The organism is Cognatundibacterium rugosum, assembly GCF_014284365.1.
Lineage (GTDB): Bacteria > Pseudomonadota > Gammaproteobacteria > Burkholderiales > Burkholderiaceae_D > Undibacterium > Undibacterium rugosum.
The window spans coordinates 1-56,367 of sequence record NZ_JACOGG010000014.1 but is presented as its reverse complement, the minus strand read 5'-3'; the positions used below and the strand labels follow the sequence as shown (position 1 = coordinate 56,367).

The window sequence follows — 56,367 nt, the reverse complement described above, 5'->3', positions numbered from 1 at the left end:
ACCCTGGGTTTCATCCTGTCGGTGATACTGACTGCAATCCCGTTCTGGCTGGTGATGGCAAAAGTGATCCCTGATTCAAAAACCATGGGCATCGTATTGCTGGTATTTGCAGCGATACAAATCGTGGTACACATGATTTACTTCCTGCACATGAACTTCAAGTCCGAAGGTGGCTGGTCTATGCTGGCACTGATCTTCACAACCTTGCTGGTGGTGATTATGCTGGCAGGTTCGCTGTGGGTTATGCATCATATGAACCACAACATGATGCCTGGCATGAATCATGAAACCAAGCCAGAGTCGATAAATCTGGCACCAGCGAAGGACGGACAGAACTCTCGCAATTTGCCATGAGTCTGTCTCCTGTTGAGACCCCGGCCGGAACTGCGGTTCCGGCTGACCAGGATAACCACCCGCGTTCACCTTTAGTGAGAAGCTTACTCACCATCGGTGCGCTGGTGGTTTTTCTTTGTCTGTGCGCACTGGGTAGCTGGCAAGTGTATCGTCTGCAGTGGAAGCTGGATCTGATCGCACGCGTCGAACAGCGCATCCATGCTCAGCCGGAAGCCGCACCAGCCCGTACCGACTGGTCACAAGTCAGCGTGGCCAGAGACGAATACCGTCATGTCAAAGTCAGCGGTGTGTTTTTGCATGCGCAATCGAGTATGGTGCAAGCCGTGACCGAACTGGGTAGTGGCTATTGGTTGCTGACTCCTTTGCGTCAGACCGATGGCAGTCTGGTGTTCATCAATCGCGGTTTCTTGCCCTCTGCGGAGCGTATCAAACAAGAGCTGGCACGTGCTTCGTCCTCTGAAACTCTGACCCTGACTGGTTTATTGCGTATCACTGAACCGGGTGGCGGCTTCCTGCGTCACAATGATGCAGCCGCCGGGCGCTGGTTTTCGCGCGATGTGGCAGCGATGGCCGCCGCACATCAGCTCACCGATGTGGCACCGTATTTTGTCGATGCCGACGCAGCCAGCCAGACTGATGCGGCAGCGCCGGTAGCAGGGCTGACTGTGGTGCGTTTTCAGAACAATCATGCAGTCTATGCGCTGACTTGGTATGCTCTCGCTTTGATGGTCGGATTGGCGTACTGGTATGTACGCCGTACTGACCGGCGTCGCTGAACAAGCTTGTAGCGTTCAGCGCGCATCCACCGAAAGTGAGCCAGATGCGCGATACAGAAAACCATTCCACCTTTGTGATTTTGCCTGACTCAGGCATCAAGGAACTGCAGCATTCAGCCGGGCATAAAAATATGCTGCAGCTGATCCATTTGCGTTGGCTGGCGGTATTCGGTCAGATCTCTACCATCGCCCTGGTCACGCTGGGTTTTGGTATCCATTTGCCGATACTGCCCATGCTGTATGTGCTGGCAGGCCTGATTGCGTTTAACATCGGCAGCCATTTACGCTGGCATGAAGAGGTGCGTGTGTCGAACCGTGAGCTATTGCTGGCCTTACTGGTCGATGTGGCGACGCTGACTGCGCAACTCTATTTGAGCGGCGGTACTGGCAATCCGTTTGCCTTTTTGTTTTTACTGCAAGTGATACTCAGTGCGGTGCTGCTGGAAGCCTGGTCGACCTGGCTGATTGTGGCGTTGAGTACAGCTTGCCTGATGGGTTTGTCGCGCTTTTCTCTGCCGCTGAAACTGCCACCGGATTCAGTCAATAGCCTGTTCAGTCTGTACCGCGATGGCATGCTGATTTGCTTTTTGCTGAATGCGGCCTTGCTGGTATTTTTCCTGACCCGGATTAATTCCAATCTCAAAGAGAGGGATGCGCAATTAGCCGATCTGCAAAAACGTGCAGCGGAAGAAGAACATATCGTGAAGATGGGCTTGCTGGCGTCCGGTGCTGCGCACGAGCTAGGTACACCGCTGGCCACTTTGTCAGTGATTCTGGGCGATTGGCGCCGTATGCCGCAATTCGCTCAGGATGCGGAGTTGACTGAAGAGCTGACAGAAATGCAGCGCCAGTTACAACGCTGTAAGCGCATCGTCAGCAGCATCTTGTTGTCGGCTGGCGAAGCCAGGGGCGAGTCCTCGGTCAAAACCACCATCAATACGTTTCTGAACGATCTGGCCGAAGACTTCCGCGCCACCCGTATTTTGCAGGAATTTGAGTATCGAAACAGCAATCCACATGACATTCCGGTGGTGTTTGATGTGGCACTTAAGCAGATGATATGCAATGTGTTAGATAATGCGCTTGAAGCATCACCACATTGGCTGGCATTTGATGTACAGCGTCAGGAAGAGGTGCTGACCTTGCTGGTTACAGATCGCGGGCCAGGCTTCCAGCCGCATATCCTGGATAAGCTGGGGCAGCCCTATCAATCGACCAAGGGTCGCGCCGGCAGCGGACTGGGTCTGTTCTTTGTGGTGAATGTAGTTCGTAAGCTGGGTGGGACGGTCTCTGCCAGAAACCGTCCCGAAGGTGGTGCTGCTGTTGAAGTCACACTGCCTATTTCTGCACTGAAGCTTTAAGAGGTAACACCTATGTCAGAGAATCGTCTGTTGCTGATCGTGGAAGACGATACTGCATTTGCGCGCACACTGGTGCGCTCGTTTGAACGGCGCGGCTATACCGTTTTGCATGCGGACAGCCAGGAGCAGGTGTCCGCGTTGCTGGCTCAGCATAAGCCGCGCTATGCGGTAGTTGACTTAAAACTCAATGGCAATGCTTCGGGGCTGGCCTGCGTACAGATGCTGCATAAGCATGACGAGGCCATGCTGATCGTCGTGTTGACAGGCTTTGCGAGTATCGCGACTGCGGTTGAAGCTGTGAAGCTGGGTGCATGTCAGTATCTGGCTAAACCTTCCAACACGGATGATATCGAAGCAGCCTTCGGCCATGTGGCGGGTGTGGCTGAGCCTGAATTGAGCAATCGCTCAACGTCAATTAAAACCCTGGAGTGGGAGCGCATCCATGAAGTGTTGGTGGAGGCTGAATTTAATATTTCTGAAGCCGCACGCCGTCTTGGTATGCACCGTAGGACGCTGGCGCGCAAACTCAATAAACAGCAGGTGAAGTAAGCTGAGGTTAGAAGCCGTGTACCAACAATGCGCTCAGCGCTGGTACAGCGCGGGACGAAGAATTTCCATATAGGTTTCAGGTTTGCCTAATGTCTGGAAACCGAATTGCTGATACAGACCGCGTGCATTGCTGCTGACCAGAACAAAGCGCCGTAAGCCTTGCAGGGCAGGATGACGAAAGACAAATTCCAGCAATTGTTTGCTGTAACCTTGTCCACGGTACTCAGGGAGCACAAACACATCCAGCAGATACGCAAAACTCGCGTGGTCAGTAATCACACGTGCGAACGCGATTTGCTGTCCCTCTGACCAACCGCCAAAGCATAGTGAATGTTCCATGCCACGTTGAACGGTATCCAGCGGAATCCCCTTTGCCCAGCTTGATTCCTCGGACAAAAAACGATGGATCATGGTGATGTCCATGCGTCGCAGATCGTCTGAGCATTCCATCTTTAGTCCTCTGTCTGAAGTTTGCCGCCGCTGACCCGCTCTATGCCTGCCAGATCGCGCCAGCTTTGTACTTCTGTGTATTGATGCTGCAGCAGTAAGGCACGCACGGCATCGGCCTGATCATAGCCGTGCTCCATCAACAGCCAGCCATCTGCTGATAAATGTTGTCTGGCTGTACTGACGATATGACGGTAAGCACTGAGTCCATCCGCATGATCCGTCAGCGCTGACAGCGGCTCGAACCGCAGATCACCTTGTGATAAATGTGGATCATGTTGTTCGATGTATGGCGGGTTGCTGACGATGGTGTTAAATCGTTGAGACCCCAGTGCAGAGAACCAGTCACTCTGCAACAGCTGAAATGGCTGCTGACGATTAGTGGGTAATAAGCGGGTTGCATTTTGAGTGGCGATTGCGAGCGCGTCGGTACTGATGTCGATCGCACTGACGGCCAGATCCTCACGTTCATGTGCGATGCTGATCGCAATCGCGCCTGAGCCGGTACCCATATCCAGCAAGCTGCTATTGTGCGGTGCATGCTGCAAGGCCAGTTCTACCAGCAACTCGGTATCGGCGCGTGGTATCAGCACGGCGGGGGAAGTCACAAAAGACAGGCCAAAGAATTCACGTTCACCTAGTATGTAAGCCATAGGCTCACCAGCCAGGCGGCGGCCAATCAGACTCAGCAAATGCGTTCTGGCAGTGCTTGTCGGAGACTGATCGGAATGGGTGATCAGCTGGATACGGCTTTTGCCTGTCGCATGCATCAGCAGCATACGTAGTTCCAGCTTATCCAATGGTACTAAGCGCTCATAGTCCGCGAGGCTCAGACCATCTTGCTGCCAGGCTTGCATCAGCGGCGATCTCCGAAAATACTGCTGCGTTTGCGTTGTAACATGACGCTCGCGGTAGCAACTGCGCAGATCAGAAACCAGACCATGGCCCAGCCCGGAATGGATAAACCCAGTATCGGTTCATACGGGGTATCGCATAAGCCGTCGGCGCGGAAAAAGTCCGGCCACCAGACCGATAAGAAAATTTTATTCAAGCCGGTTTCCAGCGGATCAATACCACAGGACAGTTGAGGATTCGCCAGCACATACAAATGCTTGCCAGCGACGCCAATTCCTGCGAGTGCCGAAGCAAACGACAAACCAGCCGCTACCCGACGGCCTTTTTCTGGCAGAACCGCAGCCAGCAATGCAAACAGACCTATGCCCAGGAACGCATAGCGTTGCAATACGCACAGAGGGCAGGGCAGCATTTGTTCAACCAGTTGCAGATACATTGCTGCAGCCAGAACAGCCAGGCAGCTTGCCGCCACAGCCAGTAATACGAGTTTGCTAGAACGCATGAAAATCATCCGGAAAATGAAAGCGGATGCCAGCTTACACGTTTTTTTCTGTCAGCGTGATAAAGCAATGTAAGTTGGCATGAGTCGTTTCTGTGTTACACGATTGTGTCTGCCATGCGTGGCAGTCAGACGTTGGACGACTTAATCGTCACCTAGTTCCGCCAGTAATTCGGCCTGATGTTCTGCAATCAGTGCATTACTGAGTTCTTCCAGATCACCATCCATGATGAAATCCAGTTTATACAAGGTCAGGTTGATGCGGTGATCCGTCATGCGGCCTTGCGGATAGTTGTAAGTGCGTATGCGTTCGCTGCGGTCACCTGAACCGATCAGGCTCTTACGGGTTGCTGCTTCTTTCGCCTGTTTTTCCCGCAGCTGGATATCCATGATGCGGGTGGCCAGCACGCGCATGGCCTGGGCCTTATTCTGATGCTGACTGCGGCCATCCTGGCACTCCACCACGATCCCGGTCGGTAAGTGTGTCAGGCGCACGGCAGAATCGGTTTTATTGATATGCTGCCCACCGGCACCGCTGGCGCGGAAGGTGTCGATACGCAGGTCGGCATGATTGATGACCACATCAGCCACTTCGTCCGCTTCCGGCATCACGGCGACGGTACAGGCCGAGGTATGTATCCGGCCCTGGGTTTCCGTCGCCGGCACCCTTTGTACGCGGTGGCCACCAGACTCGAATTTCAGTCTGGAGTAAGCGCCGAAACCGGCGATACGCACAATCACCTCTTTATAACCACCCAGTTCAGAAGCCGATTCCGACATCATCTCTACCTGCCAGCGGTTACGTTCAGCAAAACGGGTGTACATACGCAGCAGGTCGCCGGCAAACAGGGCTGCTTCATCACCGCCAGTACCGGCGCGGATTTCCAGCAGGATGTTGCGCTCATCATTCGGATCTTTAGGTAGCAGCATTTTTTGCAGATCATCTTCCAGCGTCAGCATGGTTTGCCTGGCGCTTTCGATTTCTTCCTGTGCAAACGCCTTCATATCCGGGTCATTCAGCATGTCCTGCGCTTCCAGGATGTCGGACTGTGCCTGCTGATAGTTTTTGTACAAAGCAACCAGAGGATCCAGTTCCGCATGCTCACGATTGAGCTTGCGGTAAGTATCCATATCATTGGTTGCGCCTTCCTGCATCAGCAGGTGACCGACTTCATCGAGGCGTTCAGCCAGCTGATCCAGCTTGGCGAGCATAGAGGGTTTCATAGGCAGGGCAGATAAAAAACAGAGACATGGCCGTGTGGCCTGAGAGCAGTCAGCCCAAGGCGGCTGACCAGGAGAAAGTGCACTAACGTTTAGTACGGAATAACTGAGGCAGCAGACTGGCCAGGCGCGCGCGTTCGTCTCCGCTGGCCTGATGCAGCGCCTGTTGCGGGCCATGCAGGAATTTGGCAGTGAGACCTTTGGATAAGGCTTCCAGCACCAGATCGATATCTTCACCACGCGCCAGCATTTTGCGCGCACGCTCCAGTTCTGCGAGGCGCAATTGTTCGCTACTCTCATGCAGATCCTGAATTACAGGCACCACGGCGCGGCCATCGATCCAGTGCATAAACGACTGTACGCGGGTTTCGATGATGGCTTCTGCCTGTGCAACGGCAGCCTGGCGGTTTTCTATGCCACTTTGCACGACGCTGCCGAGGTCATCGACGGTATATAAAAAGACATCGTCGAGCTGAGCGACTTCAGGTTCAATATCACGTGGTACCGCCAGATCGACCATGAACACCGGACGGTGCTTGCGCGCTTTAACCACGCGCTCAACCAGTCCCAGACCGATAATCGGCAAGGACGATGCGGTACAGGACACGATGATGTCGAATTGCGCTAATTGCTGCGGTAAATCAGCCAGGCGGATCGCCTTGCCGTTGAAACGGTGGGCCAGTGCTTCACCGCGTTCCAGCGTGCGGTTGGCGATGGTCAGTGATTTAGGATTTTGTGCGGCGAAATGGGTTGTGCACAGCTCTATCATTTCACCTGCGCCGATGAACAGCACGTGCTGGTCTGAAATCTTATCGAAAATTCGTTGCGACAGCCTGACCGCTGCAGCCGCCATCGATACGCTGTGCGCGCCGATTTCTGTTGTACTGCGCACTTCCTTAGCGACCGCGAAAGTACGCTGGAACATCTGGTGCAGATAGGTGCCGAGACCGCCAGCCGCTTCGGCCTGGCGTACCGCATCCTTCATTTGCCCCAGGATCTGCGGTTCACCCAGTACCATGGAATCGAGTCCGGAAGCGACACGGAAAGCGTGACGCACTGCATTGTCTTGCGGCAGGGTGTACAGATGCGGACGTAAATCCGCATACGGTAAGTGGTGAAAATCTGCCAGGAAGCGTGCTGTGACATCGACCGGATTGTCGAGGCCGGCACAGGCTGCGTACAGCTCGGTACGGTTACAGGTAGATAAAATAGCTGCTTCAGTTGCACCGGATGTCTGCACCTGTCTGGCACCAAACCACGCGCGCGCAGCCACTACCGCCTGAGCAATCTGATCAGGAGCAAAGGCGACTTTTTCGCGCAGTGAAAGGGGCGCAGTCGTGTGATTGAGGCCGACGGCTGAAAGGTGCATGCGTATTTTTCCAGGATAAGTTGGCATTATAGCGCTTAGTCCCGGTGTTTTCCGGTTTTGCTGCAGTTGATCTGCCTCAAACTATGAGTCCAGGCAGTCTGATGTGGAAGGTGGTTCCCTCATTGGGAGCACTGACAAAGTCGATACTGGCATAGTGTCTGTCTAGTACCGCTTTGACAAAAACCATGCCTAGGCCCACACCATCATTCTTCGGTTGTTCAGTCGTTTTGAAGCGTTGGAAACGCTGGAATAGCTTGCTTTGTTCAGCGCGCGCTATGCCATAGCCCTGATCCTGTATGCTACAAATGATGGTCGCGTCAGCCAGATTGCGTTCCAGCTTCAGGCTGCAGGTGATACTGGTATCACGCGGACTATACTTGATCGCGTTTGAAATCAGGTTGGTCAGCACGCGCGTCATCAGCGAACGGTCGATACGGACCAGATATTCCTGATCGGGAATTTGCATTTTGAAACGGATGTTTTTACTGTGCGCCAATGACCACATCTCCTCCGTCGCATCCAGTAACACATCCTGGAAATCGACTTCTTCATAGCGATAATCCTGAGATTCTGCACGGGCCAGTTGTACAAAATTATCGGCCAGCCCCAGCGTGATTCTGGATGCTTTTTCTATGCGTGACATGAATTCCTCAATCGGCAAGGCCGTTTGCGGCTCTTTTTGCATTTCCAGTAAGGCCAATATTGAGGCTTGCGGTGAACGCATGTCGTGCGAGATGAAGTGCAGCGTTTCGTCGCGGCTGCGCTCAGCGGCGCGGATCGCGGTGATATTCACCATGTTGACGATCCAACCCACTAATTGCTTATCGGCGTTATAGGCGGGCGCACTTTTGATCAGCAAATCTTGTCCACGCGGATCCCGCACTTCAAAACCCTGGGACATGGACTTGGTCAGCTTGATGTCCAGAATGTCCCACCAGCTAAAGTTGCGGCCATCACTATGGTCAAAATTGGCGGGTGCTGACATATTGGCAAACAGATAGGGTACCAATGCATCATTGACCTTGGGCTGACCGATGCCTGCAAAATACGCGCGTGCCGCCTGATTAGATAACAGCACATTGCCATCGGTCGTGGTGACCATGGTTGCATCCGGCAGACTGGCCAGACTATCGCTAATGAACTGACGCAGGTCACGCACCCGGTTTGCCGCAAGATGTACATCCTGTATGCTTTTTTCCAAGGTATCGGTCAGTTCGATAGAGGTGTTCTCTTCATCATCCGTGAATTCCGGCAGCAGATGCGGCTCTTGCTCCAATAAATTAAATTCCGCTGCCAGATATTTAATCGCGGCTTCCAGCCTGCGCCAGCTCCAGAGTGGGTAGGCCAACAACAGAGCAATCACGGCTGGCGACATCGGTACCCAGTAAGCCTGCCAGCGCATGAGTGCCAGACTGGTGCTCAGGCTCAGCAGTATCATGGCTAAGGTGGAAATCAGCGCTTTGCGTGGCGACAGGAACTGATAGGCGCTCAGGGTCAGCATCAGTAGCAGCATATTCCACATGAGTATTTTCCACTGTGGCGCAAACTGTATCGCTTTTTCATTGAGCAGCCCGGCAAGGACGTTGGCATTGATTTCGACGCCGGAAATGACGCCTTCATTGCCTGTGACCGGTGTTGGATACGAGTCTGCCATGCCAAGCGCCGTCGGGCCTACGATGATGTATTTACCTTGCAATAAGCTGGCAGGAACTTCGCCGCGCATGACGGAAACGTAGGGAACCGATTGGAAATGTCCGCTACTGCCAGCAAACGGGACATGCATCTGAAAATCACGCTGCCAGCTGTTTTCTGACTGCCCAACATTTCTGACCGAGGCTGACAGCCGGTCACCGGGTAAATATTTCTCAGTGCCGGGGGCGATATTTTGCCCGACATCTTTCATGGCAAGCGCAAAGTGCGGCCACCATTCGCCCTGCATGCCTTCACGCAGAAACACGCTGCGCGCTATACCATCTTTATCGAGCTCCAGATGGATATGGCTGAGCTGACGTGCTGCATTGGCCAGAACAGACACAGGCTTGGCTGTGCTCAGGCCTTTACCGGCACTTTCGGACACCAGTGGCAAAACTACCTTGTTACTTTGTTGGATGGCCTCTGCCAGTTGCTGGTCACCACCGGCTTGCTGGGTATCGCTAACAGCTTCTGCTTCGGTGAATAAAATATCCAGCCCTACCGCTGCCGGTTTTGCGGCATTGATTTGATTTAGTAATTGGGCATGGTGGACACGCGGCCAGGGCCAGCGCCCTAGCTCAGTCAGGCTGTAGTCGTCGATCGCTACAATCAGGATGTCGTCCCGCGCTGGCTGGGTATTGAGTTGCATGATGCGGTCATACAGCACCAGATCCATACGCTCAGTAAGCCTGAATACACTAAGCGCAGCCGTCAGAGCGAGCAGCAAAATACTGAGTACCAGCCACTCGCGGAATGCTATTTTCTTTATCTGCAATTTTTTATACTCATTGCTGGTCAATATCCGGTTTTGACGACACCCGCTGCGCTACGCAGAGCGTCACCATCCGAGGTGGTCCAGCGAGCGCTGATATTAATTTTTTGGGTTCCGGAAAAATTCCCTACGTAGCCATCCGGATCGGTTGCTTTAACACGGATGAAGTAATCGCCAGGCGCAGGTCGTGGCAGCGTCAGTTCCGCCTGCGTCAACTCTTTTGACAACAACAGTCGTGTGAAATCCTTGTCAGCCGCCAGTTGTATCAGGAAAGTCTGCCCAGGTTCCGCTGGCCAGCTCAATGTAATGTCTTTACCTTCTGAATCGGCAAAACTGGCGGCACCTTGTTGTGGCAGCTTCTGAAATTTCTGCGCATCACTGAACGGGCCCTGATCCGGTTTTCCATTTTTTTGTGCGATCGTTGCAATGCGCCAGTAGTAGTCACCATCCGCTAATTTGTCGTTGGTCCAATGTACGTTACGGATACCTGCCTCATCATGTACCAGTGTTTTGAAGTCGCTGTCCCTGGCGATCTGTACACGGTAGTTGTCGGCATTGGCCGCTTCTGTCCAGCTGAAGTCGACTTTGTCTGCACGGATTTTATTTTTGGGTTGTGAGGTAAATGGCGGCTCTGGTCGGGCTTTGAGTGTAAAGCTTTGTATCAGCGGTATACCTTCAAGTCCGTGCTGATCAATGGCTGCGACACGTAAGAAATAATCACCGTCTTCCAGACCATCAAACTTAAAGCGACGGTCTTTAAACTGGTTTTCCATTAGGACATCCAGTGCCTGCGCATCTTTGCTGACCTGTACTCGCCAGGCTTGCGCTGCTGGCATCGTTTGTGCCAGAAATTGCATGGTCGGACGTATCTGTAAGCGGCCACCCTCGTCCAGCTCGGGAGCTGGCAGCAGATCAACCGGCTTGCCCACACCACTGGCGTTGACGATGTTTCCTTTACCGGCACCTAGTGTCAGCTTCGCCGCTTTTTTGGCTTTGGCCTGATCGACTGCTACACCACCCTCCAGGACTTCGTTGGCGGTACCAAAGTCATTGACGCCAACCCGGAAATGGGTGCCGCGCACACCGGCAATCGCCAGCGGTGAGCGCACCTCAAAGCGACCTTTGTTGGTGTTCAATGAACTCACCCTTGACTCAACCTTGCCTTCCACGAGCGATAACTCAGTGCGTGGGCTGGATGTGTACTGGGTTTTGCGTAGCTTGCTAAGTGCAACCTGACTGTTGGATGGAATAGAAATTCTGGATTCATCCGGCAGTGCCAGTGTAACGAAGCCATTTTTCCCTGTCAGTATCTGTGTACCTTCTTTTAATACGGTGCCGACCGTGAGATTTGCTTCGTTACCATTGGGTAGTTTGTAAACAGGATTGCCTGCGAGCGCAACGACTTTAGCCTCACTGTCTACTTCGGGCAGCAAATCAAGCGGGATGCGGATTGCTGTTCCGATAGGGATGGTCTTGTCATCAATAATCTGATTTTTTTTACTTAATATCGTCCAGTTCTGAGACTGATTCGTAAAGCGCTTGGCGATTCCCAGCAGGGTGTCGCCTTGTAGTGCGTAGTACGTCATATCAGGGGGTGTTGCGACCACTGTGCCAGGCTCACCGCGTGGCTGTGCAGCCACGACGACTGAGCTGAGTGCCAGCGTCATAGTGAACAGAACGCTGGCTTGAAGCTGACGCAAGAGGGGGAGTGAAGGACTCATGCGAATTTCCTAATGTTGAAATGCAATCCGGGCCAGACTGCGCTGACCCGGACTTGTTATTCTGCTGTGACCTGTTCTAGTCGATAACCGTAACTATACACTGGTGCGAGCCTGTAACCATTTTCGGGACGTAATTCCAGCTTGCTACGTACCCGTGAAATATGGGTGTCCATCGTTCTGGATGGAATGTCGACATCACGTGACCACACGGCTTCCAGAATGTAAGCACGCGACAAAGGGCGCCCAAGATTGCGGAACAGTAATAATGCCAGATCGAATTCTTTCTGCGTCATTTCTACCGGTTCGTCATTAATCGTCACGCGACCAGCCCGTGTTTCAAATTTGTAAGCACCAAATTGCAAATGTTCCGATGCGGTTTGCGTCGGATAAGCGCGACGCAACAAGGCTTGCACGCGGGCTACCAGTTCGCTGCGACGGATAGGCTTAATCATGTAATCGTCGGCACCGGCCGCCAGACCCGCTACGATATCATCCTCACCGGACCGGCTGGTCATGAATAAGACAGGCAGGGTAGGAGATAGTTTCTCTCTGACCCAGTGCAGGATTTCTGTGCCGTTCAGGTCCGGGACTTGCCAGTCCAGTATCAGCATGTCGTAACTTTCACGACGCAGCTGATGCAGCATTTCTTTGCCACTTAAAAAAGGATGACAGGTATGGCCGGCTGCGTTCAGGATGGTGCAGACCAGTTCCAGCAAATTGTTGTCGTCGTCGAGTACAGCGATTCTCATGAGTAATTACCGTTAAAGTCCGGCTTGAATTGGCCAATACATATCATTATAACGAATGCAATTACAAAATATCAAAATTGTGGACTTCTGCAGTTCTCATCCAAATTGCAGTATTTGCCATAATTTTATTCGATGATCATTGCAATTGATGAATTGTTACGCGACAGCATACGTTGTGGTTTGGGAATTTGCAATATTTACCGTCGCAGAATCCGAACAGTATTGCAACAGGGTATGAAATAGTCGTGGGCGTGAAACAAATGTTTGCAGGCGGCTTAGTTCCGCCTGCAAAAAGTGGGACTGGATAATCAGTTACGTACTTCCAGTTCAGGTAATACCACGTTGACGTCAAGCACTTCTAAATTACCCTGTTTGTCCAGAGATACCTTGATGTCTTCAGGGCTGACTTTGGTGTATTTGGAAATCACTGCAATCAGTTCTTCACGCAATGCTGGCAAGAAATCGTAACCGTCACGTTCCGTGCGTTCACGTGCGATGATGATTTGCAGACGTTCTTTCGCCATATTGGCGGTTTTAGGTTTGCTGTTAAATAAAAAAGAAAGCAGAGCCACTTTATTTACCTCCGAAAATGCGCTGCAGTAAGCCCGGTTTTTCATAGGTGATGAAACGTAACGGTGTTTCCTGACCCAGGAAGCGGGAAACCACATCTTCATACGCATCGGATACATCACTGCCCTTCATATGAATAGCAGGGTTACCTTGATTGGAAGCATGCAGCACTGCTTCTGATTCAGGAATGACGCCGATGAGCGGAATGCGCAGGATTTCCTGCACGTCGGTATACGACAACATTTCGCCAGCTTCGACACGCTTTGGTGAATAGCGCGTGATTAATAAATGCTCTTTGACGGGCTCACCGCCTGCCTGAGCGCGTTTAGATTTGGCCTGTATGATACCCAAAATGCGGTCAGAATCACGCACTGAGGACACTTCAGGATTTGTCACGACGATTGCTTCATCTGCGAAAGTCAGGGCCATGACTGCACCACGCTCTATCCCCGCCGGTGAGTCGCAGACAATGTATTCAAAATCCATTTTGATCAGATCATTCAAGACCCGTTCCACACCTTCTTCAGTCAGCGCATCTTTGTCGCGGGTTTGCGAGGCCGGTAAAATGAACAGGTTATCGCAATGTTTATCTTTGATTAAAGCCTGATTCAGGCTGGCTTCGCCGCTGATGACGTTCACCAGATCGTAGACGACGCGACGCTCGCAACCCATGATCAGATCCAGATTACGCAGGCCTACGTCAAAGTCCAGGACGGCGGTCTTGTGGCCCCGCATTGCCAGCCCAGACGCAAAACTAGCACTCGATGTGGTTTTGCCCACACCGCCCTTGCCGGATGTTACAACGATGATTCTTGCCACAAATAGCTCCTTTTATTTATCCGATATGTCTGATAGCAGGGCATCAGCCAGTTGATTTTACTGACGAAACTTCAATACTGTCACCATTTAACCTGACTTGTACAGGGTGATTTGCTGCTAAATCCGGAAAACCATTCTCAAAAGTCCGGTAAATGCCTGCAATCGATACCAATTCCGGCTCCATCGTCAGTGCAAATATCCTCGCTTCGGTATTGCCGGTTGCACCTGCCAGTGCACGTCCACGTAAGGGGGCATAGACATGTATGCTGCCATCCGCAATCACTTCCGCGCCAGGATTGACCACTGCGGTAATGATCAGATCCGCACCCTTGGCATAGATCCTTTGTCCGCCACGCACTGGCGTATCGATCACTAATGCAGGATTATTTCTGATGATGATTTGCGGTTCAGGTACGGGAACTGGCGTTGGCTCTGGTTCTGGCACTGGCGAGGCTGCTTCAGCAACCACAGGTACCGGTAGAGTAGTTTCCACCTCGCTGCGTGGTTTATTCACGACGTCGATACTTAGTCCATGGCTGCGCAGAGCCGCATGGTCCTGCTCATTGGCATGCCTGACAGCAACAGGATTCAAGCCATTCGCCTTGAATAAAGGGATCAAGGCATCCCAATCCAGTGATTGATCCGCAATCGCCTCGACATCGATCACTGCGAACTCATCATCGAAGAAATCCGGCGAACCTGCCGTCATCTCCTCTAAAGCCGCCGTCAACACCGGGATTGAAGCCTCATGCAATGAAATTGCTACGGCGACAACAGTTGAGATTTTAATTTCTATAGGCTTGCGGGTCAGACTATTTTGCATAGGTCCAGGATCCTAAAGTTCACAGCCAGGCTTCACGCCACGATCCACCTGTCAGGTGTCCGTTCGCTGATAAAGGACTAATCCTACCAATTGATGAGCAGGATTGCAAAATTATGCTGCTAGCAAACGGATTTATCAGTTTGTCGGTGTTGGTAACATATGTGTCATTTTATTGACGTGTTTAATGTGTAAAATTCTGGACTTCAAGAAAAAGCTACTCTGAACACGTTCTGCTACATAAACATGTTTATTGCTAATAAAATGTTAAAATGCAGGCAATATGAATTATTGTGTTTTTTGCTATTTCTAGCCAAGCATTAATAATTGAATGATTAAGTTGAAAAAACAAATCAGTATGAAGATTGCATAGTGAGTTTTGTTCGACATATAATTGTTCAAAGTTGTACAAATTTTAGATTTTTTACAGGTTTTCGCGCACGCAGAACGTCACACATTACAATGTTAGCGTGTGCTTAAACATTTAAGTACTGTTGGTTCAATTTCATAATCCCGTCAAACTATGGTTAGTCGCCAATCAAAACTGCAAGAAGATACTTATTTTCGAGTGATGCGGATTTTGCAAGAAAATCCAGATCTCACGCAGCGCGAATTGGCTCAGATGTTGGGAATCAGCGTTGGTGGACTGAACTATTGTCTTAAAGCCCTGATAGAAAAGGGGCTGGTTAAGATGAGAAACTTTGCTAACTCCAAGAGTAAGTTTGGCTATGTCTATGTGCTTACTCCGAGTGGGGCTGTTGAGAAAGCTGCAATTACACAGCGTTTTTTGCAACGGAAGATGGAAGAGTACGAAATGCTTAAAGTGGAGATTGAGGAGCTTAGGCAGGAAATTGAAAGTACTCTGGATACAAACACAGGAAAAGCGTAATAGAAAATGAAAACTGTTTTAGTTACCGGCGCTGACGGATTCATCGGCTCTCACCTCACCGAACTTCTCGTTCGCGAGGGTTATAAGGTAAAGGCTCTGTCTCAATATAACTCCTTTAATTATTGGGGATGGTTAGAAGACGTTGAATGCCGGAATGAGATTGAAGTGCTAAATGGTGATGTGCGTGACCCGCATTACTGCAAGCACATCACCAAAGATGTGGATACTGTATTTCACTTAGCTGCGTTGATTGCTATTCCCTACTCCTACGTAGCACCGGATAGCTATGTGGACACTAACGTCAAAGGCACGCTCAATATTTGCCAGGCTGCTCTGGATAATGGCGTGAAGCGCGTTATTCATACATCCACCAGTGAGGTGTACGGTACGGCTCAGTATGTTCCAATCGATGAAAAACATCCACTTCAGCCACAGTCGCCCTATAGTGCCTCAAAGATCGGCGCCGATGCCATGGCGATGAGTTTCTTCAACGCTTTCGATTTGCCATTGACTATTGCCCGCCCGTTTAATACCTATGGTCCGCGCCAATCTGCACGTGCCGTTATTCCAACCATCATCAGTCAGATCGCGAGCGGAAAGAAGCAAATCAAACTCGGCGACGTGACACCGACGCGCGACTTCAATTACGTTGCTGACACTTGCCGCGGCTTCCTTGAGCTGGCCCGTTGCGATAAAGCGATTGGCGAAACGGTCAATATTGGGTCCAATTTTGAAATTTCGGTGGGTGATACCCTCAATTTGATCCGTGAACTGATGAACAGTGACGTGGAGTTCCTCGCAGACGAACAGCGTTTGCGTCCTGGTAAATCAGAGGTCTTCCGTCTTTGGGGTGATAATACGAAAATCCGTGAACTTACCGGATTTGAACCGAAGTATGATATCCGCGCTGGCCTACAGGCAACCATAGACTGGTTTACTCGCCCAGAAAATCTGGCTAAATACAAAACCGAAATTTACAACGTCTAAGCCTATGCTTGATTCCCTTATCCGTTTTGTCCGCGACCAATATCGCACCGATGAATTCATTCCACTCCATGCCCCTGTTTTTGCCGGGCAGGAGCGGAATTACGTCTCTGATACGATCGACTCAACCTTCGTCTCCAGCGTGGGTGCTTACGTGGATCGATTCGAGCGTGATATGGGGGCATACACTGGCAGCCCTCGGGCTGTTGCCACGGTCAATGGAACAGCAGCGCTGCATATCGCATTACAATTGGTTGGGGTTAAGTCTGGTGATCTGGTCATTACGCAGCCGCTGACTTTTGTGGCTACATGCAATGCCATCGCCTACTGTGGTGCGGAGCCCGTTTTTGTTGATGTGGATCGCCATACTTTGGGGTTGTCGCCTGCGGCGCTCGAAGTCTGGCTTGACGATAACGCATGGATAGACGATGAGGGTGTGTGCCGCACGCGTGACACCAATCAAGTTGTTCGCGCTTGCTTGCCAATGCATACTTTTGGCCATCCAGCCGATCTGGATGGATTGCTGGAAGTTTGCTCCCGTTGGAAGCTTGCTCTCGTCGAAGATGCGGCCGAATCGCTTGGCAGCTTCTACAAAGGCCGGCATACCGGCACCTTAGGTGTTGTCGGTACCTTAAGTTTTAATGGCAATAAGATTATCACCACTGGCGGCGGCGGCATGATTCTGGCAGGCGAGACTCTGGGAATTCGCGCGAAGCACATAACGACGACCGCTAAGCAACCTCATCCCTACGAATATGTACATGATGAGATTGGCTACAACTACCGCCTGCCCAACCTCAATGCCGCACTTGGTTGTGCCCAGCTTGAACAGCTGGAAGCCTTCATCGCCAACAAGCGTACTCTGGCCGCGCGCTATGCAGATCACTTCAGTGGTAGCGACTTCCAATTCGTGACAGAGCCAGCTGACTGTCGCTCGAATTATTGGCTTAACGCGGTCATTTGCGACAGTCGTGAGCAGCGCGATACTTTGCTCAAAGCCACCAATGAGAAGGGCGTGATGACTCGCCCGATTTGGGCTCTGATGAACCACTTGCCGATTTACGCCCACTGCCGTAAAGGTGATCTGACCCAAGCTGAATGGCTTGAGGCGCGTGTCGTCAACTTACCGAGCAGCGTGTCTACATCTGTTACTACCATATGACATTCAATAGGCCTGACCTGCTCATTCCAGAAATTTGTACTTGAGAGAAGGATCAACATGAAGATACTCACTGTTACACGTAAGCAAGATCTCCTCGAGCATCGCCTGGCGATAGAAGAGCTTTTTTTTAATAGTTTTGGTCAGAGGGCAATCGGTAGCGTCTGGGAATGGGCCTACTTAGATAACCCAAACGGTGAACCTGTTGTTTCATTATGCTACGATGTCGACCGCTTGGTGGGACATTACGCAATCGTGCCTATGCCGTTATCTTCTGGTAACGTCCGCAAGCAGTCTTACATCTCAATGACGACGATGGTGGCTGAATCCCATCGCAAGTTCGGACTATTCACTCAGCTTGCGCAAGAGAATTACCGCATTGCTGCCGAAGGTGGTGCGGATTTTGTGTTTGGATTCCCCAATAGCCAATCAACGCCCGGCTTTAGAAAACGTTTGGACTGGACGTTGCCCGAGTCCGACTATGTGGCAACAGTCGACAAAGCTACTCTGCTGGCTGCGGCCAAAGCTGGCAGCTTTGATAAGACTGAACTACTAAGCCTTGAATTGAACGATCCTCTCATCCGTGCATGGCGACTGTCTCGTCCGGGGGCGACCTACACCTTCGATCACGGCATCGCCTTCAAGCGTCACCAAGATGCTGTTGACCTTCTATGGTGGGAGAATTCGGAGGATTTCATTTCTCTCCCTGATGATGCGTCCTTTAATGTGTTGGTCTCGGCGAGCTCTGGACTTGAACCCAATCGGTTGTTCGACTATCAGTTCGGCGGTATCGGGCTTCGCTCATCTTTTGACGCTGCCGCCATCAATCGCGAAATGGCGATTTCGGACCTGTTCTGAGGATCGCTGTGAAACGTATTCTTGGCATGACATCCATCCGGTCAGATTACGATCTGATGAGTGGCGTCTATCGGCGCCTTGCGCGTGATCCTGACGTTGAATTCAAGTTGCTAGTCTCCGGAGCCCATCTTTCACCAACGTTCGGTCGATCCGTCGACTTGATTAGTCAGGATGGAATGGAGATTCTCGCTGAGGTTGAGACCCTTATAAGTGGAGATAGCAAAAGTTCGCGTCTGAAGACGGCGACGGGGCTGCTGACTGGCGCCATGGAACTGGTACGCGGTTACCAACCGGATATCCTGATCTACGCTGGTGATCGCGAGGATGTGCTCATTGGCGCTACCTTTGGTGCCTTCCTCGATATCCCTACGGTGCATTTCTTTGGTGGCGATCACGCTGCTGACGGACACGTAGATAACCCTGTGCGTCACGCGACCTCCAAGCTGTCGACAGCACATTTCGTTAGTATTGAAGAGCACGCGCGGCGTCTCGCCCACCTTGGCGAGGATCCACGGCGTGTCTTCGTAATTGGTAGCGTTGCACTTGACAAGTTCGTTGCAGAGCCGTTGCTGGACCGTGCGGCCACGCTGACGGGGGTGGGTGCCAAACCGCACGCGATGGGCGACACTCCGCTTGCTATCTTGATCTTCCACCCGGTCGACCAGGAGCGGGCACTGGCTCCTGACTACGTCCGCGGTGCCGTCAGCATCCTTGTCGAACGCGGTTACCATGTGCTGATCGGCACACCCAACGCCGATCCGGGAAATGCTGCACTCTTGGCCACGATACAAGGCCTGGCGCAAGCCCCTGAAGTTACATTCTATGGCAATACTGCACGTGCATTTTTCGTGAATCTGATGCGCCACGCGACGCTGATGGTGGGTAATTCGTCTGCTGGCCTGCTGGAAGCGGCCTCAGTCGGACTGGCTGTGATCAATCTCGGCGAACGCCAGCGTGGCCGACTGTGCGGTGGCAACGTGGTATTTAGCGAAGGTGACGCGGCATCTGTTCGCGCCGCTCTTGACCGTATCGCGTCCGAGGAGTTCCGAATCGGGATGCGTACACTTATAAACCCTTACGGGGATGGGTATAGCGAAGCCCGCGCCGTTGATCTGCTTAAGCAAGTCGACTTTGATTCCCTATTTAAGAAGACTGAGGATCCCCTGCATGTTCAATCCTAACGCCAAAGTGGTCGCCGTTGTGGCTCCGCATCCCGATGACGAGACGCTGGGTTGTGGTGGCACGCTGCTCAAGCATATTGCATGCGGTGACAGCGTGCATTGGATCATTTTTACAAGCATCTCTACTGCCCTGGGTTTCACAGAGGAGCGCGTGCGTGCGCGTCAAGACGAGATACGCCGTGTCGCCGACTCCTACCGCTTCGCTGGTACGCATTGTCTGGACTTTCCCACCATGCAGTTGGATCGGGTGCCTAAATCCGACTTGGTTGGCGCGCTGGGCGCAATAGTGAAGCAGCTAGGTGTTCACACGCTGTACGTTCCATACCGAAACGATGCCCACAGCGACCATGCTGCAGTCTTCGATGCATGCGCGGCCTGCACCAAGACTTTCCGCTATCCGTCCGTCCGCTCCGTGCGTGCATATGAGACCTTGTCGGAGACAGAGTTTGGTGTGAAGCCGGAAGACCCAGGATTCCGACCTAACTTGTTGGTGGACGTCTCGAACTTCCTAGAGCGGAAACTGGAGATCATGTCGATCTTCGCCAGTGAGATGGCTCCGTTTCCTTTCCCACGTAGCGACGTCGCACTGCGGGCTCAAGCCCAATTGCGCGGCATCCAATGTGGGGCGACCGCCGCCGAGGCCTTTATGTTGCTGAAAGAGATCGAATGAATTCAAATCATGTATATGTGATCGCCGAAGCCGGCGTTAATCACAACGGCGACCTCGAACTGGCGCGTGCGCTGGTTGATAGTGCCGCTGAATCGGGGGCTGACGCGGTGAAGTTCCAGACCTTCGACGCCAAGAAGTTAGCGACGAGTGCCGCGCCGAAGGCGGGCTACCAACAACAGACCACCGATGTTGCCGAATCGCAGCTCGAAATGCTGCGCAAGCTTGAACTACCGCGCGAATGGCATTGGGAACTGCGTGAGCGAGCCCGCTCACGGGGTATCGAGTTCCTCTCAACTGCCTTTGATGCTGGTAGCCTTACCTTCCTTGAAGAGCTTGATATGCCTTTCTACAAGGTCCCGTCTGGCGAGTTGACAAACGGTCCGCTGCTGTGGCAGTTCGCACGGCAGGGACGGCCATTGGTGGTATCCACCGGTATGGCAACGATGTCTGAAGTGGAGCAGGCTCTGGCTGTGATTGCCCATGCGTTCAACGCGCCTGCTGAGCCTGCAGAGATCAGCGACATCTGGCGCGGCTGGAGCGATCCTGCTTGGCGCGCCAGCCTCCAGGGTCGTGTCACGCTACTGCATTGTACGTCACAGTACCCAACGTCGATGAATGAGGTCAATCTCAAAGCTATGGATACGTTGCGTGTGTTCGGGCTGCCGGTCGGCTATTCGGACCATACCGAAGGAATTTTGATCCCCGTTGCCGCTGTGGCGCGTGGCGCAACCTTTATCGAAAAACACTTTACGTTAGATCGCAAAATGCCAGGGCCTGATCACAGGGCGTCGCTCGAACCGGCGGAGTTGGCACAAATGGTTAAGCAGATCCGCGAGCTGCAACTTGCATTGGGTGATGGTGCCAAGTGCCCGCAGCCTAGCGAATGGAACTCCCGTCAGGCGGCTCGGCAGCAAGTAGTTGCCGCCCGTCCTATTGCGGCAGGCAGTATGCTGGTTCGCGAAGATTTGACAACGGCGCGCTGCGGCAAGGGATTGATGCCAAATACCCTGTGGGAATTGGTAGGCCAGAACTGTCCACGTGCATATCAGCAAGGGGAGATATTTGAACGATGAAGGCTCTTCCGGTCATCATAGTTGGGGCTGGTGGGCATGCCGTGGTAGTCGCTGACGCACTTCTTGCATCAGGAAGGTCGGTTATTGGATTCGTGGATCAGGATGTCCAAATGCATGGCAGTTCCCTATGTGGACTACCTGTGTTGGGGGGGGATGAACATCTTTCGCAGGTTAGCTCTGCAGAAGTAATGCTGGTAAACGGGATTGGTAGCACCGGGGATACTTGCATTCGAATGCGCGTGCAACAACGCCTACAGGATTTGGGCTGGCAGTTTTCTGGTGTCATTCACCCATCCGCGATCATATCAAATTTTGCTGGCTTGTCACCTGACGTGCAAGTCCTTGCAAGATCTGTGATTCAGTCAAATGCATTGATCGAAGCGGGCTGCATAGTAAATACGGGTGCCATTGTAGAACATGATGTCGCCATTGGCAGTTGGTCTCATGTAGCTCCGGGTGCGGTGATATGCGGTGGCGTTCGCTTTGGTAGTTTTTCTCACATCGGCGCTGGTGCGGTCGTGATGCAAGGAATTCAAATGGGGCCACGTACTTTGGTAGGGGCAGGTGCCGTCGTCGTAAGGCATTTTGAGGGGCATGGCACTTTGGTAGGAGTGCCTGCTCGAAAGGTAGGAAACTGAATGAAACACTGGGAACAAACGTTAATCAGTCCGGACAGCACCTTGCGCGATGCACTGGATGTGATCGATAAAGCAGGTTCGCAAATCGCACTCGTGGTTAGTCCTGACCGTCAATTGTTAGGCACCTTGAGTGATGGCGATATGCGTCGCGCACTTTTGCGCGGCGTATCATTGGATGACCAGGTTCATACTGCGATGCATCGGAATCCGGCGGTTGCTAACCATGATGAAGACTTGCTATCTGTGGTGGAGCAGATCCGGCGTCTTGGCTTGCATCAGATGCCGCGAGTGGACGGCGACAACCGGGTGGTTGGCCTGACGCTGCTTGACGACGTCATGCTGGTGCAGCCACGTGACAACTGGGTGGTTATTATGGCTGGTGGGCTGGGAACGCGCTTGGCGGAGCTGACGCGTGACACGCCTAAGCCAATGCTAAAGGTTGGTTCGCGTCCCTTGCTCGAAACCATCGTAAGGGGCTATGCGGATCAGGGTTTCCGGCGCTTTTACTTTGCCGTTAACTACAAGTCCGAGCAGATTGAGGCTCACTTCGGCGATGGTAGTGCGCTCGGTATCGAGGTTCGATACCTGCGCGAGCAGCAGCGAATGGGTACTGCTGGGGCGCTCAGCCTTTTGCCGGAGCGGCCGACGCTGCCGTTTATCGTCACCAACGCTGACCTCCTGACTAAGGAGGATCATTGCGCCATGGTCGATTTGCACGCTGAGTCAGGTGCCGATGCCACGATGGGTGTGCGTCCCTACGAGATGCAGGTTCCTTTTGGCGTGGTGCAGGAGCGCGAAGGGCGCATTATTGGTATTGAAGAGAAGCCTACGCAGGTCTTCACTGTCAGCGCGGGTATGTACGTGCTGTCGCCGCAGGTACTTGAACTGGTGCCAAGCGGGCAGTTCTTTGATATGCCGTCGCTGTTTGACGTTATGATGCGGGAAGGTTTACATACGCGCTGTCACCGCGTCGATGGCTACTGGCTCGACATCGGTCAGTTGCCCGACTATGAACGTGCCAAGGTCGACTTTGAGAAAGTTTTCAAATGATCGGCACGCGTGTACTGATAGTGGGCTACGGTTCCATAGGTTCCCGTCATACCCGTTTGCTAAGTGAGCTGGGCTGCGATGTGGCTGTGGTGTCCACGCGCGAAATCGATTTTCCTAAGCGCCATGTTACGTTGCGAGAGGGGTGGCTGGCACATCGGCCTACACTGGTTGTCGTGGCTAACGCTACCGCGGCGCATCACGCTGCTTTGGCCGAGTTGGCGCAATTGGGGCACGCGGGTGATGTATTGGTAGAGAAACCCGTTTTTGACCATGTTCTGCCGTTGCCTGCTAATAACTTTAGACAGTTTAGAGTGGCTTACAACCTGCGCTTCCATCCGGTGCTAAGCCGGTTGTGCGAAGCGTTGGCAACCCAGCGTGTGATCTCAGTACAGGCGTATGTCGGTCAGTACCTCCCTAACTGGCGGCCGGACACTGATTATCGACTTTGCTACTCCGCTCATGCTGATCAGGGGGGCGGCGCGCTGCTAGATCTAAGTCACGACTTGGACTACCTGTCCTGGATGACTGGCTCATGGCGCCGGGTGGCTGCAACAGGTGGACACATGAGTCCACTTGAGATCAACAGCGATGATGTTTTTTTTCTGCTTTACGAGAGTGATCGTTGCCCGGTCATTGGTGTGCAACTGAACTACCTTGACAAGCTAGGGCGACGTCAGGTTATCGTCAATACTGCAGATCATACCTACGAGGCAGATCTGGTTCGCAGCTCGCTGAAGATCGACGGCGAGGAGGTGCATTTCCCAGTTGAACGAGACACGACTTACCGTGCCATGCACGTCGCTATGCTGTCGGGGAATCCGATGCAGGCCTGTACGGTGCAGGAAGCACTTGATACTCTTGCGTTGTGTGATGCAGCGCGAGATGCGGCCGCTGGTGGCTACTGGAGACAAAGATGAAACGAATTTGTACTATTTGTGCTCGCGCGGGCTCCAAGGGCGTGCGCGGCAAGAACTTGCGGCTCCTGAATGGCTTGCCGCTTCTGGCCCACAGTTTGCATCAGGCAGTTGCTAGCGGCTTGTTTGACGAAATCGCTGTGAGCAGCGACTCGCCGGAAATACTCAGAATTGCCAAGGAACATGGCGCTACTGTCTTGGTGAACCGGCCGGTGGAGATGGCAACCGATGTGGCCGCCAAATTACCTGTGATTCGCCACTGCGTTGCCGAAGTCGAGCGAACCTTAGGGGTGACGTTCGATACCTGCATCGATCTTGATGCCACATCACCGCTGCGTGACGTCGAAGATATACGTGCGGTTGTAGAGATCCTTGAAGGCAGTGGAACAGGCAACGTGATCACGGCGATGCCCGCACGACGCTCGCCTTACTTCAATATGGTCGAGCAAGACGAGCGCGGCGTAGTCCGCTTGGCCAAGCAAACCGCATCGCCCGTGGTGCGGCGCCAGGACGCGCCAGCTTGCTTTGATATGAACGCGTCGATCTACGGCTGGACACGCGAGGTGTTGATGACGGCACCCGGGCTCTTCAACCATGATACACGCCTGCACGTAATGCCTGAAGAGCGCTCGATTGATATCGATTCTGAAGTGGATTTCCTGCTTGTGGAACTGCTGATGTCGCGTAGTGAACATGTGAATACAGCTGAAGCAAAGGAGGGGCAGCCATGAGCGGGCTTCTTAAGGGCAAACGTATAGTCGTAACTGGCGGAGCTGGTTTGCTTGGCCGTACCTTCTGTACGGCTATTGCGGAGCATGGCGGACAGGCAGTAGTAGCCGATCGTGACCTGGACGCTGCCAAGTGTGCAGTAGACGCCATCGTGCAACAATACCCTGCAGGTGCCGTGGCCGCAACGCTTGATATCACTGACAAGGATTCGGTTGATCGCATGATTGGTGACGTCCACGTGCGTTGTGGACGCATCGATGCGATAGTCAACAACGCCTACCCACGCAACAGTCGCTACGGGCGTCGCATGGAAGAGGTGGAGTACGCTGACTTTTGCGACAACCTGGGCATGCATCTGGGGGGGTACTTCCTTGTGATGCAGCGCTTCGCCGACTATTTTAAGCGAACAGGTGGTGGAAATATGATTAATGTGTCTTCGATCTACGGCGTGGTCGCGCCGCGCTTCGACATTTACGAAGGAACGCCGATGACGATGCCCGTCGAGTACGCGGCTATCAAGTCCGGCTTGTTGCACCTGACGCGCTACTTCGCCCAGTATCTCAAGGGCAGCAATATTCGCGTTAACGCTCTTAGTCCAGGCGGTATCCTTGATCGACAGCCTGAAGCTTTCCTGGCGCGCTATCGCGACCTCTGTGCCGATAAGGGAATGCTTAACCCGAGTGATCTTGCGGGTTCGCTCGTGTTCCTGCTATCTGATCTTTCGCGCCATGTTGACGGTCAGAATTTGATCGTCGACGACGGTTTTTCACTCTGATTTTTGCATTAGTATCGATTATTATGAAACCCAAATACCAGATAGCCGTTATCGGCGCAGGGCAGCTTGGCAGTCGGCATCTGCAAGGTCTTGTACGTCTCGGCTTGCCCTGCGAGATCCATGTCGTTGATCCATCACAAGCCTCGCTTGACGTGGCACGCCAGAGAGCTGATGAAGTACTTGGGGCTGGTCTCCATTCATTACACTTCCACCAACAGATCGAAGCGCTGCCTGCGATTCTGGATCACACTGTCATTGCTACAGCTGCGGATGTGCGCCTGTCTGTGTTGCGGGCACTGCTTCAGGGACGCACCGTTCGCAACATCTTGCTTGAAAAGGTATTGTTTCAGCGCCAGTCGGATTACAGCGCTGCCGCTGAGTTGCTGCAGCAGGCCGGTAGCCGTGCCTGGGTGAACTGTCCACGTCGTGTTTTTCCTATCTACGAAACGTTGCGCACCTTCTTCCTGGATGATCCGCTGTTGCATGTGGATGTACGCGGAGGCAACTGGGGGCTGGGTTGCAACAGCGTTCACTTTGTCGACATCATTGCCTACCTTACCGGCGGTAGCGTTCACTCGATCTCGACAGCGCTGCTCGACGAAGGCCTCATCGATAGCAAGCGTGCCGGCTTCAAAGAGTTTACTGGCACGTTGCAGGGGCGTTGTGGCGATGCCAGCTTTAGCCTCACCGCGCAACGCGATTCGCAGGCTCCGTTGCTGCTGACCTTGCGCGGGAGCCGCCGCTCTTGCCTCGTCGACGAGTCCTCAGGGCGGGCTTTTTTGTGTGACCCGAGTGACGGCGGCTGGCGTACGGTGGATTTCAAGGCACCGATGTTAAGTGAGCTAGCCACCGCCGTGACACAACGCATTCTGGAAGACGGCACCAGCGCGCTCACTCCTTACACGCAGTCAGCGTCCTACCACCTGCCACTACTGCAGGCGCTGACCGGGCACGCCTTGCCCCATCTGGCTGGTGCGAACGACATTTGTCCAATTACCTGACAACTTAACATGCATACGATGACATCTACTTCAGTTTGGCTTGTGGGCGCTGGCGGTATGGCGCTTGACTATCTCAAGGTTCTGCGTGCGCTTGACTGCCAAATCACCGTAATTGGCCGCGGGGAAGAGTCTGCCCGCAAGTTCGAAGCGCAATGCGACCATCCTGTGTTCAGCGGTGGCCTGGAGACATTTCTCTCGTCGCGCCCTCTCGTGGCTGATGCTGCCATTGTGGCGGTGGGCGTTGAGGCGCTCGCGGCGACTACGATGAGCCTGCTGCAGGCTGGCGTACGCCGAATCTTGCTTGAAAAGCCGGGAGCCTTGAACCGCACCGAGATTAAGACTCTGGAGGCCGAAGCTCGTGCACGAGGTGCCGAAGTAATAATTGCCTACAACCGGCGTTTCTTTGCCTCGACCTTGGCAGCGCAGCAAATGATCAAGGAAGACGGTGGAGTGCAGTCGTTGAATTTCGAGTTCACAGAGTGGGGGCACGTGATTGAGGGTCTGACCAAGGCACCGGGAGTGAAAGAGGCTTGGCTACTCGGCAACTCTACACATGTCATAGATTTGGCCTTCTGTCTGGGCGGTGAGCCAAGTGAACTGCAAGCGTTCACTGCTGGGGCGTTGCCTTGGCACCCGAGTTCCGCGGTGTTCGCAGGTGCTGGCCGCACGGTTGGTGGCGCCTTATTTTCCTACCAGGCCAACTGGGGAGCCCCCGGACGCTGGGGCGTCGAGATACTCACTAGCCAACGTCGTCTGATTTTCCGACCGATGGAAGCACTGCAGGTCATGCGCCGTGGCTCGGTCGGCATTGAACCTGTTGCTCTTGATCTCGCTCTTGATCAAGCCTTTAAGCCTGGCCTGCACGAACAGACTCGTCGATTCCTTACGGGGAATTTAGATGGCATGTGTAGCCTGGCTGATCAGGTGCGGCATTGGCCGCTATACGAGCAAATTGCTGGTTACGCCCATGCCTGAAATGACAAGCATACCGACCGTGCTCATCCTGACCGATTCACTCGCGTTTCCCCGCAGAGAACCGGAGGTTGTGACGTACGAGCAAACTTGGGTGGCACTGCTCAAGCGTCGTTTTCCGGATGTTGATTTCGTCCATTGTGGGCGAGGTGGTGCCACTATCGGAGATCTGTTCAAGCATAGCGCCTACTATCACGGTACGATCAAGCCAGCCTTGGTTCTTGTACAGTCTGGAATCGTAGATTGCGCGCCACGTGCGCTTTCGGTGATTGAGCAGCAGGTGCTACAACGTCTGCCAATTGTCGGTTCATTGATCCTGGCGCTTGTCCGCAGGAATGCGGCGATGCTGCGCCGGTGGCGCAAAATGAGCTACACATCGCTTGCCAGTTACGAAGCTTCCGTTCAAGCCTTCGAGCATCTGTTCGCCAACGTGCACTGGGTTGGCATTCTACCCGTTGACGCCGAGTATGAGTCGCGCGTGCAGGGTATTGGTGCTGCAGTCGATCGCTACAACGCAGTCCTGCGGAGTAGGAACTACATATCTACAACTGATTTCAGCCCGAGCGATATTATGTCTGATCATCATCATTTGAACGCGGATGGGCATTGTCGTCTCGCTACCCGGGTAGCGGAAACGGTCAAATTTGTGGTGCTGGATGGCGGTGTGCCGAAGGAGAGCCATGCAAGACCCTGTGAGAATAGCGGGGACGTAGTTCTGTGACGAACGTGACCAACAAAGCCATACCTACATTGTCTGCGCCGTCCAAGTCGCTGGGCGGGGTGGTGCGCCAGATTGTCAATCAACTGGGTGTAGCAGTCGCAAGCAAGCTGGTTCCCATCGCAACAATTTTTTTGTATAGCAGGATGATGGGAGTGGCTGACTACGGCGTGCTCAACATATTCCAATCCTACTTGTGGATTTTCGCGCTGGTGCTATCACTGAATCTGCATGTTGCCATCGGCCGCTACATTTATCTCCCTGAAGCTGCGTTCGAAAGCTTTTTGGGTACAACATTGTTGTCGGTGGGGGCTGTGTTTGTTGTCGGCAGCATTGCGATTATGGCTTTTGCAGAAGTCACAAGCGTAACGCTTGGCCTGCCCCAGTTACTGCTGCCGTTGATGTTGGTGACCGTCGCTGGTCAAATCGTTGAGTCGCTGATGACCCAGATTGCGATTCACGATCAGCGGGGTGAATTACTGTTGCGTATCGTGGCTGGCAAGGCTGTGGTTTCACTGAGTTTGAGTTTGGCGCTTCTGTTGGTATGGGGTGGTGACAAGTTCTTCGCAGTGTTGCTGGCCGATGCTTTCGCAAGCTTAATATTGAGCGTTGTAGTGCTCGTGCTGCTGCGGAGTCGCATCGAATGGACGTTGCGACCAGATCATCTGACATATATGGCACGATATGCTCTGCCCCTGGTGCCATATATGTTGGGGTTGACGCTACTTTCGCAGTTTGACCGGGTGATCATTGATCGTTTTTATGGGAAAGAGGCCACAGGTCTTTATAGTCTCAGCTATAACGTTGGCGTTCTGCTGTTGATGGTAGTCACAGCGGTTCTCAATGCCTTCAACCCATCGTTTTTCACGGCGTTAAACAAGGGAGATCACGATCGGATAAACCGGGATGCTCGCCTCATCTTTGCGTTGGCTTTAGTGCCGACTGTAGGGATTGTGCTTTTTGGTCAGCAGCTATCGTCATTCGTCTTGCCTGCGCGCTACGTTGAAGGGTTCACACTCATTCCCATCGTAGCACTAGGTGGGCTATGCTCTGTTGTTTTCCAAATATGGGTGCGCGTGCTTGCATATTTTCACAAGACGGCAACCATCTCTGCAATCACTATCTCCTGCGCGGCACTCAACATTGGTCTTAACCTCTGGCTGCTTCCCTTATTCGGCTGGAAAGTCGCAGCCTGGACCACAGTAGTGGCCTATTTCGCCATGACCGTGTTTTGCCTCGGTGTGGTCAACGTCTGTCGTCTGCTGCCGCCGGTGATGCCATGGCGTGAGGCACTCTGGATATTGTCCGTGCTGGTGCTGGTGCTTGTGAATATGCAACAACCATTACACGATGTGTTGCGCGTAGGGGTGTTTTTTGTCGTCGTCTGGTTAGTTCGACGTGACCTTCTGAGTTTGATGCATAGGGAAGTAAGATGATTCAGTTGGGAAACATTACCAAGTTGCTGCTATACCTCCTCGTATTGCTACCCATGACCTTCCTTATGGCTGTGGCACCATGGGGCAGTGCCTGGTTGTCACTTATCGTCGTGTGGACATACTTGATGTATCGGCCGCGGAACGTGCTGCACCCGAACAACATGGTGTTTGCGTTTTATGGTCTATATATCGTCCTTTCGAGCACGCTCAATCTCGTGCTTTACCTGATTGATTGGGACTATGTTTTGCCCTGGGGGCAGCAGGTTTTTTGGGAAACCATGTCGCTCACGCTGCTATTCCAGGCGGAGTTCACATTTCTTGTGCTGTTCTTCGGACTGTACTGGTTCTGCAAGGACTCGCACCAGCCGCGAGCCAGGTTCAGAGAGAATATCGAAGTTAAGCCTGCTTGGCGCAATGGGCTGGCAGTTCTGTCCGTCGTGCTCGTTTTTCTGTTTATGCAATCAACGGCTGGTCTGGACGCCTGGATCACGGATTACAGCTACACCTATCTTGCCAAGCGTGAAGGGCATGGGCTTCTTAACGTGATCATCATCACACTGGGCAATGTTACGGTGTTCCTATTCGGGCTTGAGACCCAGCGTGCGCGACGCAAATGGCCTATTTTGCTTGTGGCACTCTTAGTCATGATGACGTTGTCGTACATCGGCGGGATCAAGAGCCGCTTTATCTTTTTGCTGATTATCTTCCTGTCGCCTTGGTTTATGACTATGAAGTTTCGACTGGGGACGATCATCGGTCTAAGCGTATCGTTCTTTGTACTCTTATACCTAGGTACATTGATCCGTACGGAGGGATTCTACGCGTCGACTCCTTTTTTTATCGAAATGCTGGTTGGCTACTTCAATGCATTTCAGTTGCATGACTGGATCGTGACTAGTCGTGATCCAGGCTTCTTCCAGACGGTGTGGCAGGTTTTCGTTAAGCCGCTGCAGATTTTAGGGGTGCTGTCGCCTGATGCGAGTTTCGACATCAGCGTCATGCTCACCAAGGAGTTTTTCCCAGAACAATGGGAAAACGAGCATGCTACCCAGCAGTGGCCGCTGGACACGGAACTCTACCTCAATTACTATGGCGCACTGTTGTCTTGGCTGCCGCTAACGATGTACGCAGCTCTGCAGGGGTGGCTTTATCGACATGCTGTATTGAGAGGCAATCTCTACTTTATGCCCATCTACGTGATGGAGTTTCAGCGCATATTCAGTACACTGCGGGGCACCCTAATTCCATGGGAAACGCCCATCTACGTGGCCCAGTATTTATTAATTTACCAACTCTGTCGCATGGCTATCAGGCAGTATCCGGCAACGAGTTCCGGTGAGTCGGTGTGCGGGCTAAAACGTGATACTAGGTCATGATTGAGCGAACAATGAACATATCCGGGTCTTTTAGAGCACAGTCGCCTGCAGCACCATGGCGATTGGTTGCCGATGCGTTGGAAAACGAACGTGCGCTGGATGTTAAGTACCGCGCGGTCTCTACAATGTTACCGCTTAGTGGTCCGGTACCAAACTTCAAGGTGATGAAGCAGCTTGCGCTCCAAGCGCAATTTGGCTGGTTCTATCCCTTGCTGATTGCTGTGGCACCGATAGCTGTCTTACTGGCAGCTCCTTGGCAATGGCTCTTGCTGCTGATCGGCGCGGCCGGCAGTCAGCGACAGGCGTTGCCGGAGCAAGCCTGTCGGGTATTTGCCACGACTGATAGCAATCTCACGGTCATTGATGCAGCGCTCGATTCGGATCCTCGAATTGCCACCTTGCCGCGTTATCAAATCCGCTTCGACCCGAGAGCCATGGGCGCAGAGATCGGTTGGTCGGGTTGCGCATCGGCTATGCGTGCACACCTGCGCTGGCTGTTATACGCGCTTACACGCCCCGCCGGTGTGCGCCGTGACCTGCTGCTGCATGGTCGTGATGCACTCGCGTTGCTAGGCCTGGCGCACCTTGCGCGCCAGGCGGGACACATCTTTGTCACCGACGATCATTATCAACGCTGGGCTCACGTGTTGTCGCATGCCGCCGCAGACTTCCGGATCGTCCAACACGGCTTTCTTGACGAGGAACTTGTGCTTCCACACGCGGGGGGCTGCGTAAGTTGCCTGTATTTGCGCGACGTCTTGTTCCATGCATCATTCGAGCGCTATTACGGCATCAACGAGTACCGGCTCTTTTCGTCCTCGGCCAGCTTCGCTCAGACGCCGCTGTCGGGAGATGCCCTGTTGCTGGCATCCTCGTTCCCGTCGATCGACGAGGAAATCAAGCTGCTGGATGCCATACGGGAATCTTGCGGGGATATCCCAATCATCGTTAAGTTTCACCCTGTTCATCGCTACGACGCGCGCCGAGAAAAGTTGGCTGCGTATGCAAGCTTGGTCTACGAGGGAGCAGGTAATCCGGGCTGCAGAATCTTTGTCAGTCATGGATCGTTCATGGAGTTCGACTATCGGCGGCAAGGCATCGCTACAGTTTCGATCGCACGCAGCGGCAGTGTCGCGGTTGCAGTCGACGAGATTCGTTCTTTCCTAGCCCACCCCGTCTCAAAGGAGCAAAACACGAGATGACAGTCATCGAGTTTCAGGACAGCGGACACGTGCCAGAGGAAATCGTCCATTTCTACAGCGACGAGTTGCTGGTAGCGTCGACCCATCGCCGGGTCATCGTGCAGAGTTTGCACGGTGGCCGCGTGGTCATCGAGTTTCCTCGCACCAAGTTCGATGTGCTTGGCATATCCCGGCTCGCACGCCGGGCGCTGCGACTCGACAAGTGCAATGTCTTCCCGCTCGACCCGCAGGGCAGGTCGCTAATACTGATCCGACAGGGAGTTGCGTACAAATATGATGAGCACAACGGCCTACGCCAGACGCTGACACTGCGCCAGTCGAGGAATGTGCTTCATACTGATTTCTGCCAGACCAAATCCGGTCGGCTCCTTTTCGGCGAGTATGGTGCGAATGCAGAGCGGCAGCCGATCCCGATCTATGCCTCCGATGACAACGGTGAAAGCTGGCACATCGCTTATCAGATTCCCGCTGGCAAGGCTAAGCATGTACACGGCGTCTATGCCGACAAGTACACGGAAAAGATCTGGATCTTCACGGGCGACGCGGACGGTGAATCATGGGTGATTGAGGCGAACGAGAATTTCTCCGAAGTGCGCTACCGAGGCGACGGTAGCCAGATATATCGAGCATGCACAGTGTTCTTCACTCCCGATAAGGTTGTCTGGGCGATGGACAGTCCGCTACAGCCGTCCCAGACCGTCCACTTCGATCGCCGGACTGGTGACGTTGAGCTTCACGGCTCCTTCCCCGGACCGATCTGGTACGGACTGGAAGTGCCAAATAGCGGCTACCTGTTAGCCTCGACCGTCGAGCCAGGCGACTCGGTGACTGGGGACGAGGCCGGTATTTATTTCAGCGAGAACCTGGTGACTTGGTCCAGGCTGGCAGCCTTTACCAAAGACCGTTGGCCTATGGGGCTGTTCAAATTTGGTGTCATTGGTTTTTCTCGCAGCGAGCGCTCTGACGGCTCATTCTTTATTTTTGGTGAAGCCCTGAAAGGGCTGGACGGCAGGGCACTCAGATGCAAGATCAAACAATAAAAATCGACGCTCGTGTTGGCCATTTGCATTTCATTGACGACGCCACTGGGGATGTTATTCGCTCATATGGCGGCAGGATCGAGGGTGTACTCGATGGCAAGAAGTTTTCGGTGATTGTCGGCAAGTCTTGGCTGAATCTGCTTTCCCGGATTCGTGTCGTCAGCCGTTTGCTCCGTATTCACCGTATCAACGTACTTCGGGTTTCGAAGACTAAGCTCCTGATCATCTACATGAATGAGGTCTTCGTCTACGAACTCCCGACTAGGACACTGACCAAGGTGTATCGTTTCCCGCTGACTCATTACGTCCATACGCAATCGATTTCGGTGCATGAAGGGCGGATTGTTATCGGTGAATATGGCAACATCGGCAGGAGTAAATCGGTTGGCGCACTCATCTCACTCGATGGCGGAACGACCTGGAATTACAAGAGCCTATTCGAGCAAGGGCTCGTGAAGAATATTTTGGCCATTAGATATGATGTGCACGACCAGCATTACTGGATATTCACCGGAGACAGCAACAGCGAATCCGGTATCTATCTGTTTGACCAGAATTTCAAACTGCAAAAGACAGTCGGTATAGGTTTGGCATTCCGTGCTATCAGTTCGTTCCATCTCGCGGATAAGGTAGTTTGGTTGACCAACAATCCGTTTGGGACATCGAAGGTGCAGACCTACGACCGCAGCTCAGGAACGACCAGCACAGGGCAATCGTTGCCGGGGCCCGTGTGGTACAGCACTCAGCTTGGCACAAACGTCTATTGCTGCACTGCGGCTGAAGACGTCGCCGGCGATGCTGGTGACCACGTCTACGTACTGCAATCTTGCGATTACATTCACTGGGATGTGCTGTACCAATTCAAGAAAGACCGCATGAACAAGAGGCTGTTCCTGTATGGGCTCGGAACCTTTCCTCAAATGGGCGAGACCAACTCAATGGCTTATCTGAACCTGGATGCGGTCGAGGACTTTGACGGTTGCGTCATTCAATTTAAATGCCCCGTTGTTTCCTTTTTCAACAGCGAGTTACCATGAGCGTTCCATTACCCGATACCATGAATCCCACGCGGCTGTTTTCCCTTTTGACTGACCCTGCCTGGGAGCACGATGCTGCTGTGTTAGCATTTTCCGACGGAGCCTACGAATATCTGCTTAGATTCTGCGAGGTCAACCGAAATGGGTTGATCGAGCGCATTGAGAAAGCAGGTGTCAGCTTTCCGACACCGATCCTGATTCATCGTATCAGCCGATTGCTCCTGAATAAATGGGATCAGGAAAAAGACTTCCGTTTTCTAAACTTGCTCTACAAGTTCAAAAAGAAGCGCTACTTAGATCATTTTCCGAATGATGCGGCGAGTAACGCGCTGCGGGTCCAACTGGATCAGACCTTGAGCCGGGAGCTCAGCCATGATTGAAAGAAAAGGTGTTCTTATTCTCTCAGCCTCCAGTTACAGCGCGTTTTCTATCTCTGTACTGAAACTGCTGCTTGACCAAGAGGTTCCCATCCGGGGAGTGATGATCCAGAAACTGGTGGATCGCAATCGTCTGCTGAAGGAGCTGAAAAGTTCCGGTTTGTCCATCTTCGGTAAGATATTCAAGAAGCTGATTCTTCAGAGGTTAGGCATCGGCAAGAGCCTGCAGGATGGATTCAGCACGTATTACAAGACGCTCGGGAAGCAGTCTTCCTCGCTGATCGAACTGTGTGAGCAACACGGGATACCGTACAAGTTCACCTCCGATTTCCATGCATCCGATAGCCTGCAATTCGTCGAGGACTCCAACTGTGCTTTGGTAGCCTTCACCGGCGGGGGGTTGATCCGTCAGCCACTCATCGCCAAGGCGGGGATTGGCGTTCTGAACTGCCACATGGGCATCCTCCCTAAATACCGGGGAATGGACTGTACCTATTGGTGCTCACTAAATCGAGATTGCAACAATATCGGTTTCACTGTGCACCTGATGGATACCGGTGTAGATACGGGACCAATCTTCAAAACCCATCACGTCGACGTTAGCCAGATGCAGACCGTTGAGCAGGCGGTGTTTGAAATCGAATATAAGATGGCACCGGCCATGGCCGATGCAATTGGCAAGATCGTCCGCGGTGACGCTACCTTTACGCCCCAGAATATGGGGGAGGGACGTCAATACTTCACTCTTTCACCCGAATGCCTCGATCTCTCTCGCAGGCTATTTAATGCATAAGGAATAAGGCGCGAGCCATGAAAAATAATAGTAAATATCAGATTTGCACACGCTGCATTATGGATACGTCTGACCCAACCATCGAGTTCGATCATGATGGTGTCTGCGGTTACTGTAAGAATTTTGACAACAACATTCTCCCAGAATGGAAATCGGGAGTTGGGCGATCGTCCGAACTTGAAGCACTGCTGGGACGTATTCGGGAAGATGGGAAAGAACGTGAATTCGACTGCATCCTCGGACTGAGCGGAGGTCTCGACAGTGCCTACCTCGCACACGTGGCTGTCAAGGAGTTCGGTTTGCGGCCTCTTCTGTTCCACGTCGATGTTGGTTGGAATACGCGCGGCTCCGTGTCCAATATCGAGAAGATTGTCGACGGTCTGGGTATGCATCTGTATACTGAGGTGGTGAACTGGAATGAAATGAAGGATCTCCAGCGATCTTTCTTCCGTTCAGGTATTCCAGATCAGGATTACCCACAGGACATCGCCTACATCTCAATGCTGTACAAGTTCGCTCGTCAGCACAAAATCAAATACATCCTGAATGGAGGCAATTTCTCGACCGAATGCTGCCGGGAACCTGAAGCCTGGGGAGGGTATCTCGGAGTCGACAAGTGGCTCGTCAATTCCATTCATGGGAAATACGGCTCTATTCCGCTGGACACTTTCCCTCTGGTAGATATCCTGCGTTACAAGATACTATACAAGTACATGTACAACATCACTTCCGTTTATCCGCTGAATTACATCCCGTACTCGCGTCAATTGGGGGAGTCAACGCTGGCAAGTCTGTATGGCTGTGAACCCTTCCAACACAAGCACCATGAATCGGTTTTCACTCGTTTTTACGAAGATTACTGGCTGCCCAAGCGATTCGGATTCGAGAAGCGCCGCGCGCATTTTTCCAGTCTCATCATGACCGGTCAGATGACGCGCGACGAAGCGTGTGACCGTATTTCGCGACCGGAGTTGAGCGAGGAGCAGCACAATAGCGACTTTGAATATGTGGCCGAAAAGCTTGATTTTTCCGTGGAAGAATTCCGCCAGATATTCGAAGCGGAGCGTCACACTTATCGGGACTTCCGCAACAAGCGCGACCTGATCATTGCCGGGGCGCGACTGTTGCGCATGATTGGACTGGAAAAGAGGCTGTTCTAATGATTATGATCGTCGATTATGGGGTCGGGAATATTCAGGCCTTCATGACCCTGTTCAAGCGTATTGGGGTGGTGGCCACTAGGGCTCGGGCCCCAGAGGACCTTGAGGGCGCTAAACGCTTGATTCTGCCAGGTGTTGGCCATTTCGACACCGCCATGACCCTGCTCGACCGATCGGGCATGCGTCCTCGGCTTGAGCAGATGGTACTGGAAGAGCAGGTGCCTGTGATGGGTATCTGCGTCGGTATGCAGATGCTGGCCAGTGGTAGCGACGAAGGTGAGCTGCCCGGCCTGAACTGGATACCCGGACGCGTCAGAGCTTTTGCCAACACACCCGCTTCGCAAAACCTGCCTATGCCTCACATGGGCTGGAATGACCTGAAGATTCGTTCAGGCAACAAGCTATTTAATAGCTTCGAACCTGAACCCTGCTTTTATTTCTTGCACTCGTACTACTTCGATGCTGACGACAAGAATGACGTCGCGGCGACTGCTGAGTACGGCCTTGAATTCGACTGCATCGTGTCGCGCGGTCACATCCACGGCGTGCAGTGTCACCCTGAGAAGAGCCATCACTTTGGTGCGCAACTCTTGAAAAATTTTGCGGAGCTTTGAACCATGCTGCGTCCACGCATTATTCCCTGTCTGCTCATCCACAAGGGCGGGCTGGTCAAGACCCAACAATTCAAAGCGCCGAAGTATGTTGGTGATCCCATCAACGCCGTCAAAATATTCAACGATAAAGAAGCCGATGAGTTGGTTGTGCTGGACATTGATGCCACAGTCAACAAAGTAGAGCCCGACTTTACCTTGATCGCCAAGCTGGCTGCGGAATGCCGCATGCCACTTTGCTATGGCGGCGGCGTGACCACTGCAGCGCAGGCGGCTCGCATCATTGACATGGGTGTTGAGAAGGTGGCTGTGAGCGCTGCTGCCATCGCCAATCCCGCGCTGCTGACGGAAATGGCGGCAGCTGTGGGACGACAGTCAGTCGTCGCGGTGGTGGATGTGCGCAAGCGTACCGGATTGTTCGCCAAAGGGTATGAAGTGTGCACCCATAACGGCAAGGTAAGCCACAAACTGGATCCAATCGCGTTGGCCAAGCAGTTGCAAGACGCCGGTGCTGGCGAGATCGTGGTGAATTCGATCGATAGAGATGGTCAGATGCAAGGCTATGACCTGGAGCTGGCCGCGCAATTCAAGCAGGCCTTGAAGGTGCCTGTGACCTTTTTGGGGGGCGCCGGATCACTCGATCATTTAGGCGAACTGGTCTCCAGATTGGGTGTTGTAGGAGCTGCCGCAGGCAGCCTATTCGTTTTCAAAGGTAAATATCGTGCGGTATTGATTAACTACCCCACGCCCGAGCAAAAGAAACTGCTCTGTCACGAAGCACTAAAGAGATAAATAATGAACGTATTCCAAGACAAGGTGTTATTGATCACTGGCGGGACCGGCTCGTTTGGCAATGCCGTTCTGCGCCGTTTCCTGAATTCTGATTTGCGTGAAATTCGCATCCTGAGCCGCGATGAAAAGAAGCAGGATGACATGCGCAAGAAGTACAACAGCCCCAAGCTGAAATTCTACATTGGCGATGTGCGCGATCCGCAGTCAGTGATGAATGCAGTGCGGGGAGTGGACTACATCTACCACGCGGCAGCGCTGAAGCAGGTGCCATCCTGCGAATTCCACCCGCTTGAAGCAGTCAAGACCAATGTGATGGGCACGGAGAATGTGTTGGAGGCCGCTATCCAATGCGGCGTCAAGCGCGTGGTGTGCTTGAGCACGGATAAGGCCGTGTACCCCATCAACGCAATGGGTATCAGCAAAGCGATGATGGAAAAGGTGGCTGTCGCCAAGTCCCGTTCGAGCAGCAGCACCGTGATCAACGTGACGCGTTATGGCAATGTGATGGCTTCGCGCGGCTCGGTGATCCCGTTGTTTGTAGACCAGATTCGGTCGGGCCAGCCTATCACCATCACCGATCCGAGCATGACGCGCTTCATGATGACGCTGGACGATGCTGTGGATCTGGTGCTGTATGCCTTTGAGCATGGCCAGCCTGGTGAGATTTTCGTGCAGAAGGCTCCAGCGGCTACAATCGAGGTATTGACCCAGGCTCTGACTGACCTTTTAGGTCAACCTGAACATACAGTGCGTGTGATTGGAACCCGTCATGGCGAAAAGCTTTACGAGGCTTTACTGAGCCGGGAAGAAATGGCAGCCGCTGAAGACCTGGGCGGCTATTATCGCGTGCCGCCGGATTTGCGCGATCTGAACTACGGCAAATTTGTCGAGCAGGGTGAAGTCAGGATTTCTGAAGCCACTGATTACAACTCGCACAATACGACGCGCCTGGATGTGGCTGGTATGCAGGCTCTGCTGTTGAAGCTTCGTTTCATGCAAGCGATTGTGCGTGGTGAACACGTCGAGCTGGAGGAATAAACTATGAAAGTATTGGTTACAGGTGCCAATGGTTTCATTGGTAAAAACCTGGTGTTACGCTTGCGCGAACAGGCCGGTACAGAGGTGCTGACTTTTGCACGCGGAGATACTGATGCCGTGTTACAGGCGGCTCTGGCGCAGGCCGATGCCATTATTCATTTGGCCGGTGAAAACCGCCCAGCATCACCCGATGCGTTTGCAACAGTCAATGCAGGCTTGACGCGGCAAATTTGCGAGGGTCTGCGTGCTGCGGGACGGTCGACTCCTTTGCTGCTCGCTTCGTCTGCTCAGGCTGCGCAGGACAATCTCTATGGCCGCAGTAAGCTGGGTGCAGAGCAGGCCGTGGAACAGTTAGCTACCGATCACGGCAACCCGGTGGCGATCTATCGTTTGCCTGGCGTTTTTGGCAAATGGTGCAAGCCCAACTACAATTCTGTGGTGGCGACTTTTTGCCACAACAAGGCAAATGATCTGCCGGTGCAGATCAACGATGTAAGCGCACGTATCCGTCTGGTTTATGTCGATGATGTGATCAATGCTTTTTGGACTTTGCTAGCGTCACCCTGGGCGGGTGTGGTGCGCCCGGAAGTCGTGCCTGAATACAGCATCACCTTGGGCGAGCTGTCCGAGCAGATCGATGCCTTTAAAAACTGCAGGAGCACGCTGATATCCGAGCGTGTTGGCACGGGGCTGACACGAGCGCTGTATGCTACATATGTAAGCTATCTGCCCAAGGACAAGTTTGCCTATGATGTGCCGGCTTATGGCGACTCTCGCGGCGTATTTGTTGAAATGCTTAAGACACCGGATGCAGGGCAGTTTTCCTTTTTTACCGCGCACCCTGGCATAACCCGTGGTGGGCATTATCACCATACCAAGACAGAGAAGTTTTTGGTCATCAAGGGCAAGGCCAGGTTTGGCTTCCGGCACATGCTGACCGACGAGGTGTATCACCTGGAAACCGAAGGAGCCAAACCTCAGGTCGTGGAGACGGTACCCGGTTGGACACACGACATTACCAACGTGGGCGATGACGAGATGGTCGTCATGCTCTGGGCAAATGAAATTTTTGATCGTGCCAATCCAGACACGATCGCTAGCAAAGTTTGATGATGAAAAAACTTAAAGTCATGTCGGTCGTGGGTACACGACCAGAAATTATTCGCCTTTCACGTGTGTTAGCTGCGCTGGATCAGCATTGCGATCATATCTTGGTGCACACAGGGCAGAACTATGATTACGAATTAAATCAGGTTTTTTTTGATGACCTTTCAGTTCGCAAACCTGATTACTTTCTGAACAGTGCAGAGGGAAGTACCGGGGCTGCAAATACGATAGGTAACTTAATTACTGCTGTAGATCATGTATTGGCCGAAGTCAAACCAGATGCCATGCTCGTGCTTGGAGACACCAATAGTTGCCTTTCCGTGATCCCGGCAAAACGACGTAAGGTTCCTATCTTCCATATGGAAGCTGGGAATCGTTGTTTTGATTTGCGTGTGCCAGAGGAGACTAATCGTCGTATTGTAGATCACACATCAGACATCAATCTGACCTACAGCACAATTGCACGCGATTACCTGCTGCGCGAAGGTCTGCCACCAGATCAAGTCATTAAGACAGGTAGCCCGATGTACGAGGTGTTAAATCATTACATGCCACAAATTCAGGCGTCTGATGCGTTGAAGCGCTTAGGGTTGACAGAGTCTCAGTATTTTGTTGTGAGTGCTCATCGTGAAGAAAACATTGAGTCAGACCGGAGTTTTTCTAAACTGGTGCAAGTACTGAATGGCGTCGCTGAAGATTATAAGCTGCCCGTCGTAGTGTCTACGCATCCGCGCACTCAAAAACGAGTGGATGCGACAGGATCGACGTTCCATCCTAATGTTCGCCTCTTGAAGCCGCTTGGTTTTCATGACTACGTGAACTTGCAAATGCATGCTAAGGCCGTATTGTCTGATAGTGGCACCATCAATGAAGAGTCTTCAATTTTAAATTTCCCAGCGTTGAATCTGAGAGAAGCGCACGAGCGTCCAGAGGGAATGGAAGAAGCTGCTGTAATGATGGTTGGATTGGAGCTTGAGCGAGTTCGACAGGGTTTAGCAATTTTGCAAACTCAGGCTCAGGGTAAGGAGCGCACTTTGCGTTTGGTGGCTGACTATAGCATGCCAAATGTGAGCGATAAGGTCGTTCGTATCATCCACAGCTATACAGACTACGTAAAACGGGTTGTCTGGAAACAGTATTAATAGGTAGAGGATTTATGCGCATTGTCTTAATCGCAGATACTTTTCCTCCATTGCGAAACTCCGGAGCGGTTCAGCTCCGTGATCTGTCAAGAGAGTTTGTGCGTCAAGGACATGAGCTCACCGTATTGTTGCCGGCTGCCGATATCGATGATTCTTGGGTAATCGAGAGAATTGATGGAGTTCAGGTAGTGCGTTTGAAAGCCCCCAAAACGAAAGACATTAATTATGTCAGTCGTACCATTGGGGAGTTTCTTATGCCGTATGCGATGCGCAGAAATCTTAGCAAGAGTCCTCTTGGTGCTCAAAAATGGGATGGGGTAGTCTGGTATGCCCCATCTATCTTTCATGGCCCTCTTGCGAACAGTTTGAAAAAGAGATGTGGCTGTAAAGGCTACCTTATCATTCGGGATATTTTTCCAGAATGGGCTGTAGACATGGGTCTGATGGGGCGTGGTTTGCCCTATCAGTTTTTCAATGCGATCGCGCAGTACCAATACTCAGTGGCGGATGTCATTGGTGTGCAGACGCCCGGCAACCGCTCCTATTTCGATAATTGGTTGAAAAAGAGTAATGGCAAACTCGAGGTGTTACAGAATTGGCTAGGCAAGCCAGCTGTAGATAAATGTGTTATTCGTATCGATGAAACATCTCTCGCTGGACGTAAGGTGTTTGTCTATGCGGGAAACATGGGCGTAGCGCAGGGGATGGATATCGTTCTGCAACTGGCAGAGAAAATGCTTGTCCGGTCAGATGTGGGGTTTGTGCTTGTTGGGAGGGGGAGTGAAGTAAAACGATTGAAAACCTTTGCCCAAGAACGAAGCCTTTCAAATGTATTGTTTTTTGATGAAATCGATCCCGATCAGATTCCAGATTTATATGCGCAATGCAGTGTTGGTATTGTTGCGCTAGACCCGAGGCATAAATCACATAATATTCCGGGTAAATTTTTGACTTATATGCAGAGTGGCCTTCCTGTTTTGGCGAACGTCAATGCGGGGAATGATCTGTCTACACTTATTCTCAATGAAAAGGTTGGCCAGGTCTGTGAAAGCAATCAAGTCAATGATTTGCTTGAATTGGCGAATACCTTGCTTGAGCAAATTCATGCAGACCCAAATTTATCGAGCCGTTGTATCCATCTTTTTGACCGAGAATTTTCGGTGAAAAGTTCCGTTCAGCAAATTATCAAAGCACTCTCTCACGAATAAAGGCATTTGAAATTAATTGCGTTTGAATCGCTTGACGTCATTTAGTGGTGTCGGGCGATTTTATTTTTTATGAGCCTACACAGATGTGTGGAGTCGTAGTTCTTTGTGGTCCCGTAACGGAATGGCAAGGCTATTTATGCGTAGATGCAAAGAGAAAAGCCGCTTAACAAATTTCTCCGTTAAGCGGCTTATATCTTGGTGGCCCGGGGCGGAATCGAACCACCGACACAAGGATTTTCAATCCTCTGCTCTACCGACTGAGCTACCAGGCCAAGAAACAAGAATTATAGAGATCGAAGCCCGCTTTGGCAAGGGGGGAGGGTGAAAATACTTGTTTTCTGCGCCAATTGTTCTTGATCTGGCGCATCGGAAGGGGCGGGGGCGCTGCCGTATAATGGCTGACTTGTTGAAGACAAAAGAAAAGGTCACGCTATGGCTCAGATACATCATTGTGATATTTGCATCGTTGGTAATGGCGCGGTGGGGAAGGCGGCGGCGCTGGGGCTGGCGCAAGCCGGTTTGACTGTTCGGGTCTTGTGCGAGTCAGCAGCACCGACGGTGGCATCGGCCGATTGGGATGTGCGCGTGTTCGCACTGAACCATGTGGCCTATGATTTATTGGATCAGTTAAAAGTCTGGGGTGCGCTCGATCATAGCCGGGTTGCCGCAGTGACAGGTATGCAGGTCAAGGATGGCGCGGAGCAGCGCGATGGACAGCTGGGTTTTGACGCCTATAGCGCGCGTACTCAGGAGTTAGCCTGGATAATCGAGAACCGCAATCTGAGTCTGGCACTCGATAGCGCACTACGTTTTGCGCAAAACCTGCAGCTGCATGTGGGCCGGGCGCAGCAATTGCATGTGGATACCCAGGCAGCCAGGCTGACGCTGGCCGATGGCGATACGATTGAGGCGAAGCTGATCGTCGGTGCCGATGGTGCGCAGTCCTGGGTGCGCGGGCAATGTGATATCGGCATAGACTATCGCTCCTACGGGCAAAAGGGGGTCGTCACGAATTTCGAGTGTAGCAAGCCGCATCACGGGGTAGCACACCAATGGTTTATTGAAGATCAGGGTATTATTGCGCTGTTGCCGCTGCCCGGACAGCGTGTGTCGCTGGTCTGGTCTGCACCGGATACCCTTGCTGATCGCCTGGTGCGTGAACCTTTGTCTGGCCTGGTGTCTGCGCTCGAACATTATTGTCTGGAGACGCATGGGCATTTGACGCCTGTGCTGCCTGAGGATATCAAGGCCTTTCCTTTGCGTCTGATATGTCCGCACAGCCTGATTGCTGAACGCGTTGCGCTGATTGGGGATGCAGCACATGTGGTGCATCCGTTGGCTGGGCACGGTATGAATCTGGGCTTTGGCGATGTGGCTGATTTGCTGCGTCTGGTGAAGCAGCGTGATGAATTCCGCGATTGTGGTGATGCGCGTTTATTGGAAGCCTATCGCCGCGCACGCAAACAGGATGTCTTGTTAATGCAAGTGACGACCGATGGTTTGTCGCGTTTGTTTGGTTCAAATCTGGGGCCGGCGCGCCTGATGCGGAATCTGGGAATGAACTTACTGGACCGTTTGCCACTCATAAAGAACAAATTAATTTCTCATGCGATGGGGCGCTAAGCCTCACGCCTCATGGCGATGGCCAAAGGAAAAAAGTAATGAAGCTGAAGTTCGTGGCAATCGCCGCAGTAAGTCTGTTATCCGGTCTGATCTCTATCCAGGTAGCGGCGCAGACGCCACAGGAAACCGCTGTTAAAAAACTGGTGGAGCCACGTCTGGGGGAAGGCGTGAAAGTCGATTCTGTGCTAAAAACCCCTTATTCCGGGTTGTATGAAGTCAGGGTTGGCAGCGATGTGATTTACACCGATGAAAAAGCGCAGTTTTTATTCGTCGGGAATGTGATTGATGCCAAAACCAGCACCAATTACACACGTGCCAGAGTCGAAGAACTGAGTAAGATTAAATTCTCTGATCTGCCACTGGAGCTGGCCTTGAAGATGGTGAAGGGCGATGGTAAGCGAGTTATCGCCGTGTTTGAAGACCCGAATTGCGGCTACTGCAAACAATTCCGTAAAACCCTGGCAGGCATGGACAATATTACGGTGTATACCTTCATGTATAACATCCTGTCGGATGATTCCACGGCCAAGTCTAAAAACATCTGGTGCTCATCTGACAGGAATAAAGCCTGGGATGACTGGATGGTCCATGGCAAATCCGCGTCCACAGCACCGGCAAATTGCCTCACTCCGCATGACAAAGTCCTGGCCTTGGGGCAGAAGCTGCGCGTGACCGGCACCCCGGCGATTTTCTTTAGCGATGGCACCCGTATCCCGGGTGCGGTCAATGCCAAAGGCCTGGAAGAAAAATTCGCCAGCATTGCTGGTGGCAAGGCCAATTAATGACTGAGTCCGCGGCCTGGACTGGCATTTTGCTGGCAGCCGGGCGCGGACGTCGTTTTGACCCGGCGGGTCAGCAATCCAAACTGCTGATACCCTGGGGAGAGTACCCATCTGTCGCAGTTGCCTGCGCCACACGTCTGTTACAGGCTTTTCCATTCAGCATTGCCGTGTTACGTCCCGACCAGCAGGAATTGCAGAGGCAATTGGCCGATGCCGGTTGCGCCATTGTGTTGACTGAACAAGCCGATCTTGGCATGGCCCATAGCCTGCGCGCTGCCTTGATGCAGACTCAGCATAGTGCCGGCTGGCTGGTGGCATTGGCGGATATGCCCTGTGTCACAGTTGAAAGCCTCCTTGCAATTCGCGATGCTGCCTTAGCCGGGCATCGGATCGTGGTGCCCGAACATCAGGGGCAGCGCGGCAATCCGGTTGCGTTCGCTGCGTCCTGTCTGCCTGACTTATTGCAATTGCAGGGCGATCAGGGCGCACGTGGCTTACTGCATTCGGAAAGCGTATACCGTCTGACTTTGGACGATGCCGGGATTTGCCAGGATATCGACACGCAGGATGACTGGCTTCATTTGCGTCACAATGGGGATATCTGAGCCCTTTTCGACGGATTGTCGTGCTTTTTGTTGGAAATTGTGACTTTCTACACAGTAAATGGCTTCTTCTGTGCGCAGATGTATATCTAACTTGAATATTTCCTCTTAGAATATCGTTTTCCCGAATTTGACAGGAAAATTTTCATGCGGAGGAGTTGCTCGTAAGCAGTATTTGCAAAATATTGCTACTGGTCGGCTTCATCGTGAGACTTGGTGGCGTACGGCTAAATTTTATGAATAATCTCAATCAAAAACTGGTAATACGACTGGGCTTTGCTGGCCTGATTCCGTTTGTTTTACTGACGGTACTGTGCTGGATCGTGCATCCTGACTGGCTGGGGTATTTCATCAAAGCGCAGCTGGCGTATGGCATCGTGATTTTGTCTTTCCTGGGTGGTTTGCATTGGGGCGTGACGCTGATGGCTCAGGGTAAGGACGACGAAGAAACCCGGCGGGCAATGATCTGGGGTGTCATCCCCACGCTGATTGCCTGGTGTTCTCTGAGTAATATGCTGTTCGGTTTTGTGGTGCAGGTAGTTGGCTTCATCGCAGCCTATAAAATCGACAAAAAACTGTATCAGAGTTATGCGGTACCAGCCTGGTTTATCGATCTGCGTCTGCAACTGACCCGTGTCGTAGTGGGCGCGCAGATATTCACTTTTATCGCCGCCAACGTACGTAGCTGAACGCCAAAACCAGAGTTTGCTCTGGTTTTGTTTTATTCAGGACTGACGCATCTCTTCCCCGGCGACTGACAGCTCATATTCAGCGGTATTCCGCGGTGTCTGTGTTGCACGCCATGGCTGGCAGGGGCAGGTTTCAGTCCACTAATTATTTAATTTGATTTCACTTTATTTCAGAAAGATCGTTGAGCATGGCAAAAACGACGACAGTACAGGGACGCACTGCGCGGCAGACAACTGCCGGTATTCACTACAGTATTATTCCAAAAGACCTGGCCGGTCACTTGTTTCAGGTAACACTGGACATTGCTCAGCCCGCCACCGATGGACAGATCCTGAGTCTGCCCGTCTGGATACCGGGCAGTTACATGGTACGTGAGTTTGCGCGCAATATCGTGCAGATCAAGGCCAGCGCAGCAGGTAAAAAAGTCAGCCTGAAAAAACTGAATAAACACACCTGGCAGGCAGCACCGTGCAAAGGTGCGCTGAGCATCAGCTACGAAGTTTATGCCTGGGATTTATCGGTGCGCGCCGCGCATCTGGATCAGAACCACGCTTTCTTCAACGGCACCAGCGTTTTTCTGGCTGTGCATGGTCAGGAAAACAGCCAGCATGTGGTCGATATCCAGCGCGCGGCCGATCCTGTCTGCAAGAGCTGGCGTGTCGCGACTTCGTTGCCTGAGCTGAAAGCCAAACGCTATGGTTTTGGTAGCTATGTGGCACGTGATTACGATGAGCTGATCGATCATCCGGTTGAAATGGGCGACTTCGCTCTCGCTAGTTTTGAGGCGTGTGGCGTGCCGCATGATTTCGTGGTGACGGGTAAAGTGCCGAACATGGACATGGACCGCATGGTGTCTGATGTGAAGAAAATCTGCGAGAGCCAGATTGCACTGTTCGAGCCACGCACGAAAAAAGCGCCGATGGATCGTTATGTGTTCATGACCATGGTAGTCGGCGAAGGCTATGGTGGACTGGAGCATCGCGCCTCGACTGCCTTGATCTGCAACCGCAACGATATCCCGCTCAAGCACCAGAGTGAAATGAGTGAGGGCTACAAGGGCTTTCTGGGCCTGTGCAGCCATGAGTATTTCCATACCTGGAATGTCAAACGTATTAAGCCTGCGGTCTTCGCCAGCTATGACCTGAGCCAGGAAAACTACACCAGCCTGTTGTGGCTGTTTGAAGGTTTCACCAGCTATTACGATGATCTGATGCTGGTGCGTGCCGGTGTGATCGATGAAAGCGCATACCTGAAACTGCTGGCAAAAACCGTGAATATGGTGTTGCGTGGCAGTGGACGTCTGAAGCAAAGCGTGGCCGAATCCAGCTTTGATGCCTGGACTAAGTATTACCGTCAGGATGAAAATTCCCCCAACGCCATCGTCAGCTATTACACCAAGGGTTCGCTGGTGGCACTTGGGCTGGACCTGAGCATACGCCAGCAGACTGCTGGTAAAAAATCGCTGGATGATGTGATGCGCGCCTTGTGGCAGCAATTCGGCCGTGACTTTTATACGCGGTTGCCATCCGGCGAACAGCGTGGCCTCGGTGAGCAGGAAATCGCAGCCATCATCGAAAAGACGACCGGTGTTGATGTCCGTCGCTTCCTGGATAAACATGTATTTGGTACCGAAGATGTGCCATTGAGTAGCCTGTATGCGGACTTCGGCGTGCTTGTGGATGGCGGTGTCGCGAGTCAGAAAGCCAGTCTTGGCGTCAAAGTGGCACGCGATGGCAACGACTGCAAGCTTGCCAATGTCTTTGAAGGACGTGCCGCGCATCAGGCCGGTTTGTCTGCGCTTGATGTGCTGATCGCGATCAATGGTTTGCGCATTACAGCAGCGGATGCCGCAGATGGCCTGAGCAATGCAGTGGGTCGCTATCGTATCGGTGAAACGGTAGAAATTCACGCGTTCCGGCGCGATGAGCTGATGGTCGTCAAAGCGAAATTGCAGGCCGACGATGTACCGGCTCAGCAATTCCGGCTGGCCGACAAGGCAACAGCGCTGGTGACGGCGCGTCCTACCTATCGTAAGCCTGGCAAGCGTTAAGCACCGTATTCTGCCTCAGAATATTGCGTAAAAAAAACCGTCTTCAGTGCTTGCTGAAGACGGTTTTTTATTGGATATCCCAGTATTCATGCGGGTTGTGAGCCAAAAACAGGCTGTGAGCCGCACGGAATATCAGACTTTACTTCAGACTATATTAGATTTTTCTTCTGACGCTCTGCCTGATCGCTCAGCACATCTCTCAAAAAAACAGTTTTTCCAATTCCGCGCCGGGTTCAGCGGCACGCATAAATGCCTCGCCGACCAGGAAGCTATGTACCTCAGCGGCGCGCATACGGGTCACATCTTCACGGCTCAGTATGCCGGATTCGGTCACGACCAGCTTATCCGCAGTAATCGCAGGTAGCAGCCCCAGCGTAGTATCCAGCGTGACCTCGAAGGTGCGCAGATTGCGGTTATTAATACCAAGCAGGGGTGTCTTCAGTGTCAGTGCGATATCCAGTTCTGCACGGTCATGTACTTCGACCAGCACGTCCATGCCCAGCTCCAGCGCACAGGCTTCCAGATCTGCCATCAGGCCATGGTCCAGCGCGGCCACGATCAGCAAAATACAATCGGCACCCCATTGTCGCGCCTGATACACCTGATAGTGATCGATGATGAAATCCTTACGCAGCGCCGGTATCGTGCACGCTGCACGTGCCTGTTGCAGATAGGCGGGTGCACCCTGAAAAAAATTTTCATCGGTTAGCACAGACAGGCAAGCCGCACCGTGATGCGCATAACTTTGCGCAATCGCAGCGGGTTCAAAATCTGCACGTAATATCCCTTTGGACGGCGACGCTTTTTTGATTTCCGCAATCACGGCCGCATGACCGGCTGCGATTTTCTGGCGCATGGCGCGCTCGAAGCCGCGAATCCCAGCACGGCTTTCAGCATCGGATTCCACCTCATCGCGCAGGCTGATCAGTGACTGATAGCGGCGTGCCGCGGCCACTTCATCTTGTTTGACGTCCAGTATTTGACGAAGAATATCTGACATATTTATTTCCCGAGTTGTTGGGTGACTTGCACAAACTGATCGAGCTTGGCGCGAGCCGCACCGGAGGCAATGGCTTGCTGCGCTTTTTTTACGCCATCGGCTATCGAGTCTGCCAAGCCCGCGCCATATAAGGCGGTACCGGCATTGAGTGCCACGATATCGCGCGCCGGGCCATCGACGTTGTGCATGACCTCCATGATTTTTTCACGTGACTCAGCAGCGCCATTGACTTTCAGATTGCGGTTAGAAACCATCTGCAGGCCAAAGTCTTCGGGATGGATATCGTATTCGCGGATTTCACCATTGATCAGTTCACCCACCATGGTCGGCGCACCCAGCGAGACTTCATCCATATTGTCACGCCCCCACACCACCAGTGCATGCTGTGCGCCAAGACGCTGCAGCACACGCACCTGTATCCCGACCAGATCCGGGTGGAATACGCCCATCAGTATATTGGGTGCTCCGGCCGGATTGGTCAGCGGACCGAGGATATTGAAAATAGTGCGTACGCCCAGCTCTTTGCGTACAGGTGCTGCATGCTTCATGGCGCCATGGTGGTTAGGCGCAAACATAAAGCCGATGCCCGTCTGTGCAATCGACTGAGCGATTTGTTCCGGCGTCAGATTAATATTCGCACCTAGCGATTCCAGTACATCGGCGCTGCCAGACGAAGAGGACACGCTGCGTCCGCCATGTTTGGCGACCCGTGCACCAGCCGCTGCAGTCACGAACATAGAAGCAGTTGAGATATTAAAGGTATGCGCACCGTCACCGCCGGTGCCCACGATATCAATCATATTCTGGGTATTCGCGAGCGGTACCTTGGTCGAAAATTCGCGCATCACCTGCGCTGCCGCCGTGATTTCGCCTATGCTTTCTTTTTTCACACGCAGCCCCATGGTCAGCGCAGTGATCATCACCGGCGACAGTTCGCCACCCATCAGCTTGCGAAATAAATACAGCATTTCATCGTGAAAAATTTCACGGTGTTCGATCAGGCGTGTCAGTGCTTCCTGTTGGGTGATGGTCATGATGCAGTTCCAGTCAAAAAGTTTTTCAGCAAGGCGTGGCCATGTTCAGACAAGATGGATTCGGGATGAAACTGCACACCCTGCAAATTAAATTCCTTGTGTCTGACCCCCATGATTTCTCCGTCATCGGTCCATGCCGTCACTTCCAGGCAATCCGGCAAAGACGCGCGCTCTATCGCGAGCGAGTGATAGCGAATGATGGTGTAAGGGCTGGGTAAATCTTTGAACACACCAACACCGGTATGGGCAATCACCGAGGTCTTGCCATGCATGACTTGCTTGGCGCGGATGATATTGCCGCCAAAGGCTGCACCTATGCTTTGATGCCCGAGGCAGACACCCAGAATTGGGATGTGTCCGGCAAAGCGATGAATGACAGGAATCGAAATCCCCGCCTCGGCTGGTGTGCAGGGGCCAGGTGAAATGCAGATATGATCCGGCTGCAGTTCTGCTATCTGCTCCAGCGTGATTTCATCATTGCGATAAGTACGCACATCTTCACCCAGCTCAGCAAAATACTGCACCAGGTTGTAAGTAAATGAATCGTAGTTGTCGATCATCAGTAACATAATTAAAACCTCTCAACACAAAATTAAAGTCTCTTAACACCGAGACGCAGAGCACAGCAGAGGATTACAGAGAAAATCGCTTAATGCCATCTTTTAAAACCGGCACCATAAAGTTGATCAGTAATCCAGTCCTTATCCCCGACAGTCTCAGATAAGTCAGCATTTGTGCATGATGTACTGGCATTATTTTGTCTACCGCTTTTAGTTCCAGAATAAGGCTACCTTCAATCACCAGATCCAGTCTGTATGCGGCTTCTACCCGTACACCTTTGTAATCAATATCTAAAGCAATTTGTCTTGCAAACCGCAGCCCTCGTAAAGACAGCTCGTGGCAAAGGCATTTTTCATATGCAGATTCCAGCAAGCCCGCGCCCAGTGTGCGATGTACCTCAATCGCAGCACCGATGACTTGTTCACTCAGCGTATCTCTGAGTCTCTCAGTGTCTCGGTGTTGAGCGCTTTTGCCAGTTTCCAATTCAGATGTCCCCATCCAATCCGTCTTGAACTTGTTCTGCGGCGCGTAATACAGCGCGTGCTTTGTTTTCGGTTTCCTGCCATTCCAGTTCCGGTACCGAGTCCGCGACTACGCCGGCTGCTGCCTGCACATACAGCATGCCGTCTTTCAGCACACCAGTACGTATCGCGATAGCCAGATCCATTTCACCGCCAAACGACAGGTAGCCGCAGGCGCCGCCATAGATGCCGCGTTTGACCGGTTCCAGTTCATCGATCAGTTCCATCGCCCTGACTTTAGGCGCACCGGACAAGGTGCCAGCCGGGAAGGTCGCTTTCAGTACATCGAGGTTGCTGAGTTCCGGTTGCAGCAGACCTTCTACATTCGAGACGATGTGCTGTACGTGGGAGTATTTTTCGATCACCATCTGGTCGGTCACTTTAACTGTGCCGGTTTGCGCAATACGACCGATGTCATTGCGCGCCAGGTCAATCAGCATCACGTGTTCAGCGATTTCTTTAGGATCGGCCAGCAGCTCGGTGGCCAGTTCTGCATCGCGTTCCGGTGTGGCACCGCGTGGACGGGTGCCTGCCAGCGGGCGGATGGTGACTTTTTTCCGACCATCATTCAGGGTTTCATTGCGCACCAGAATTTCCGGTGAAGCACCGATGATCTGCATGTCGCCAAAATTATAGAAATACATATAGGGCGAAGGATTCAGCGAGCGCAAGGCACGGTACAGCGACAGCGGGGAATCCACATAGGGTTTCTTAATACGCTGCCCGACCTGCACTTGCATCAGGTCGCCGGCCATGATGTATTCCTTGGCTTTTTCTACTGCTTTTAAATAATCTTCTTTGGCAAAGTCGCGGATGGAATCGGTACGTACCGACGCCGATGTCACTGGCGCATCCACGCTGCGTCTTAACATGGCACGCAAATCTTTCAGGCGCTGGCGCGCTTTGGACCAGGCTTCCGGTTGACCGGTGTCGGCGTACACGATCAGATACAGCTTGCCGGATACATTATCGATTACGGCCAGTTCTTCGGTCAGCAGTAACTGAATTTCCGGCAGGCCCAGATCATCTTTCGGCGCTTTTCCTGCCAGACGTTTTTCTACATGGCGTACTGCGTCATAGCCAAAATAACCGGCCAGACCACCGCAAAAACGTGGCAGGCCGGGGCGGGTCGCGACTTTGAAACGGCTTTGGAATTCGGCAATAAAGCTTAGGGGATTTTGCTGATGGGTTTCGACTACTTTACCGTGTTGCACTACTTCGATTTTTTCACCAAAGCTGCGTACCAGGGTGGTGGCTGGCAGGCCGATGAAGGAATAGCGTCCGAAGCGCTCCCCCCCCATCACCGATTCCAGCAAAAAGGTATTTTTACCGGCTTGCTGGCTTTGTGCCAGTTTCAGATACAGCGTGAGCGGGGTTTCCAGATCAGCGAATGCTTCCGCAATCATTGGAATACGGTTGTAGCCTTGCGCGGCCAGCGATTTGAATTCGAGTTCGGTCATGGTTTTCTCTCAGCCGCCCGCAGCAGCGCCATAGGCGACCATAGCGAGACACATGGGATGTGTGGACGGATAAAAACAGATTGATATAACAAACAAGAAGATGTGCGGAGGATGTGCACAGCCACTCGCGGCATTCAGTGGATTAACAGAATTGCCAGCGTCGCCATAGCCAGGCCTCAAAGGCACCTGGTGTCATGAATGGACGTTTGTTATCAGGAAACATTCGTGATTGGAATGATGATTTTTAAGTGGTTGTTGGTGTCGTCAGCAGTTTTGCTGCTGATAACAGGGTTTCGACTATACCATCACTTTGAATATTTTGTACAGGTTCGCCGTGGTTGTAACCATACGGCACGGTCAGTACCGGGCAACCCGCCGCACGCGCAGCGATCGCATCATTGCTGGAGTCGCCAATCGCCAGCACCTGCGCCGGTGGCAGCCCGAACTGCTGGCAGACCGATAGCAGCGGCAAAGGATGCGGTTTTTTGTGGGCAAAAGAGTCACCGCCGTAAGTCAGGGAGAAATACGGTGCCAGTCCTTTCATTTGCAGCAGAACCTGAGCAAATACGAGCGGTTTGTTGGTCACGCATGCAAGCTTTAAACCCAGCGCCTGCATAGCTTGCAAGCCGTTCATCACATCGGGATACAGTTCACTGTGCAGGCCATTGATTTGCGCATAGTGATGCTGATAGCCAGCCAGCGCCACATCGAAGTGCTGCTGCACACCAGCCTCATCGAAGTCTGTAGCCAGCACCTGACGGATCAGGTGTTCAGAGCCTTTGCCGACCATGCGTTTGATCTCGGCCAGTGTAATTGCGCTCAGCCCTAAATCCTCGCGCATACGGTTCACCGCCAGCAAAAAGTCTGGTGCGGTATCTACCATGGTGCCATCCAGGTCAATAATCACGGCACGGATATCAGTAAACATAGTCAATAATGCTTCAATATGCAGAGGGAAAAGCGGATGACCGGGCTGGGCAGTTCACAGCCCAGCCAGCACGATCTGCATGGGTATGCAGTTAATGTCAATGTCGCCTTGGTATTGCGCGAGTTTATGCGACCTGAGCCAGCTCGCTACGCATCGCATCAATGACGGCCTTGTAATCCGGCTTGCCAAAGATGGCGGATCCGGCCACAAAGGTATCCGCGCCTGCTGCTGCGATTTCACGGATATTGTCAATTTTGACCCCGCCATCGACTTGCAGCAGGATGTCGCGGCCAGATTCATCGATCATCTTACGCACGGCGGTGATTTTCTTCAGCGTGTGCGGGATGAAAGACTGACCGCCAAAGCCGGGATTCACTGACATCAGCAAGATCAGATCCAGCTTATCCATTACATGTTCCAGCACATGCAGCGGTGTTGCAGGATTCAGCACCAGACCTGCCTTGCAGCCATGATCGCGTATCAATTGCAGGCTGCGGTCTATGTGTTCAGAGCCTTCAGGATGAAAGCTGATCAGGTTTGCGCCAGCCTTGGCGAAGTCAGGAATGATGCGGTCTACCGGCTTGACCATCAGATGCACATCAATCGGCACCTGCACATGCGGGCGTATCGCTTCGCAGACCAGTGGGCCTATCGTCAGGTTAGGCACGTAATGGTTATCCATCACGTCAAAATGGATCATGTCGGCACCGGCCGCAACGACGTTTCTGACTTCCTCGCCGAGGCGGGCGAAGTCAGCGGATAAAATACTGGGAGCAATACGATAGGTAGTCATGATGTGGTCCGGCAAAAAAAGATGCGGTATTTTACTCCGCAACCATGCTCTTTATCGTCGAATCCTACTAAACCGTCTAAGCTCTGGCACAATGTCAGTTTGAAAAGCACCAAAGGGTAGTTCAGCCTTGCTGGGACTATTTTGCGTAAGTCCTAAGAGTATGTGCAAGTTATTACAAGCCAGAAAAGGTCCATATGTCTGCTTACCAGATGCGCGTCTCCGTGGTGACGCAATATATAGAAGAGCAATCCGAACCGGATAAGTCCCATTTTGTGTTCGCTTATACCATCAGCATTACGAATAGCGGCGAAGTGGCAGCACAAGTGATATCGCGTCACTGGATTATTAATGATGCGAATAATCATATTGAAGAGGTCAAGGGGTTGGGCGTAGTCGGCCATCAGCCTTTCCTGCCGCCGGGGCAAAGCTTTGAGTACACCAGTGGCTGTATCTTGAAAACGCCGCAGGGCAGTATGAAGGGGTACTACTTCTGTGTGGCAGAAGACGCTACCCGTTTTGAAGTGGAGATTCCGGAATTTGTCTTGTCTTTACCGCGAACCTTGCATTGAGCAGGCATAAAGTTAGCTGGTGCCGTTCTCCGTGTCTTCGGGTTTGGTGTGTGGCTTATGCCGGATTGGTCGCTGCGGACGGCCCGAAAACATGGTCCACCATACGATAAAGATCAAGATGCCCAATGCAATTGCAGCCTCTAATAACAATAACCACATAATAGCTGTCCTCTGTTCGCAAAAATATCGTTGTATGTTGAATGTTCGGTGTCTGGCAGTGAAGTCATGCTGCCGCAGATGCTGAGCAAATAGTAACGCTTACCAAGAATTTTTTCTTACATCTAGACTCAGGAGATCACATGGAATTCGAATGCATACTTGTTGAAACCAAAGAAAAGGTGGGCCTGATCACGTTGCATCGCCCTAAGGCGCTGAACGCTTTGAATGATCAGTTGATGAATGAACTCGGCCAGGCGCTGAAGTCCTTTGATCAGAATGAGGCGGTGCAATGCATCGTCATCACTGGCAGTGAAAAAGCCTTTGCAGCAGGTGCCGATATCGCGGCCATGGCAAATTACAGCTTCATGGATACCTATAAAGAAGACTACATTACCCGCAACTGGGAAACCATACGTCAGATTCGGAAGCCAGTGATTGCTGCCGTGGCGGGCTATGCACTGGGCGGTGGTTGCGAACTGGCGATGATGTGCGACTTTATTATTGCGGCGGATAATGCCAAATTTGGCCAGCCTGAAATCAAGCTTGGTACCTTGCCTGGTGCCGGGGGCACTCAGCGTTTGCCGCGCGCTATTTCTAAATCCAAAGCAATGGATATGTGTCTGACCGCGCGCATGATGGACGCGGAAGAGGCGGAGCGTGCGGGGCTGGTATCCCGTATCGTGCCGGTGGATCAGTTACTGGAAGAAGCGCTGACTGCAGCAAATACCATTGCGGCCATGTCCCTGCCAGTCATTATGATGATTAAAGAATCGGTCAACCGCGCCTATGAAACCACCTTATCGGAAGGTGTGCATTTTGAACGCCGCTTATTCCAGGCCAGTTTTGGGACGGAAGATCAGAAAGAGGGTATGAAAGCCTTCCTGGAAAAACGTCCGGCTGCATTTAAAAATAAATAACCAATATAAATTATTTGAACGAGGGGCTTGCAAAGATTCAGCGAGTCCTTCATAATCTCGTTTCTCTGCTGCTGACGAACAAAACGATTCGAAGCAAAAGCCGGAAGGCAAGCAGAAAAAAGAATTCAATATTCTGTGATCTTTAACAATTAACAGTCAATAAATGTGAGCACT

59 protein-coding genes and 1 tRNA gene (1 of these 60 only partly in view) are annotated in these 56,367 nt (G+C 52.5%); 40 read left to right on the top strand and 20 right to left on the bottom strand.

The window, feature by feature from the left end:
* The 4 genes in view from cyoD to H8K47_RS13455 are tightly spaced (at most 44 nt apart) and all read left to right on the top strand, a layout consistent with a single transcriptional unit that may run on beyond the window.
* Positions 1 to 354 carry the 3' portion of a cytochrome o ubiquinol oxidase subunit IV gene (gene cyoD / locus H8K47_RS13470; RefSeq protein WP_186881933.1) on the top strand. Its footprint begins 99 nt before the window's first position, so 354 of the gene's 453 nt are visible here — the last part of the coding sequence; its start codon lies off the left edge, out of view; it ends in the stop codon at positions 352 to 354.
* Positions 351 to 1,130, top strand: coding sequence for an SURF1 family protein (locus tag H8K47_RS13465; RefSeq protein ID WP_186881932.1), 780 nt, complete (start codon positions 351 to 353; stop codon positions 1,128 to 1,130). The genes cyoD and H8K47_RS13465 overlap by 4 nt, the downstream gene beginning before the upstream one ends.
* A 44-nt stretch (positions 1,131 to 1,174) precedes the next feature.
* A complete protein-coding gene (locus H8K47_RS13460) occupies positions 1,175 to 2,491 on the top strand; it encodes an ATP-binding protein (RefSeq protein ID WP_186881931.1) in 1,317 nt (438 codons plus the stop codon).
* A gap of 12 nt (positions 2,492 to 2,503) precedes the next feature.
* On the top strand, positions 2,504 to 3,040 hold the full coding sequence (locus tag H8K47_RS13455; protein WP_186881930.1) for a response regulator transcription factor: 537 nt from the start codon (positions 2,504 to 2,506) through the stop codon (positions 3,038 to 3,040).
* Between the two features lie 33 nt (positions 3,041 to 3,073).
* On the opposite strand, the gene H8K47_RS13450 is transcribed toward H8K47_RS13455, so the two are convergent.
* From H8K47_RS13450 to minC, 11 genes are all read right to left on the bottom strand, one after another.
* Complete coding sequence (locus H8K47_RS13450) at positions 3,074 to 3,490, bottom strand: GNAT family N-acetyltransferase (protein WP_186881929.1); 417 nt, start codon at positions 3,488 to 3,490, stop codon at positions 3,074 to 3,076.
* Positions 3,491 to 3,492: 2 nt separating this feature from the next.
* Complete coding sequence (prmC, locus tag H8K47_RS13445) at positions 3,493 to 4,344, bottom strand: peptide chain release factor N(5)-glutamine methyltransferase (RefSeq protein WP_186881928.1); 852 nt, start codon at positions 4,342 to 4,344, stop codon at positions 3,493 to 3,495.
* Complete coding sequence (locus H8K47_RS13440; protein WP_186881927.1) at positions 4,344 to 4,844, bottom strand: disulfide bond formation protein B; 501 nt, start codon at positions 4,842 to 4,844, stop codon at positions 4,344 to 4,346. The genes prmC and H8K47_RS13440 overlap by 1 nt, the downstream gene beginning before the upstream one ends.
* 141 nt (positions 4,845 to 4,985) lie before the next feature.
* Positions 4,986 to 6,065 (bottom strand): peptide chain release factor 1, encoded by a 1,080-nt coding sequence (gene prfA, locus H8K47_RS13435; protein WP_186881926.1) that lies wholly within the window; start codon positions 6,063 to 6,065, stop codon positions 4,986 to 4,988.
* Between the two features lie 82 nt (positions 6,066 to 6,147).
* Entirely contained in the window at positions 6,148 to 7,431 is a 1,284-nt protein-coding gene (hemA, locus tag H8K47_RS13430) for a glutamyl-tRNA reductase (RefSeq protein WP_186881925.1), read from the bottom strand.
* A gap of 76 nt (positions 7,432 to 7,507) precedes the next feature.
* Positions 7,508 to 9,898 carry a CHASE2 and HATPase_c domain-containing protein gene (locus H8K47_RS13425; RefSeq protein ID WP_230410209.1) on the bottom strand — a complete coding sequence of 797 codons (2,391 nt, stop codon included), beginning with the start codon at positions 9,896 to 9,898 and terminating at the stop codon, positions 7,508 to 7,510.
* Positions 9,899 to 9,918: 20 nt separating this feature from the next.
* Positions 9,919 to 11,616, bottom strand: coding sequence for a FecR domain-containing protein (locus H8K47_RS13420; protein ID WP_186881923.1), 1,698 nt, complete (start codon positions 11,614 to 11,616; stop codon positions 9,919 to 9,921).
* 56 nt (positions 11,617 to 11,672) lie between these two features.
* Positions 11,673 to 12,365 carry a response regulator transcription factor gene (locus H8K47_RS13415; protein ID WP_186881922.1) on the bottom strand — a complete coding sequence of 231 codons (693 nt, stop codon included), beginning with the start codon at positions 12,363 to 12,365 and terminating at the stop codon, positions 11,673 to 11,675.
* 308 nt (positions 12,366 to 12,673) lie between these two features.
* The gene (gene minE, locus H8K47_RS13410; RefSeq protein WP_186881921.1) at positions 12,674 to 12,937 is read right to left on the bottom strand and encodes a cell division topological specificity factor MinE; all 264 of its coding nucleotides are present in this window, start codon (positions 12,935 to 12,937) and stop codon (positions 12,674 to 12,676) included.
* A 1-nt stretch (position 12,938) separates the two neighbouring features.
* Positions 12,939 to 13,754 carry a septum site-determining protein MinD gene (minD, locus tag H8K47_RS13405; RefSeq protein ID WP_186881920.1) on the bottom strand — a complete coding sequence of 272 codons (816 nt, stop codon included), beginning with the start codon at positions 13,752 to 13,754 and terminating at the stop codon, positions 12,939 to 12,941.
* A 43-nt stretch (positions 13,755 to 13,797) separates the two neighbouring features.
* A complete protein-coding gene (gene minC, locus H8K47_RS13400) occupies positions 13,798 to 14,577 on the bottom strand; it encodes a septum site-determining protein MinC (RefSeq protein WP_186881919.1) in 780 nt (259 codons plus the stop codon).
* 520 nt (positions 14,578 to 15,097) lie between these two features.
* Between minC and H8K47_RS13395 the strand changes: the two genes are divergently transcribed.
* The 29 genes from H8K47_RS13395 to H8K47_RS13255 all read left to right on the top strand — a co-directional run bounded on the left by H8K47_RS13395 (position 15,098) and on the right by H8K47_RS13255 (position 42,504).
* Positions 15,098 to 15,463 (top strand): MarR family EPS-associated transcriptional regulator, encoded by a 366-nt coding sequence (locus tag H8K47_RS13395; RefSeq protein WP_186881918.1) that lies wholly within the window; start codon positions 15,098 to 15,100, stop codon positions 15,461 to 15,463.
* 6 nt (positions 15,464 to 15,469) lie between these two features.
* Entirely contained in the window at positions 15,470 to 16,450 is a 981-nt protein-coding gene (locus tag H8K47_RS13390; protein ID WP_186881917.1) for an NAD-dependent 4,6-dehydratase LegB, read from the top strand.
* A 4-nt stretch (positions 16,451 to 16,454) separates the two neighbouring features.
* Positions 16,455 to 17,609 (top strand): LegC family aminotransferase, encoded by a 1,155-nt coding sequence (locus tag H8K47_RS13385; protein ID WP_186881916.1) that lies wholly within the window; start codon positions 16,455 to 16,457, stop codon positions 17,607 to 17,609.
* A gap of 57 nt (positions 17,610 to 17,666) precedes the next feature.
* Positions 17,667 to 18,464, top strand: coding sequence for a GNAT family N-acetyltransferase (locus H8K47_RS13380; protein ID WP_186881915.1), 798 nt, complete (start codon positions 17,667 to 17,669; stop codon positions 18,462 to 18,464).
* Between the two features lie 8 nt (positions 18,465 to 18,472).
* Positions 18,473 to 19,645 carry a UDP-N-acetylglucosamine 2-epimerase gene (neuC, locus tag H8K47_RS13375; RefSeq protein WP_222612798.1) on the top strand — a complete coding sequence of 391 codons (1,173 nt, stop codon included), beginning with the start codon at positions 18,473 to 18,475 and terminating at the stop codon, positions 19,643 to 19,645.
* Positions 19,632 to 20,315 carry a PIG-L deacetylase family protein gene (locus H8K47_RS13370; RefSeq protein WP_186881914.1) on the top strand — a complete coding sequence of 228 codons (684 nt, stop codon included), beginning with the start codon at positions 19,632 to 19,634 and terminating at the stop codon, positions 20,313 to 20,315. Before neuC ends, H8K47_RS13370 begins: the two co-directional genes overlap by 14 nt.
* On the top strand, positions 20,312 to 21,388 hold the full coding sequence (gene neuB / locus H8K47_RS13365) for an N-acetylneuraminate synthase (protein WP_186881913.1): 1,077 nt from the start codon (positions 20,312 to 20,314) through the stop codon (positions 21,386 to 21,388). Before H8K47_RS13370 ends, neuB begins: the two co-directional genes overlap by 4 nt.
* Entirely contained in the window at positions 21,385 to 22,026 is a 642-nt protein-coding gene (locus H8K47_RS13360; RefSeq protein ID WP_186881912.1) for an acetyltransferase, read from the top strand. Before neuB ends, H8K47_RS13360 begins: the two co-directional genes overlap by 4 nt.
* Positions 22,027 to 23,076 carry a nucleotidyltransferase family protein gene (locus tag H8K47_RS13355; RefSeq protein ID WP_186881911.1) on the top strand — a complete coding sequence of 350 codons (1,050 nt, stop codon included), beginning with the start codon at positions 22,027 to 22,029 and terminating at the stop codon, positions 23,074 to 23,076.
* Entirely contained in the window at positions 23,073 to 23,993 is a 921-nt protein-coding gene (locus tag H8K47_RS13350; protein ID WP_186881910.1) for a Gfo/Idh/MocA family protein, read from the top strand. The genes H8K47_RS13355 and H8K47_RS13350 overlap by 4 nt, the downstream gene beginning before the upstream one ends.
* Positions 23,990 to 24,721, top strand: coding sequence for an acylneuraminate cytidylyltransferase family protein (locus H8K47_RS13345; RefSeq protein WP_186881909.1), 732 nt, complete (start codon positions 23,990 to 23,992; stop codon positions 24,719 to 24,721). Before H8K47_RS13350 ends, H8K47_RS13345 begins: the two co-directional genes overlap by 4 nt.
* Positions 24,718 to 25,494 carry an oxidoreductase gene (locus tag H8K47_RS13340; protein WP_186881908.1) on the top strand — a complete coding sequence of 259 codons (777 nt, stop codon included), beginning with the start codon at positions 24,718 to 24,720 and terminating at the stop codon, positions 25,492 to 25,494. The genes H8K47_RS13345 and H8K47_RS13340 overlap by 4 nt, the downstream gene beginning before the upstream one ends.
* A gap of 23 nt (positions 25,495 to 25,517) precedes the next feature.
* Complete coding sequence (locus H8K47_RS13335; RefSeq protein ID WP_186881907.1) at positions 25,518 to 26,495, top strand: Gfo/Idh/MocA family oxidoreductase; 978 nt, start codon at positions 25,518 to 25,520, stop codon at positions 26,493 to 26,495.
* Between the two features lie 9 nt (positions 26,496 to 26,504).
* A complete protein-coding gene (locus H8K47_RS13330) occupies positions 26,505 to 27,470 on the top strand; it encodes a Gfo/Idh/MocA family protein (RefSeq protein ID WP_222612797.1) in 966 nt (321 codons plus the stop codon).
* On the top strand, positions 27,463 to 28,188 hold the full coding sequence (locus H8K47_RS13325; RefSeq protein WP_186881906.1) for an SGNH/GDSL hydrolase family protein: 726 nt from the start codon (positions 27,463 to 27,465) through the stop codon (positions 28,186 to 28,188). Before H8K47_RS13330 ends, H8K47_RS13325 begins: the two co-directional genes overlap by 8 nt.
* A complete protein-coding gene (locus H8K47_RS13320) occupies positions 28,185 to 29,621 on the top strand; it encodes a lipopolysaccharide biosynthesis protein (protein WP_186881905.1) in 1,437 nt (478 codons plus the stop codon). The genes H8K47_RS13325 and H8K47_RS13320 overlap by 4 nt, the downstream gene beginning before the upstream one ends.
* Before the next feature lie 65 nt (positions 29,622 to 29,686).
* Positions 29,687 to 30,997 carry a hypothetical protein gene (locus tag H8K47_RS13315; protein ID WP_186881904.1) on the top strand — a complete coding sequence of 437 codons (1,311 nt, stop codon included), beginning with the start codon at positions 29,687 to 29,689 and terminating at the stop codon, positions 30,995 to 30,997.
* A gap of 77 nt (positions 30,998 to 31,074) precedes the next feature.
* The gene (locus H8K47_RS13310; protein WP_186881903.1) at positions 31,075 to 32,199 is read left to right on the top strand and encodes a hypothetical protein; all 1,125 of its coding nucleotides are present in this window, start codon (positions 31,075 to 31,077) and stop codon (positions 32,197 to 32,199) included.
* On the top strand, positions 32,196 to 33,239 hold the full coding sequence (locus H8K47_RS13305; RefSeq protein WP_186881902.1) for a hypothetical protein: 1,044 nt from the start codon (positions 32,196 to 32,198) through the stop codon (positions 33,237 to 33,239). Before H8K47_RS13310 ends, H8K47_RS13305 begins: the two co-directional genes overlap by 4 nt.
* The gene (locus H8K47_RS13300) at positions 33,221 to 34,276 is read left to right on the top strand and encodes a hypothetical protein (protein ID WP_186881901.1); all 1,056 of its coding nucleotides are present in this window, start codon (positions 33,221 to 33,223) and stop codon (positions 34,274 to 34,276) included. The genes H8K47_RS13305 and H8K47_RS13300 overlap by 19 nt, the downstream gene beginning before the upstream one ends.
* Positions 34,273 to 34,656, top strand: coding sequence for a hypothetical protein (locus H8K47_RS13295; protein ID WP_186881900.1), 384 nt, complete (start codon positions 34,273 to 34,275; stop codon positions 34,654 to 34,656). The genes H8K47_RS13300 and H8K47_RS13295 overlap by 4 nt, the downstream gene beginning before the upstream one ends.
* The gene (locus H8K47_RS13290) at positions 34,649 to 35,446 is read left to right on the top strand and encodes a formyltransferase family protein (RefSeq protein ID WP_186881899.1); all 798 of its coding nucleotides are present in this window, start codon (positions 34,649 to 34,651) and stop codon (positions 35,444 to 35,446) included. Before H8K47_RS13295 ends, H8K47_RS13290 begins: the two co-directional genes overlap by 8 nt.
* A 17-nt stretch (positions 35,447 to 35,463) precedes the next feature.
* A complete protein-coding gene (locus H8K47_RS13285) occupies positions 35,464 to 36,606 on the top strand; it encodes an N-acetyl sugar amidotransferase (RefSeq protein WP_186881898.1) in 1,143 nt (380 codons plus the stop codon).
* Positions 36,606 to 37,220 carry an imidazole glycerol phosphate synthase subunit HisH gene (hisH, locus tag H8K47_RS13280; protein WP_186881897.1) on the top strand — a complete coding sequence of 205 codons (615 nt, stop codon included), beginning with the start codon at positions 36,606 to 36,608 and terminating at the stop codon, positions 37,218 to 37,220. The genes H8K47_RS13285 and hisH overlap by 1 nt, the downstream gene beginning before the upstream one ends.
* A gap of 3 nt (positions 37,221 to 37,223) precedes the next feature.
* Complete coding sequence (locus H8K47_RS13275) at positions 37,224 to 38,009, top strand: AglZ/HisF2 family acetamidino modification protein (protein ID WP_186881896.1); 786 nt, start codon at positions 37,224 to 37,226, stop codon at positions 38,007 to 38,009.
* 3 nt (positions 38,010 to 38,012) lie between these two features.
* The gene (locus tag H8K47_RS13270; RefSeq protein ID WP_186881895.1) at positions 38,013 to 39,047 is read left to right on the top strand and encodes a polysaccharide biosynthesis protein; all 1,035 of its coding nucleotides are present in this window, start codon (positions 38,013 to 38,015) and stop codon (positions 39,045 to 39,047) included.
* A gap of 3 nt (positions 39,048 to 39,050) precedes the next feature.
* A complete protein-coding gene (wbjC, locus tag H8K47_RS13265; protein ID WP_186881894.1) occupies positions 39,051 to 40,157 on the top strand; it encodes a UDP-2-acetamido-2,6-beta-L-arabino-hexul-4-ose reductase in 1,107 nt (368 codons plus the stop codon).
* A 2-nt stretch (positions 40,158 to 40,159) separates the two neighbouring features.
* Complete coding sequence (wecB, locus tag H8K47_RS13260) at positions 40,160 to 41,296, top strand: non-hydrolyzing UDP-N-acetylglucosamine 2-epimerase (RefSeq protein ID WP_186881981.1); 1,137 nt, start codon at positions 40,160 to 40,162, stop codon at positions 41,294 to 41,296.
* A 14-nt stretch (positions 41,297 to 41,310) separates the two neighbouring features.
* Positions 41,311 to 42,504, top strand: coding sequence for a glycosyltransferase family 4 protein (locus tag H8K47_RS13255; protein WP_186881893.1), 1,194 nt, complete (start codon positions 41,311 to 41,313; stop codon positions 42,502 to 42,504).
* A 196-nt stretch (positions 42,505 to 42,700) separates the two neighbouring features.
* On the opposite strand, the gene H8K47_RS13250 is transcribed toward H8K47_RS13255, so the two are convergent.
* Positions 42,701 to 42,776, bottom strand: a tRNA-Phe gene (locus H8K47_RS13250).
* 160 nt (positions 42,777 to 42,936) lie between these two features.
* Here H8K47_RS13250 and H8K47_RS13245 point away from each other — a divergent pair.
* The 5 genes from H8K47_RS13245 (at position 42,937) to H8K47_RS13225 (ending at position 48,251) form a co-directional block, all read left to right on the top strand.
* Positions 42,937 to 44,127 carry an FAD-dependent monooxygenase gene (locus tag H8K47_RS13245; protein ID WP_186881892.1) on the top strand — a complete coding sequence of 397 codons (1,191 nt, stop codon included), beginning with the start codon at positions 42,937 to 42,939 and terminating at the stop codon, positions 44,125 to 44,127.
* A 38-nt stretch (positions 44,128 to 44,165) separates the two neighbouring features.
* Positions 44,166 to 44,909, top strand: coding sequence for a DsbC family protein (locus H8K47_RS13240; protein WP_186881891.1), 744 nt, complete (start codon positions 44,166 to 44,168; stop codon positions 44,907 to 44,909).
* Positions 44,909 to 45,514 carry a nucleotidyltransferase family protein gene (locus H8K47_RS13235; RefSeq protein ID WP_186881890.1) on the top strand — a complete coding sequence of 202 codons (606 nt, stop codon included), beginning with the start codon at positions 44,909 to 44,911 and terminating at the stop codon, positions 45,512 to 45,514. The genes H8K47_RS13240 and H8K47_RS13235 overlap by 1 nt, the downstream gene beginning before the upstream one ends.
* Before the next feature lie 233 nt (positions 45,515 to 45,747).
* Positions 45,748 to 46,200 (top strand): DUF3429 domain-containing protein, encoded by a 453-nt coding sequence (locus tag H8K47_RS13230; RefSeq protein ID WP_162018869.1) that lies wholly within the window; start codon positions 45,748 to 45,750, stop codon positions 46,198 to 46,200.
* Between the two features lie 188 nt (positions 46,201 to 46,388).
* Positions 46,389 to 48,251 carry a M61 family metallopeptidase gene (locus H8K47_RS13225; RefSeq protein ID WP_186881889.1) on the top strand — a complete coding sequence of 621 codons (1,863 nt, stop codon included), beginning with the start codon at positions 46,389 to 46,391 and terminating at the stop codon, positions 48,249 to 48,251.
* A gap of 199 nt (positions 48,252 to 48,450) precedes the next feature.
* Here H8K47_RS13225 and trpC read toward each other — a convergent pair whose 3' ends face one another.
* The 7 genes from trpC to rpe all read right to left on the bottom strand — a co-directional run bounded on the left by trpC (position 48,451) and on the right by rpe (position 54,548).
* Positions 48,451 to 49,251, bottom strand: coding sequence for an indole-3-glycerol phosphate synthase TrpC (trpC, locus tag H8K47_RS13220; protein ID WP_186881888.1), 801 nt, complete (start codon positions 49,249 to 49,251; stop codon positions 48,451 to 48,453).
* Between the two features lie 2 nt (positions 49,252 to 49,253).
* Complete coding sequence (trpD, locus tag H8K47_RS13215; RefSeq protein ID WP_186881887.1) at positions 49,254 to 50,285, bottom strand: anthranilate phosphoribosyltransferase; 1,032 nt, start codon at positions 50,283 to 50,285, stop codon at positions 49,254 to 49,256.
* Positions 50,282 to 50,854 carry an anthranilate synthase component II gene (locus H8K47_RS13210; protein WP_186881886.1) on the bottom strand — a complete coding sequence of 191 codons (573 nt, stop codon included), beginning with the start codon at positions 50,852 to 50,854 and terminating at the stop codon, positions 50,282 to 50,284. Before H8K47_RS13210 ends, trpD begins: the two co-directional genes overlap by 4 nt.
* 64 nt (positions 50,855 to 50,918) lie before the next feature.
* The gene (locus H8K47_RS13205) at positions 50,919 to 51,329 is read right to left on the bottom strand and encodes a GxxExxY protein (protein ID WP_230410208.1); all 411 of its coding nucleotides are present in this window, start codon (positions 51,327 to 51,329) and stop codon (positions 50,919 to 50,921) included.
* A gap of 1 nt (position 51,330) precedes the next feature.
* Entirely contained in the window at positions 51,331 to 52,827 is a 1,497-nt protein-coding gene (gene trpE, locus H8K47_RS13200; RefSeq protein WP_186881884.1) for an anthranilate synthase component I, read from the bottom strand.
* Positions 52,828 to 53,071: 244 nt separating this feature from the next.
* Positions 53,072 to 53,755 carry a phosphoglycolate phosphatase gene (locus H8K47_RS13195; protein ID WP_186881883.1) on the bottom strand — a complete coding sequence of 228 codons (684 nt, stop codon included), beginning with the start codon at positions 53,753 to 53,755 and terminating at the stop codon, positions 53,072 to 53,074.
* A gap of 124 nt (positions 53,756 to 53,879) precedes the next feature.
* Entirely contained in the window at positions 53,880 to 54,548 is a 669-nt protein-coding gene (rpe, locus tag H8K47_RS13190; protein WP_186881882.1) for a ribulose-phosphate 3-epimerase, read from the bottom strand.
* A 194-nt stretch (positions 54,549 to 54,742) separates the two neighbouring features.
* Between rpe and apaG the strand changes: the two genes are divergently transcribed.
* Entirely contained in the window at positions 54,743 to 55,117 is a 375-nt protein-coding gene (gene apaG / locus H8K47_RS13185; RefSeq protein WP_186881881.1) for a Co2+/Mg2+ efflux protein ApaG, read from the top strand.
* Positions 55,118 to 55,129: 12 nt separating this feature from the next.
* Here the strand turns inward: apaG and H8K47_RS13180 are convergent, their stop codons facing one another.
* A complete protein-coding gene (locus H8K47_RS13180) occupies positions 55,130 to 55,276 on the bottom strand; it encodes a hypothetical protein (RefSeq protein WP_186881880.1) in 147 nt (48 codons plus the stop codon).
* Positions 55,277 to 55,416: 140 nt separating this feature from the next.
* Between H8K47_RS13180 and H8K47_RS13175 the strand changes: the two genes are divergently transcribed.
* Positions 55,417 to 56,193: an enoyl-CoA hydratase gene (locus H8K47_RS13175; RefSeq protein WP_186881879.1), complete on the top strand. Its 777-nt coding sequence runs from the start codon at positions 55,417 to 55,419 to the stop codon at positions 56,191 to 56,193.
* Positions 56,194 to 56,367: the final 174 nt, after the last annotated feature.

Excerpts from the sequence above, each read along its gene's own strand:
- trpD (WP_186881887.1), bottom strand. The coding sequence starts at position 50,285 with ATGACCATCACCCAACAGGAAGCACTGACACGCCTGATCGAACACCGT.
- H8K47_RS13245 (WP_186881892.1), top strand. The coding sequence starts at position 42,937 with ATGGCTCAGATACATCATTGTGATATTTGCATCGTTGGTAATGGCGCG.
- apaG (WP_186881881.1), top strand. The coding sequence starts at position 54,743 with ATGTCTGCTTACCAGATGCGCGTCTCCGTGGTGACGCAATATATAGAA.
- H8K47_RS13275 (WP_186881896.1), top strand. The coding sequence starts at position 37,224 with ATGCTGCGTCCACGCATTATTCCCTGTCTGCTCATCCACAAGGGCGGG.
- H8K47_RS13355 (WP_186881911.1), top strand. The coding sequence starts at position 22,027 with ATGAAACACTGGGAACAAACGTTAATCAGTCCGGACAGCACCTTGCGC.
- H8K47_RS13230 (WP_162018869.1), top strand. The coding sequence starts at position 45,748 with ATGAATAATCTCAATCAAAAACTGGTAATACGACTGGGCTTTGCTGGC.
- H8K47_RS13210 (WP_186881886.1), bottom strand. The coding sequence starts at position 50,854 with ATGTTACTGATGATCGACAACTACGATTCATTTACTTACAACCTGGTG.
- H8K47_RS13330 (WP_222612797.1), top strand. The coding sequence starts at position 26,505 with ATGCATACGATGACATCTACTTCAGTTTGGCTTGTGGGCGCTGGCGGT.
- wecB (WP_186881981.1), top strand. The coding sequence starts at position 40,160 with ATGAAAAAACTTAAAGTCATGTCGGTCGTGGGTACACGACCAGAAATT.
- trpE (WP_186881884.1), bottom strand. The coding sequence starts at position 52,827 with ATGACCGAACTCGAATTCAAATCGCTGGCCGCGCAAGGCTACAACCGT.
- H8K47_RS13180 (WP_186881880.1), bottom strand. The coding sequence starts at position 55,276 with ATGTGGTTATTGTTATTAGAGGCTGCAATTGCATTGGGCATCTTGATC.
- H8K47_RS13345 (WP_186881909.1), top strand. The coding sequence starts at position 23,990 with ATGAAACGAATTTGTACTATTTGTGCTCGCGCGGGCTCCAAGGGCGTG.
- H8K47_RS13440 (WP_186881927.1), bottom strand. The coding sequence starts at position 4,844 with ATGCGTTCTAGCAAACTCGTATTACTGGCTGTGGCGGCAAGCTGCCTG.
- H8K47_RS13350 (WP_186881910.1), top strand. The coding sequence starts at position 23,073 with ATGATCGGCACGCGTGTACTGATAGTGGGCTACGGTTCCATAGGTTCC.
- H8K47_RS13455 (WP_186881930.1), top strand. The coding sequence starts at position 2,504 with ATGTCAGAGAATCGTCTGTTGCTGATCGTGGAAGACGATACTGCATTT.
- H8K47_RS13460 (WP_186881931.1), top strand. The coding sequence starts at position 1,175 with ATGCGCGATACAGAAAACCATTCCACCTTTGTGATTTTGCCTGACTCA.
- prfA (WP_186881926.1), bottom strand. The coding sequence starts at position 6,065 with ATGAAACCCTCTATGCTCGCCAAGCTGGATCAGCTGGCTGAACGCCTC.
- trpC (WP_186881888.1), bottom strand. The coding sequence starts at position 49,251 with ATGTCAGATATTCTTCGTCAAATACTGGACGTCAAACAAGATGAAGTG.
- H8K47_RS13195 (WP_186881883.1), bottom strand. The coding sequence starts at position 53,755 with ATGTTTACTGATATCCGTGCCGTGATTATTGACCTGGATGGCACCATG.
- wbjC (WP_186881894.1), top strand. The coding sequence starts at position 39,051 with ATGAAAGTATTGGTTACAGGTGCCAATGGTTTCATTGGTAAAAACCTG.
- H8K47_RS13395 (WP_186881918.1), top strand. The coding sequence starts at position 15,098 with ATGGTTAGTCGCCAATCAAAACTGCAAGAAGATACTTATTTTCGAGTG.
- H8K47_RS13390 (WP_186881917.1), top strand. The coding sequence starts at position 15,470 with ATGAAAACTGTTTTAGTTACCGGCGCTGACGGATTCATCGGCTCTCAC.
- H8K47_RS13380 (WP_186881915.1), top strand. The coding sequence starts at position 17,667 with ATGAAGATACTCACTGTTACACGTAAGCAAGATCTCCTCGAGCATCGC.
- H8K47_RS13340 (WP_186881908.1), top strand. The coding sequence starts at position 24,718 with ATGAGCGGGCTTCTTAAGGGCAAACGTATAGTCGTAACTGGCGGAGCT.
- H8K47_RS13235 (WP_186881890.1), top strand. The coding sequence starts at position 44,909 with ATGACTGAGTCCGCGGCCTGGACTGGCATTTTGCTGGCAGCCGGGCGC.
- H8K47_RS13335 (WP_186881907.1), top strand. The coding sequence starts at position 25,518 with ATGAAACCCAAATACCAGATAGCCGTTATCGGCGCAGGGCAGCTTGGC.
- H8K47_RS13290 (WP_186881899.1), top strand. The coding sequence starts at position 34,649 with ATGATTGAAAGAAAAGGTGTTCTTATTCTCTCAGCCTCCAGTTACAGC.
- rpe (WP_186881882.1), bottom strand. The coding sequence starts at position 54,548 with ATGACTACCTATCGTATTGCTCCCAGTATTTTATCCGCTGACTTCGCC.
- H8K47_RS13360 (WP_186881912.1), top strand. The coding sequence starts at position 21,385 with ATGAAGGCTCTTCCGGTCATCATAGTTGGGGCTGGTGGGCATGCCGTG.
- H8K47_RS13325 (WP_186881906.1), top strand. The coding sequence starts at position 27,463 with ATGCCTGAAATGACAAGCATACCGACCGTGCTCATCCTGACCGATTCA.
- H8K47_RS13315 (WP_186881904.1), top strand. The coding sequence starts at position 29,687 with ATGGCTGTGGCACCATGGGGCAGTGCCTGGTTGTCACTTATCGTCGTG.
- hisH (WP_186881897.1), top strand. The coding sequence starts at position 36,606 with ATGATTATGATCGTCGATTATGGGGTCGGGAATATTCAGGCCTTCATG.
- H8K47_RS13175 (WP_186881879.1), top strand. The coding sequence starts at position 55,417 with ATGGAATTCGAATGCATACTTGTTGAAACCAAAGAAAAGGTGGGCCTG.
- prmC (WP_186881928.1), bottom strand. The coding sequence starts at position 4,344 with ATGCAAGCCTGGCAGCAAGATGGTCTGAGCCTCGCGGACTATGAGCGC.
- H8K47_RS13305 (WP_186881902.1), top strand. The coding sequence starts at position 32,196 with ATGACAGTCATCGAGTTTCAGGACAGCGGACACGTGCCAGAGGAAATC.
- H8K47_RS13225 (WP_186881889.1), top strand. The coding sequence starts at position 46,389 with ATGGCAAAAACGACGACAGTACAGGGACGCACTGCGCGGCAGACAACT.
- minC (WP_186881919.1), bottom strand. The coding sequence starts at position 14,577 with ATGCAAAATAGTCTGACCCGCAAGCCTATAGAAATTAAAATCTCAACT.
- H8K47_RS13270 (WP_186881895.1), top strand. The coding sequence starts at position 38,013 with ATGAACGTATTCCAAGACAAGGTGTTATTGATCACTGGCGGGACCGGC.
- hemA (WP_186881925.1), bottom strand. The coding sequence starts at position 7,431 with ATGCACCTTTCAGCCGTCGGCCTCAATCACACGACTGCGCCCCTTTCA.
- H8K47_RS13285 (WP_186881898.1), top strand. The coding sequence starts at position 35,464 with ATGAAAAATAATAGTAAATATCAGATTTGCACACGCTGCATTATGGAT.
- H8K47_RS13370 (WP_186881914.1), top strand. The coding sequence starts at position 19,632 with ATGTTCAATCCTAACGCCAAAGTGGTCGCCGTTGTGGCTCCGCATCCC.
- H8K47_RS13300 (WP_186881901.1), top strand. The coding sequence starts at position 33,221 with ATGCAAGATCAAACAATAAAAATCGACGCTCGTGTTGGCCATTTGCAT.
- H8K47_RS13450 (WP_186881929.1), bottom strand. The coding sequence starts at position 3,490 with ATGGAATGCTCAGACGATCTGCGACGCATGGACATCACCATGATCCAT.
- H8K47_RS13415 (WP_186881922.1), bottom strand. The coding sequence starts at position 12,365 with ATGAGAATCGCTGTACTCGACGACGACAACAATTTGCTGGAACTGGTC.
- H8K47_RS13385 (WP_186881916.1), top strand. The coding sequence starts at position 16,455 with ATGCTTGATTCCCTTATCCGTTTTGTCCGCGACCAATATCGCACCGAT.
- H8K47_RS13255 (WP_186881893.1), top strand. The coding sequence starts at position 41,311 with ATGCGCATTGTCTTAATCGCAGATACTTTTCCTCCATTGCGAAACTCC.
- H8K47_RS13240 (WP_186881891.1), top strand. The coding sequence starts at position 44,166 with ATGAAGCTGAAGTTCGTGGCAATCGCCGCAGTAAGTCTGTTATCCGGT.
- H8K47_RS13295 (WP_186881900.1), top strand. The coding sequence starts at position 34,273 with ATGAGCGTTCCATTACCCGATACCATGAATCCCACGCGGCTGTTTTCC.
- neuB (WP_186881913.1), top strand. The coding sequence starts at position 20,312 with ATGAATTCAAATCATGTATATGTGATCGCCGAAGCCGGCGTTAATCAC.
- H8K47_RS13420 (WP_186881923.1), bottom strand. The coding sequence starts at position 11,616 with ATGAGTCCTTCACTCCCCCTCTTGCGTCAGCTTCAAGCCAGCGTTCTG.
- H8K47_RS13465 (WP_186881932.1), top strand. The coding sequence starts at position 351 with ATGAGTCTGTCTCCTGTTGAGACCCCGGCCGGAACTGCGGTTCCGGCT.